This window comes from Sphaerisporangium melleum, from assembly GCF_014646695.1.
GTDB lineage: Bacteria > Actinomycetota > Actinomycetes > Streptosporangiales > Streptosporangiaceae > Sphaerisporangium > Sphaerisporangium melleum.
On sequence record NZ_BMNT01000034.1, the window covers coordinates 1 to 45,128 of the forward strand.

The 45,128-nt window shown below is 73.1% G+C and carries 43 protein-coding genes; 19 read left to right on the top strand and 24 right to left on the bottom strand.

Annotated elements, in window-relative coordinates:
• A partial coding sequence (locus IEY93_RS26875) for an S-adenosylmethionine synthetase N-terminal domain-containing protein (RefSeq protein ID WP_189165915.1) occupies positions 1-98 on the bottom strand: 98 nt, incomplete at its 3' end.
• Positions 99-962: 864 nt separating this feature from the next.
• On the opposite strand from IEY93_RS26875, the gene IEY93_RS26880 reads away from it, so the two are divergent.
• From IEY93_RS26880 to IEY93_RS26890, 3 genes are all read left to right on the top strand, one after another.
• Positions 963-3,968, top strand: coding sequence for an AfsR/SARP family transcriptional regulator (locus tag IEY93_RS26880; RefSeq protein WP_189165916.1), 3,006 nt, complete (start codon positions 963-965; stop codon positions 3,966-3,968).
• Between the two features lie 573 nt (positions 3,969-4,541).
• On the top strand, positions 4,542-5,288 hold the full coding sequence (locus IEY93_RS26885) for a 4'-phosphopantetheinyl transferase family protein (RefSeq protein WP_189165917.1): 747 nt from the start codon (positions 4,542-4,544) through the stop codon (positions 5,286-5,288).
• A 126-nt stretch (positions 5,289-5,414) separates the two neighbouring features.
• Entirely contained in the window at positions 5,415-6,047 is a 633-nt protein-coding gene (locus IEY93_RS26890; protein WP_189165918.1) for an alpha-ketoglutarate-dependent dioxygenase AlkB, read from the top strand.
• A gap of 186 nt (positions 6,048-6,233) precedes the next feature.
• On the opposite strand, the gene IEY93_RS26895 is transcribed toward IEY93_RS26890, so the two are convergent.
• The 3 genes from IEY93_RS26895 to IEY93_RS26905 all read right to left on the bottom strand — a co-directional run bounded on the left by IEY93_RS26895 (position 6,234) and on the right by IEY93_RS26905 (position 8,826).
• Positions 6,234-6,671 (bottom strand): PepSY domain-containing protein, encoded by a 438-nt coding sequence (locus IEY93_RS26895; protein WP_189165919.1) that lies wholly within the window; start codon positions 6,669-6,671, stop codon positions 6,234-6,236.
• A 191-nt stretch (positions 6,672-6,862) separates the two neighbouring features.
• Entirely contained in the window at positions 6,863-8,140 is a 1,278-nt protein-coding gene (locus IEY93_RS26900) for a sensor histidine kinase (RefSeq protein WP_189165920.1), read from the bottom strand.
• Positions 8,137-8,826, bottom strand: a complete 690-nt coding sequence (locus IEY93_RS26905; protein ID WP_189165921.1) for a response regulator transcription factor — start codon at positions 8,824-8,826, stop codon at positions 8,137-8,139. The genes IEY93_RS26900 and IEY93_RS26905 overlap by 4 nt, the downstream gene beginning before the upstream one ends.
• Before the next feature lie 101 nt (positions 8,827-8,927).
• Between IEY93_RS26905 and IEY93_RS26910 the strand changes: the two genes are divergently transcribed.
• Positions 8,928-9,389 (top strand): hypothetical protein, encoded by a 462-nt coding sequence (locus tag IEY93_RS26910; protein ID WP_189165922.1) that lies wholly within the window; start codon positions 8,928-8,930, stop codon positions 9,387-9,389.
• Between the two features lie 80 nt (positions 9,390-9,469).
• Here IEY93_RS26910 and IEY93_RS26915 read toward each other — a convergent pair whose 3' ends face one another.
• The 5 genes from IEY93_RS26915 to IEY93_RS26935 form a co-directional block, all read right to left on the bottom strand.
• Positions 9,470-10,213 carry a LysE family translocator gene (locus IEY93_RS26915; RefSeq protein WP_189165923.1) on the bottom strand — a complete coding sequence of 248 codons (744 nt, stop codon included), beginning with the start codon at positions 10,211-10,213 and terminating at the stop codon, positions 9,470-9,472.
• A 29-nt stretch (positions 10,214-10,242) separates the two neighbouring features.
• Complete coding sequence (locus tag IEY93_RS26920; RefSeq protein WP_229691512.1) at positions 10,243-10,848, bottom strand: helix-turn-helix domain-containing protein; 606 nt, start codon at positions 10,846-10,848, stop codon at positions 10,243-10,245.
• A gap of 58 nt (positions 10,849-10,906) precedes the next feature.
• The gene (locus tag IEY93_RS26925; protein ID WP_189165924.1) at positions 10,907-11,578 is read right to left on the bottom strand and encodes a hypothetical protein; all 672 of its coding nucleotides are present in this window, start codon (positions 11,576-11,578) and stop codon (positions 10,907-10,909) included.
• A gap of 193 nt (positions 11,579-11,771) precedes the next feature.
• A complete protein-coding gene (locus tag IEY93_RS26930) occupies positions 11,772-12,734 on the bottom strand; it encodes a PfkB family carbohydrate kinase (protein WP_189165925.1) in 963 nt (320 codons plus the stop codon).
• A 35-nt stretch (positions 12,735-12,769) separates the two neighbouring features.
• The gene (locus tag IEY93_RS26935) at positions 12,770-13,177 is read right to left on the bottom strand and encodes a winged helix-turn-helix transcriptional regulator (protein WP_189165926.1); all 408 of its coding nucleotides are present in this window, start codon (positions 13,175-13,177) and stop codon (positions 12,770-12,772) included.
• Between the two features lie 113 nt (positions 13,178-13,290).
• Between IEY93_RS26935 and IEY93_RS26940 the strand changes: the two genes are divergently transcribed.
• Both IEY93_RS26940 and IEY93_RS26945 read left to right on the top strand, forming a co-directional pair.
• Positions 13,291-14,148, top strand: coding sequence for an SDR family oxidoreductase (locus IEY93_RS26940; protein ID WP_189165927.1), 858 nt, complete (start codon positions 13,291-13,293; stop codon positions 14,146-14,148).
• 140 nt (positions 14,149-14,288) lie between these two features.
• Positions 14,289-15,047, top strand: coding sequence for a GNAT family N-acetyltransferase (locus IEY93_RS26945; protein WP_189165928.1), 759 nt, complete (start codon positions 14,289-14,291; stop codon positions 15,045-15,047).
• Positions 15,048-15,078: 31 nt separating this feature from the next.
• On the opposite strand, the gene IEY93_RS26950 is transcribed toward IEY93_RS26945, so the two are convergent.
• Genes IEY93_RS26950 through IEY93_RS26960 form a run of 3 tightly spaced genes read right to left on the bottom strand, consistent with a single transcriptional unit; the run spans position 15,079 to position 18,180 of the window.
• Positions 15,079-15,903, bottom strand: a complete 825-nt coding sequence (locus tag IEY93_RS26950; RefSeq protein ID WP_189165929.1) for a carbohydrate ABC transporter permease — start codon at positions 15,901-15,903, stop codon at positions 15,079-15,081.
• Complete coding sequence (locus IEY93_RS26955; protein ID WP_189165930.1) at positions 15,893-16,879, bottom strand: carbohydrate ABC transporter permease; 987 nt, start codon at positions 16,877-16,879, stop codon at positions 15,893-15,895. The genes IEY93_RS26950 and IEY93_RS26955 overlap by 11 nt, the downstream gene beginning before the upstream one ends.
• On the bottom strand, positions 16,879-18,180 hold the full coding sequence (locus IEY93_RS26960) for an extracellular solute-binding protein (RefSeq protein WP_229691521.1): 1,302 nt from the start codon (positions 18,178-18,180) through the stop codon (positions 16,879-16,881). The genes IEY93_RS26955 and IEY93_RS26960 overlap by 1 nt, the downstream gene beginning before the upstream one ends.
• A gap of 220 nt (positions 18,181-18,400) precedes the next feature.
• Here IEY93_RS26960 and IEY93_RS26965 point away from each other — a divergent pair, with 220 nt between their 5' ends.
• The gene (locus IEY93_RS26965) at positions 18,401-19,711 is read left to right on the top strand and encodes an NAD(P)/FAD-dependent oxidoreductase (protein WP_189165932.1); all 1,311 of its coding nucleotides are present in this window, start codon (positions 18,401-18,403) and stop codon (positions 19,709-19,711) included.
• A gap of 58 nt (positions 19,712-19,769) precedes the next feature.
• Entirely contained in the window at positions 19,770-20,678 is a 909-nt protein-coding gene (locus IEY93_RS26970) for a DUF72 domain-containing protein (RefSeq protein WP_189165933.1), read from the top strand.
• A 2-nt stretch (positions 20,679-20,680) separates the two neighbouring features.
• Here IEY93_RS26970 and IEY93_RS26975 read toward each other — a convergent pair whose 3' ends face one another.
• Both IEY93_RS26975 and IEY93_RS26980 read right to left on the bottom strand, forming a co-directional pair.
• A complete protein-coding gene (locus tag IEY93_RS26975) occupies positions 20,681-21,208 on the bottom strand; it encodes a DUF2087 domain-containing protein (protein ID WP_189165934.1) in 528 nt (175 codons plus the stop codon).
• A 94-nt stretch (positions 21,209-21,302) separates the two neighbouring features.
• Complete coding sequence (locus IEY93_RS26980; RefSeq protein ID WP_189165935.1) at positions 21,303-22,400, bottom strand: NADH:flavin oxidoreductase/NADH oxidase; 1,098 nt, start codon at positions 22,398-22,400, stop codon at positions 21,303-21,305.
• 154 nt (positions 22,401-22,554) lie between these two features.
• On the opposite strand from IEY93_RS26980, the gene IEY93_RS38665 reads away from it, so the two are divergent.
• The 5 genes from IEY93_RS38665 (at position 22,555) to IEY93_RS27005 (ending at position 27,506) form a co-directional block, all read left to right on the top strand.
• A complete protein-coding gene (locus IEY93_RS38665; protein WP_229691513.1) occupies positions 22,555-22,911 on the top strand; it encodes an ArsR/SmtB family transcription factor in 357 nt (118 codons plus the stop codon).
• Positions 22,912-23,236: 325 nt separating this feature from the next.
• A complete protein-coding gene (locus IEY93_RS26990; RefSeq protein WP_229691514.1) occupies positions 23,237-23,995 on the top strand; it encodes a sugar isomerase domain-containing protein in 759 nt (252 codons plus the stop codon).
• Positions 23,996-24,116: 121 nt separating this feature from the next.
• Entirely contained in the window at positions 24,117-25,538 is a 1,422-nt protein-coding gene (ngcE, locus tag IEY93_RS26995) for an N-acetylglucosamine/diacetylchitobiose ABC transporter substrate-binding protein (protein ID WP_189165937.1), read from the top strand.
• Between the two features lies 1 nt (position 25,539).
• The gene (locus IEY93_RS27000) at positions 25,540-26,568 is read left to right on the top strand and encodes a carbohydrate ABC transporter permease (protein ID WP_229691515.1); all 1,029 of its coding nucleotides are present in this window, start codon (positions 25,540-25,542) and stop codon (positions 26,566-26,568) included.
• A gap of 17 nt (positions 26,569-26,585) precedes the next feature.
• Positions 26,586-27,506, top strand: a complete 921-nt coding sequence (locus tag IEY93_RS27005) for a carbohydrate ABC transporter permease (RefSeq protein WP_189165938.1) — start codon at positions 26,586-26,588, stop codon at positions 27,504-27,506.
• A gap of 37 nt (positions 27,507-27,543) precedes the next feature.
• On the opposite strand, the gene IEY93_RS27010 is transcribed toward IEY93_RS27005, so the two are convergent.
• The 5 genes from IEY93_RS27010 to IEY93_RS27030 form a co-directional block, all read right to left on the bottom strand.
• Positions 27,544-27,825 (bottom strand): WhiB family transcriptional regulator, encoded by a 282-nt coding sequence (locus IEY93_RS27010; RefSeq protein ID WP_189165939.1) that lies wholly within the window; start codon positions 27,823-27,825, stop codon positions 27,544-27,546.
• A gap of 155 nt (positions 27,826-27,980) precedes the next feature.
• On the bottom strand, positions 27,981-32,321 hold the full coding sequence (locus IEY93_RS27015; protein ID WP_189165940.1) for a TIGR02680 family protein: 4,341 nt from the start codon (positions 32,319-32,321) through the stop codon (positions 27,981-27,983).
• Complete coding sequence (locus IEY93_RS27020; RefSeq protein WP_189165941.1) at positions 32,318-33,733, bottom strand: DUF2398 family protein; 1,416 nt, start codon at positions 33,731-33,733, stop codon at positions 32,318-32,320. The genes IEY93_RS27015 and IEY93_RS27020 overlap by 4 nt, the downstream gene beginning before the upstream one ends.
• The gene (locus IEY93_RS27025; protein ID WP_189165942.1) at positions 33,730-35,289 is read right to left on the bottom strand and encodes a TIGR02677 family protein; all 1,560 of its coding nucleotides are present in this window, start codon (positions 35,287-35,289) and stop codon (positions 33,730-33,732) included. The genes IEY93_RS27020 and IEY93_RS27025 overlap by 4 nt, the downstream gene beginning before the upstream one ends.
• A 231-nt stretch (positions 35,290-35,520) precedes the next feature.
• Positions 35,521-36,399: a glycoside hydrolase family 16 protein gene (locus tag IEY93_RS27030; RefSeq protein ID WP_189165943.1), complete on the bottom strand. Its 879-nt coding sequence runs from the start codon at positions 36,397-36,399 to the stop codon at positions 35,521-35,523.
• A 961-nt stretch (positions 36,400-37,360) separates the two neighbouring features.
• On the opposite strand from IEY93_RS27030, the gene IEY93_RS27035 reads away from it, so the two are divergent.
• The 5 genes from IEY93_RS27035 (at position 37,361) to IEY93_RS27055 (ending at position 40,487) form a co-directional block, all read left to right on the top strand.
• Positions 37,361-37,960: a molybdopterin-dependent oxidoreductase gene (locus tag IEY93_RS27035; RefSeq protein ID WP_189165944.1), complete on the top strand. Its 600-nt coding sequence runs from the start codon at positions 37,361-37,363 to the stop codon at positions 37,958-37,960.
• On the top strand, positions 37,957-38,697 hold the full coding sequence (locus IEY93_RS27040) for a ferredoxin reductase (RefSeq protein ID WP_229691516.1): 741 nt from the start codon (positions 37,957-37,959) through the stop codon (positions 38,695-38,697). The genes IEY93_RS27035 and IEY93_RS27040 overlap by 4 nt, the downstream gene beginning before the upstream one ends.
• A 1-nt stretch (position 38,698) precedes the next feature.
• Positions 38,699-38,998 carry a DUF6510 family protein gene (locus IEY93_RS27045; protein WP_189165946.1) on the top strand — a complete coding sequence of 100 codons (300 nt, stop codon included), beginning with the start codon at positions 38,699-38,701 and terminating at the stop codon, positions 38,996-38,998.
• A 127-nt stretch (positions 38,999-39,125) separates the two neighbouring features.
• A complete protein-coding gene (locus tag IEY93_RS27050) occupies positions 39,126-40,205 on the top strand; it encodes a WD40/YVTN/BNR-like repeat-containing protein (RefSeq protein ID WP_189165947.1) in 1,080 nt (359 codons plus the stop codon).
• 3 nt (positions 40,206-40,208) lie between these two features.
• Positions 40,209-40,487: a MoaD/ThiS family protein gene (locus IEY93_RS27055; protein ID WP_189165948.1), complete on the top strand. Its 279-nt coding sequence runs from the start codon at positions 40,209-40,211 to the stop codon at positions 40,485-40,487.
• Between the two features lie 921 nt (positions 40,488-41,408).
• On the opposite strand, the gene IEY93_RS27060 is transcribed toward IEY93_RS27055, so the two are convergent.
• The 4 genes from IEY93_RS27060 to IEY93_RS27075 form a co-directional block, all read right to left on the bottom strand.
• Positions 41,409-41,837: a hypothetical protein gene (locus tag IEY93_RS27060; protein ID WP_189165949.1), complete on the bottom strand. Its 429-nt coding sequence runs from the start codon at positions 41,835-41,837 to the stop codon at positions 41,409-41,411.
• Between the two features lie 164 nt (positions 41,838-42,001).
• Complete coding sequence (locus tag IEY93_RS27065) at positions 42,002-42,226, bottom strand: hypothetical protein (RefSeq protein ID WP_189165950.1); 225 nt, start codon at positions 42,224-42,226, stop codon at positions 42,002-42,004.
• Positions 42,227-42,358: 132 nt separating this feature from the next.
• Positions 42,359-43,102 (bottom strand): SRPBCC family protein, encoded by a 744-nt coding sequence (locus tag IEY93_RS27070; protein WP_189165951.1) that lies wholly within the window; start codon positions 43,100-43,102, stop codon positions 42,359-42,361.
• Complete coding sequence (locus IEY93_RS27075) at positions 43,099-43,713, bottom strand: winged helix-turn-helix domain-containing protein (protein WP_189165952.1); 615 nt, start codon at positions 43,711-43,713, stop codon at positions 43,099-43,101. Before IEY93_RS27075 ends, IEY93_RS27070 begins: the two co-directional genes overlap by 4 nt.
• 191 nt (positions 43,714-43,904) lie before the next feature.
• Here IEY93_RS27075 and IEY93_RS27080 point away from each other — a divergent pair, with 191 nt between their 5' ends.
• Positions 43,905-44,366: a nucleoside deaminase gene (locus tag IEY93_RS27080; RefSeq protein WP_443728975.1), complete on the top strand. Its 462-nt coding sequence runs from the start codon at positions 43,905-43,907 to the stop codon at positions 44,364-44,366.
• A gap of 18 nt (positions 44,367-44,384) precedes the next feature.
• Here the strand turns inward: IEY93_RS27080 and IEY93_RS38670 are convergent.
• A partial coding sequence (locus IEY93_RS38670; protein WP_268241585.1) for a sensor histidine kinase occupies positions 44,385-45,128 on the bottom strand: 744 nt, incomplete at its 5' end.

Here is a 45,128-nt window from a genome sequence, read left to right on the forward strand (position 1 = left end):
TTGAGCATGGCGTCGAGGACGGCGTCGCTGATCTGGTCGGCGATCTTGTCCGGGTGACCCTCGGTGACCGACTCGGAGGTGAACAGGCGGCGGGACATCTTCACTCCTCGGGAATCTTGGCGCGAGAGGGATCTCGCGCCGCGGGCTCGAACTCGGCTCGAACCGGGGCGCGGACATTGGACGCCGGCGGGCATCGCGTGCCCGGCCGATGCCGGGAGAAAATGCCGCCGCGCGGCGGCGCCGAGCCTGATCATGGATATTCGATTACCAAAAGCAAGGGCCACCGTGCGAATGGCGCTCGCGCGATGGCCCTTGCCCGCGTGGGGACTTACCGCGAAGGAAACCAGCGACCAGAGACATCACCTCTTCATGCGGCTCAAATTCCTTGCCAAGCTCGATTGATTCGATGCTAGACCGGCGCCGAACCCCGGTGAAACCCCAGGGTGACCCCTACCACCCGATCCGCGGAATAGCGGCGTTATCCGGCCTACCCCGAAGACCCCTGAAAGGCGCGGGCGGCAGGGCGGGCCATCTTGGGCGTATGCCATTCAGCGCCCTTGATCGCGCTATTACCACCCCGCCGCCACGGGCGGACGCGCCCTTGGCACGCCGCATGCGGCACGCCGCCGTCACCCGGCGGCCGCGAGCCGGTGATCGGCCGGCGCGCGGCGGCACCGACGCGCAGACCCCCTGAACAAAATATTGTCCGGTTGATATGCGTGTTCACCGATGCCTTTTCCATCAGGAATTCGCCCTAGTTGTCCCGGCCGTCGAGTTGTACCATGCGAGACAAGTGGTGTGGGCCGAGGGGAGGGGCGACCGCCACCGTATGCCGCGCACGCGGTCCTGTTGAGGCCGAGTGACCTTCTCGCCCCACCGGCGGGCCGATAATGGTCACGGCGAGGACGCAGTAGCACGAAGACTTACGGGGGTCCCGCGGGTCTTCCGGCAAGGAGTCACTGGTGGAGTTCCGCATCCTGGGGCCGCTCGAGGTGGTCGCGGGCACCGCACGGGTGGACATCGGAGGGACGCGACAGCGCATCACCCTGGCCAACCTCCTGCTCGACGCCAACCGCGTGGTGACCGTCGACCGCCTCGCCGAGGCGATCTACGGCATCGACCTGCCGCCCACCGCGCGGGCACAGGTGCAGATCTGCATCTCGTCCCTGCGGCGCACGTTCGCCGCGCACGGACAAGGCGACATCATCTCGACCCAGTCGCGCGGCTACATGATCCGGGTCGAGGAGGGCCGGCTCGACGCCCAGCGGTTCGAGGCGCTGACCCTGAAGGCCCGCCGGGTCCGCGACGCCGGCGATCTCGACCAGGCCGTCCAGGCGTACCGCGAGGCGCTGGCACTGTGGCGCGGCGCGGAGGCATTGGAGTGCATCGACAGCAGACCGGTGCAGTCGGCGGCGAGCCGGCTCACCGAAGAGCGGATGACCACCAATGAGGACTGCGTCCAGCTGGAGCTCGACCTCGGCCGCCATCAGGAGCTGATCGGCGAGCTGACCCGGCTGGTCGAGCACTACCCGCTGCGCGAGCGGCTGCGCGGCCAGCTCATGCTGGCGCTGTACCGCTGCGACCGCAGGGCCGAGGCGCTCCAGGTGTACCGCCTGGCCCGCGAGACGATGATCGAGGAGCTGGGCATCGAGCCCAACGAGCAGCTCCAGCGCCTCGAACACGCCATCCTCACCGCGGACGCGAGCCTCGACCCGCCCGGCAGGACGCCGAAGACCACCGTCGACGCGCCCGCCGCGCCGGCCCCGTCCGTGGTCCCCGTGCCGTTCCTGCTGCCCCGGGCGATCGCCGACTTCACCGGCCGCACCAAGCAGATCGACGCGATCGAGCGCGAGCTCGCGCTGGCCGACGAGGACCCGGGCCGGTTCGCCGTACCGGTCGTCATCGTGGCGGGCAAGGGCGGCATCGGCAAGACCACCGTCGCGGTGCACGCCGCGCACACCGTCGCCGAGCGCTATCCGGACGGCCGGCTGTTCGCCGACCTGCACGGTGGGGCGGCCCGGCAGGTCAGCGCGATGCACGTGCTGGAGCGCTTCCTGCGCGCGCTCGGCGTCCCCGGCGGCGACATGCCCGAGGGCCTGGAGGAGCGCGCCGAGATGTACCGCGCGCTGCTCGCCGACCGCAAAGCGCTGATCGTCCTGGACGACGCGGCCAGCGAGAGCCAGGTCCAGCCGCTCCTGCCCGGCACCAAGACCTCCGCGGTGATCATCACCAGCCGCAGCCGGCTGGCCGGGCTGCCCGGCGCGATCCACATCGACGTCGGCGTCTTCGACACCGACCAGTCGATCGAGCTGCTGGAGCGCATCGCCGGCACCGAGCGGGTGCAGGCCGAGATCGAGGCCGCCAAGGCACTGGCCGAGCTGTGCGGGCACCTGCCGCTGGCGCTGCGCATCGCCGGGGCGCGATTAGCGGCCCGCCCGCACTGGAGCATCGATCAGCTCGTGAACCGCCTGACGGACGAGACACGGCGGCTGGACGAGCTCAACCACGGCGACATGGGCATCCGGGCCAGCCTCTCGCTGACCTACGAGAGCGTCGGCGAGGACGCCAGAAGGCTGTTCCGGCGCCTCGCCATCCTCGACGGCGGGATCTTCGCGGCCTGGGCGGGCGCCGCGCTCATGGACGTGTCGTTCTACGACGCCGAGGACCTCTTGGACGAACTCGCCGACGCCCACCTGATCGAGGCCGCCGGCGGCCACGGCGTGCACAGCGCCTACCGTCTGCACGACCTGGTGCGCATGTTCGCCCGCGAGCGGCTGGTGGCCGAGGAGTCCCCCGTCCAGCGCAAGGCCGGCCTCGAACGGGTGCTCGGCGCCCTGCTGTTCCTGGCCGAGTCCGCCCACCGCAGCGCCTACGGCGCCGACTATGCCCGCATCCGCAGCGACGCCCCTCGCTGGCCGCTGCCCGAACGGCTGACCGGCGAACTGGTCGCCGACCCCTTCGCGTGGCTGGAACGCGAGCGCCCGTTGCTGGTGTCCGGCATCCGCCAGGCGGCGCACGCGGGATTCGCGGCGATGTCGTGGGACCTGGCGTTCGCCGCGGTGACCCTGTTCGAGTCGCGGGTCTACCTGGACGACTGGCGCGAGACGCACGAGGTCGCGCTGGCGGCCACCCGGCAGGCGTCCGACGTGCGCGGCCAGGCCGCGATGCTGTACTCGCGAGGCTCGCTGCGCATCGCCGAGAACCGCTATCCGCAGGCCCGGGGCGACTTCGACGAGGCGTTCCGCCTGTTCACCGAGATCGGCGACGACCGCGGCGCCGCCCTGGTAATGGGCAACCTCGCCTTCCTGGCGCGCATGAGCGGCCATGTGGAGGACGCGGCGGAGCAGTACCGCCGGGCGCTCGAGATCTTCACCAGCACCGGCGACCACGTGTCGTGCGCGTACATGCTGCACAACATGGCGCAGCTGCGGCTGGACGCCTCCGACCCTGAGGGGGCGAGCAACCTGCTGGCGGAGGCCCTGGAGCTCAGCCGCAAGGGCGGCAGCAGACGGGTCGAGGCCCAGGTGCTGTACCGGATGGGCCACACCTACCTGGCGTGGAACGAGCTCGTCCTGGCCACCCAGGTGTTCCAGACGGCGCTGGAGATGGTCCGCGGCATCAGCGACGAGGCCGGTGAGGCGCACATCCTCAGCGGGCTCGGCGTCGCCCGGCTGCGCCAGGGCGAGACCGCGCTGGCGGAGGAGGCGCTCACCGAGTCGGCGCGGCTGTCCGGCCTGGGCGGCGACCACTTCGCCGAGGGCCGGGCGCTGCTCGGGCTCGGCGAGCTCGCCGTCACCCGTGGGGACGCCCGCCACGCCGTGTCGTGCTTCGAGCAGGCGCTGAGGATCTTCCAGGCGATCGACACCCCGACCCTCGAGGCACGTGCGCTCGCCCTGCTGACCGAGGCACGCGGCATGCTCGCGGGCGACGCGGGACGCATGGGCGAGACCGGCGAACTGGTAGGCTGACCCGCCGGGGAAGGGTGACGCGACGGCGCGCCGATAGGGCTCGCCCGGGTCATTCCTTTCCAACTTTCGCCGCCCCGGCACGCATGAATGCGGCGCGCATCTCGCAAAGAGCCGTTCTCCTCGCCGGAAGACCGAATTAGCGGCTCGGGCGCGCCTGCCCGCCGCGATTACTCCGGAAATGCGCGGGGGAAGGTCATGGCCGGGCCGCTGACCACGGCGGGAGCCCGGCACGCCATTTATCGCGGCCCGCCCCTGCGCTCACCCTTACCCTTCCCGCTGCTGCCCTAGCCCGGTGCCGCGCGGTCCCGAGAAAGATTTCGGTTGACGCCTCGTCGAACGGTGGCGTCGATACGCTTGGCGTGTGATCGCCATGCGAGTGAGGTACGAAAGGTCCCCGGGGGGCGGCGTTTCCGATATCGCCGTTTCCACCAGGGAGCGAACCGCCGCATGCCCGTCTTCCCGGGTGTCCGGCGGCGGACCCGCGCGCATCGGCACCCCGTCCAGACCCGTCCATCCTCTGCCGGCCGGTGCGACCCCGCTCGCCCGAAGCCCCCTGCCGCCTCGCGAGGGATCATGATCAAGTCCATCCTGCCCGACTTCGTCGTGGCCGTCGACATGTTCACCGATCCGCCGGACCCGATGCTCTTCCCGGAGGAAGAGCAGGTCATCGCTCATGCCGACGAGCGGCGGCGGCAGGAGTTCGGCACGGCCCGGGTGTGCGCCCACGACGCGTTGCGCAAGCTCGGCGTGCGCCCCGGCCCGGTGCTGCCAGGACTGCGCGGCGAGCCGCAGTGGCCCACCGGCGTGGTCGGCAGCATCACCCACTGCGCCGGCTACCGGGGCGCCGTGGTCGCCACCGCCTCCAAGGTCACGGCGATCGGCATCGACGCCGAGCCGAACGAGCCGCTGGTGCCCGGTGTCCTGGACGCCGTCTCGCTGCCGGAGGAGCGCGAGAGCCTGGCCAAGCTCGCCGCCCGGCACCCGCGTGTGCAGTGGGACCGCATGCTCTTCAGCGCCAAGGAGTCGGTGTTCAAGGCATGGTTCCCGCTGGCCAAGCGCTGGCTGGACTTCCAGGACATCCTGGTCAACGTCGATCCGGCGGGCGGCGAGTTCACCGCGTGGCTGCGGGTCGGCGGCCCCCGGGTGCGCGGCCAGCGGATCACCGCCTTCTCCGGCCGGTGGGTCTCGGACGCCGGGCTGGTGCTGACCGCCGTCGTCCTGCCCGCCCCTGGACGCGCCGCCACGTCCACCGGTGCGGGCGTGCGCCGCTCCCCCGTCTACGGCCGCGTCCAGCACCCCACCTACAGCCGCTCCTCATGACCGCCCCACGCCGTCCGGCGGGTTTCTCCCGCCGCCGGCGGCGGGATGGTGTGCGGCGAACCTGGTCGCCACTCCAGGAAGCGACCGCTCGAATGTACGTTTGAAAACGTGGCATACACTGCGAGTATGGACACAGCGTTCCAGGCTTCGCTGCTCGACATGGGCGAGGAGACCGGCCCCGGCCCGCTGGGTGCGACGGTGCGGCGCACGCCTCTCGCGCACGGCGCGTGGCTCGATCTGCGGCCGGGCTGGCTCACCGGTGCGGACGCGCTCTTCGAGCGGCTGGCGAGGACGGTGCCGTGGCGGGCCGAGCGGCGGCACATGTACGACCGGGTGGTCGACGTCCCGCGGTTGCTCAAGTTCTACGACGAGGACGAGCCGCTGCCCGATCCGCTGCTGGAGGAGGCCAGGCGCATCCTGAACCGCCACTACGCGGGCGAGCTCGGCGAGCCGTTCCGGACGGCCGGCCTGTGCTTCTACCGCGACGGCCGCGACAGCGTGGCCTGGCACGGCGACCGCACCGGCCGGGGGAACAGCGAGGACACCATGGTGGCGATCGTCTCGGTCGGCACGCCGCGCAGCCTGCTGCTGCGGCCGAACGGCGGCGGAGGGCCGACGTTGCGCCACGATCTCGGCCACGGCGACCTCATCGTGATGGGCGGCAGTTGCCAGCGCACCTGGGAGCACGCCATCCCCAAGACCAGCCGCCCCACCGGCCCGCGCATCAGCATCCAGTTCCGCCCCCGCGGCGTCCGCTGACCCTGCCCACGGCCCCCGCGCGGGTTCTGCGCCTCGCCCGTGGACGTACTGCCGCTCACCTCGCGGAGGCGTGCCCTACGCACGGCCTGGGGTGTGCGCGCCGGCCCGCCGCGAGACGTCCGGAGCGCTTCCCCTGCCTCAACGCGGGCGGCTCCCCAGATGGGGAGCCGCCGGTGCCGCGAGGTGTCAGTCGTCGGACTCGCCGTCGTCGTCACGGTCGGCGCCGCCCGTCCCGCTGTGGTCGTCGTCGTCCACCTCGTGGGAGGCCACCGCGCCGGTCGTGGCGTCGATGTCGAATTCGTGCTCGGTGCCGTCGGAGGCGTCCACCTCGACGTCCCAGACCTGCCGCCCGTGCTCGGTCTCCAGCTCGGTGGAGGTCACCCGGCCCCCGGACACCTTGCCGAGCGCCGTACGCTCCGCCTCCTCCCGGGCGATCTTGGGAGCGGCGGCGGGGCCGTCCTGCGGCGAGGCCGAGGCGGTCGGGGTGACCTGCGCGGCCGGCCGGTCCTCGGTGGGCGAGGCCGCGGGGGACGGGCTGAGGTCGGCCGCCGCGAGTGCGGTTCCGCCGCCCACCACGAGCAGGGTCGCGGTGGCGAGACCGGCAATGATCTTGGACCTGTTCATCGGAGACTCCGTCCGAACGATGTGCTCTGCTTGACGGGTCCAAGCCTGCGCCGATCATCGATAGCGGGAGGCTGCAGTGTTCCTAACGCGGGGTTAACGCGGCTCCGGGGACGCCGGTCCACTGACGGAGGCCGGCCGGCACGCCTCGGCTTCCGGCGACCGCGGGGAGGAACGACGGCCCGGACGGGTGGTCAGGCCGGGCGCGGCCCGAACTCCACCACGACGCGGGTGCCACCGTCCGGGCCGGCGCCGAAGGACGCCGAGCCGCCGGAGCGTTCGGCGGTGCGGCGCACGATGTCGAGGCCGAGTCCGGTGGAGGAACCGCCGCTCACTCCGCGCTCCACCGCGGCGGCGTGTGCGAAGCCCGGCCCACCGTCGGTGACCGTGAGCACCGCGCCGCCTCCGTGCCGGGGTGACAGGCTCACGGTGAATCCGGTCGCCTCGGGGGTGTGCGCGAAGACGTTCTCCAGCAGCGCGTCCACGCAGGCCGTGAGCGGCTCCTCGCCGACACCGACGGCCAGGGGAGGATCGGCCAGATCGCGGGTGACCGGGCGGTCCTGGTCGCGCGCGAGCATCGACCAGTGGTGGACGCGGGCCGCGACGACCTGCGCGGCGTCACATTCGCCGGGCTCGTCCTGCCGGGATCGCCGGGCATCCCGGATCACCTGGGTGACCATGCGTTCCATCGCGTCCACGGCCGCGCCCACCCGGGCGGCCTGCTCGCTCTGCGGCAGTGCCTCGGCCTCCAGCCGCAGCACGGTGAGCGGGGTGCGCAACTGGTGCGACAGGTCGGCCACCGCCTCCCGTTCCTGAGCCAGCAGGACCGTGATGCGGCGGGCGAGATGGTTGAGCGCGCCCGCCACCTGGCGTAGCTCTTTCGGCCCCTCGGCGGGGGCGCGCGCGGTGAGGTCACCGGCGGCCAGGCGGTGGGAGACACCGGCCACGCCGGTGATGAGGCGGATCTGCGACCGGGCGAGCCGGTCGGCGACCATCAGGCTGACGACCAGCACCCCGACGCCGACGAGCGCGAGGATCAGCCACGCCCGCCGTACTCCCCGGGTGAGCTCGGCGTCGGAGACGAACGTGCGGATGACGGCCGCTCCCGAGGAACGACCGGTGACGGCGACGACGATCTCACGGCCGCCGTCCGCCCGCGCGGTGAGGCTGCGCCCGGTGAAGGCCAGCCGTACCGCGTCCGACCGTTCGGCCGGCGCCCCGAGGGCCGCCCCGCCGGAGAGGAACACCGTGAGGGGGTGGCCGCCGGCGCTGTTGGCCTGCTGCACGGCCAGCCCCAGCGCCTCCGGCGTGCCGACCGACGCCACGGGGACCAGTGACTGGGCACGCACCAGAGCGTCCGCGGTGGCACGGTCGGCGGCCAGCATCTGCGCGAGCACCGCGAGCGGCACCACGAAGGCCACCAGCGCGAGCGACACCATGGAGCCGACCAGCACCAGCAGACGCCGTCTCATGCTCCCGGGTCCACCAGCTTGACACCGACCCCGCGCACGGCGCGGATGTACCGGGGCTCCTGCGCCGACTCGCCGAGCTTGTTGCGCAGCCAGGACAGGTGGACGTCCACGGTCTTGTCCGCGCCGCCGTACGGCATCCGCCACACCTCGGTCATCAGTTCGCGCTTGCCGACCACCTGGTCGGGCCGCGCCGCGAGGTAGTGCAGCAGGTCGAACTCCTTGGGCCGCAGGTCCAGCACCCGTCCCGCCAGCGTCACCTCACGGGAGCGCGGGTCGATGCGCAGCTCCCCCACGGTGAACGATCGCGCCCCGTCGGCGTCTTCGCTCTGGAGCCGCCGCAGCACCGCACGGATCCTCGCGTCCAGTTGGACGGCCCCGAACGGCTTGACGACGTAGTCGTCCGCTCCGGCGTCCAGCACTCGTGCGATCTCCCGCTCGTCGTCCCGCGCCGTCGCCACGATCAGCGGCACGGCACTGACCGCGCGCAACATGCGGATGACCTCGTACCCGTCGACGTCCGGCAGCCCGAGGTCCAGGATCACCAGATCAGGCCGCTCGTCCACGGCCATCCGCAGGCCCGCCATGCCGGTGACGGCCGACGTCACCCCGTGCCCGCGCTCGCCCAGGGCCCGCATGAGCGCGGACCGCACCGCGGCGTCGTCCTCGACCAGCAGTAGTTGTGCCATCGCCTCAACAGTAAGGGGGTTCCGGGCGCCCGATGCCGGGCCGTATCTCCGTTGAGGTGGCGTTAGGCCAGATTTAGGACTGTCCATGGCACTCTGACAGAGTGAAACGAGGTCCACTGCTGGCGACCCTCGGCTGGCTCGCCGCCGCCACCTTCACCACCGGCACCACCACCTGGGCCATCGCGCTCCTCGGCCAGGGCCTCAGCGAACCGGTCGTCTCCCCCATGTCCGCCGCCCAGCTCACCCAGGCCCTCGCCACGGCGACGGCAGCCCCCGTGCCCCCGGCGACCACGTCCCCGGAAGGCTCCGCCTCGCCCTCGGCGACCGCACGGTCCGGCCGCGTCTTCACCACCCAGGGCGGCACCGTCGTCGCGGCGTGCGTCGCCGGCCGCCCCACCCTCCAGGCCTGGAGCCCCGCCCAGGGATACCAGGTCGACGATGTCGAGGACCGGTCCGGCCACCTCGTCTCCGTGGAGTTCGAGTCGGAGAACACCAAGATCGAAGTGCGGATCACCTGCGCGGCGGACCTCCCGTCGGTCACCACCAGAGTCGAACGGGACTAGAGCGGCACCGCGCGAGCCGTGCCCCCGGCCGCCGGAGTTCCGGCGTCCCGCCCGCCACGAAGCGTGAGACGGCGGGCCGGTCACCGTGGGATGAGCAGGCCGCCCATGCCGATGAAGATCGCTCCGGTGATGATGTCGAGCCTCCTGCGGGCCCGCCGGTAGAGGCGGGTGATGACCGGGGTCGCGGCCAGCACCGACACGATGCCGAACCAGGCGAAGGCGATGGCGACCATGGTCGCCAGCGTCGCGGCCCGCGCGGCGAGGCCGGCCCCGTGCGGCAGCAGGCTCGCGAACAGCGCGCCGAAGAACGCCAGTGCCTTGGGGTTGGCCAGGTTGGTGAACAACCCGACCCGCCATTCCCTGAATCCGCTCCCGGGCCCCGTGCCGCCGGCGCGGCCGAAGCCCTCCCCCGCTGCGGCGCCCTCGTCCGGCAGCGCATCGGGTCCGGCGGAGCCCCTCGGGGACTCCGCCACGGCGGCAGCGTCCGCTCCGGCGCCGGCCCGTGTAGCGGGCCCATGGGTGTCGGCGGGAGCAGCCCGGCGGGCGGCGCGGATGGTCGCCACGCCCAGCGCGACGAGGAACAGCGCTCCCGCGACCCGGCCGGCCGTGTACAGCCACTCGTAGCGTTCGATCACGACGGTCAGCCCGAACAGCGCGGCGAGCGCCCACACGGCGATGCCGGTGGTGACGCCGGCGGCCACCCGCAGGCCGCTGCGCCACGACCGGCCGGCCGCGTACCTCAGAGTGATCACGAAGTCCGGCCCCGGGCTGATCACCGCGAGGGTCCAGATCCCGAGCAGGGGAAGCAGTGCGAACCATGACATGGCCAGGCGGTCCTTTCGTCGCAGGGAGTTCAGCCGACCACCGGCGAGGCGATGACGACGGTGATGTCGGCCGCCTCCTCGCCGGTGCGGTACAGGTGCGGGCGATCGCCGGCGAAGGCGAGCAGGTCGCCGTGGCGCAGTTCCCGCAGGTCGTCGCCCGGCCCGGCGGTGAGCGCGCCGGAGCCGACGACAAGGTGCTCGACGGTGCCGGGTGCGTGCGGCAGGCCGTCCAGGCTGGTATGCGGCGGCACGCGCAGCCGCCACAGCTCCAGGGTGTGCCCACCGCCCACCCGGCGCAGCAGCTCGCGCGTCGGCCCGTCCCGCTCGGGCTCGGTGGCCAGGACGTGGACGGGACCGGCGTCGGTGTCCCGGGCGAGCAGGTCGGTCAGCGGGATGTGCAGCGCGAGGGCGATCGCGTCCAGCGTCTCGATCGTCGGGTTGCCGGTGCCGGCCTCCAGCCCCGACAGCGTCGCCTTGCTCAGCCCCGCCCGGCGGGCCAGCTCGGCCGCCGACATGCCGCGTTGCAGCCGCCGCTGCCGCACCTGCGCACCCACCGCCGCCGCAGTCGCGCCCCCCGCCCCCCGCCGCTCCCCGCTCACCCGCACCAACCCCGCCCAGCCATCGTCCGAGTGCACCCGTTTCGTTGAACCATACGTTCAATATACCGAACGCGCAAGGCGGGCGGTGGCCGGGTCAGGGTGGGGTGGGGGCGGTGGACCAGCCGGCGTGGCGGGCGGTGGCTATGGCGTCGCGCAGGGTCCTGCGGGTCACCTCGCCCCGCCGGCCGCCGAGCCGGAGCAGATGGTCGTCCTCCAGCAGGGCGTACTCGTGCCGGTCACCGTTGACGCGGTACCAGCCGACCTCGTCGTGTTCGCACGCCACCTGCGCCCCGGGTGGCTCGGCGTCCGGCGAACCGGGCGACATTCCCTCGGCCGCCATGCCGGGTTCCCCGTCCTCCGGGACGCCGCCGGCGAGGGTGCCGGCCGTACCGGGCCGGGCCGGGCCCGGTACGGCCGCGGGCCGGGCCTCGGGCGGGTGGAGGCCGGGCCGGCGGGAGGCGGGCGGGGCGGTGTCGTGGACCGGCCAGTGGCGGCACAGTTCGTCGCTGAACGAGCTCCGGTCCACGCCGAACCACACCCGCTCGCCCTCCGGGGAGATGTAGTACGCCTGGAAACCCTCGTCGTTGTACACGCTGACGGTCTCCTGGGCGGGCTCGTACCCCGGGAGGTCGACCACGTAGACCAGCTCGGGGGACACCCCCTGCGCCCTGAGATCGTCGAAGTGGACCCCGGCGAGTGTCACCCCGGTGCCGCAGCCCGCCACCAGCGCGAGCCCGGGCATCATCAGCAGACCGGCGCGTCGCATCACGCCGCCACCTTCTCGCACCCGGCCCGCCCGACGCCCGCATTAGGCGCCCGGTTGCCGCAGCCTTTACCTTCGGCCGTGCCGGGCGCCGTTCTCCCTGTCCTCCGTCGCGGGGAGGTGACCGTTCCGCGTCTCTCGGACGGGAGTGGCCGTCGGCACCCTGGCGGCGCGGCGCCGCGTGGAGCGGCGGCCGTCAGGAGGGGGCGACGGCCGCGGGGCCCGCCTGCGTCCAGGCGCGGGTGCCGAACGAAGCGCAGGACGCCGAGGCGACCGCGACGGCGAAGGCCAGCGCGGCGGCGAAGCCGTCCGGGGTGAGCCGGTCCGCCTGCCCTGCCACGGTGCCCCGCTCGAAGGACCGCCCCGGGGCGGCCAGGGCGCGGCACAGGGCGAAGGCCAGCGCCCCGTGCAGGATGTCCCCGGCGCCGAGGGTGTCCACGACCTCGACCGGCGGGACGGGGCAGGATCGCACCCGGTCGCCTTCCCCCGGCGCGCGCCACAGCACCGGCTCGGGGCCGCGGCTGACCGCCGCCCACGGCACGCCCGCCGCCCGCAGGTCGGCGAGGACCTCCTCTGGCGTGCGGGTGCCGGGCGGGCGGAAGTCGGCCGAGGCCACGGCGACGTCGATGTACGGAAGCAGTTCGGCGGTGCCGGGTTTCCAGCTCCCGCCGTCCAGCAGGGTCAGGCGGCCCCGCTCGCGTGCGAGCCGGGCCGCCGCGAGGGCGAGGGCGGGATGGTGCCCGTCCAGGTGGACCGCCTGGCTCGCCTCCACCAGTGCGGCGAGCCCGGCCGGGGGTGACAGGCTCCGTCCGGCGGCGTTGACCGAGACCACGGCGCGGTCGCCGCTCCCCCGGGTGACCATGATCGTGGACATGGCGGGCGGCACGGGGGCGCCGGCGGCGAGGTCCACCAGCCGTACGCCGTGGCCGGCCAGGTCGGCGCGGACGCCGGCCGCGAGCGAGTGGGCGCCCACCGCGCTGACCAGCGTGGCGTCCCCGCCCAGGAAGGAGAACGCGACGGCCGCGTTGGTGGCGGGTCCACCGGCGGCCACCGTCTGCCCCAGCGCGGTGATCTTCTCGTTGGCGGAGGGCATCCGCTCCACCGACTGCACCAGGTCCAGCGTGCACAGCCCGGCGAACAACGCGACCGGCTTGGTCATCGGCAACCTCCGTGCAGCCCCGCCTCGTGGAGCGGTCAGGCGAGGGACCTGCGCCGGTCGTAGTGCTCGCGGGCGGCCAGGACCTGCGGCATCTCACCTTCGAGCCATTCGATCAGGCCGAGCAGGCGGCGGGCGGCCTCGCGGCCGAGCGGGGTGAGGCTGTATTCGACCCGGGGCGGGATGGTGTGCTGGGCCTCGCGGTGCACCAGGCCGTCCCGTTCGAGTGCCTGCAGGGTCTGGGCGAGCATCTTCTCGCTCACTCCGTCGACCCTGCGGCGCAGCGCGTTGAAACGGTAGGCCTCCTCTCCGAGCGCGAGCAGGGCGAGGATGCCCCAGCGGCCGGTGATGTGCTCCATGGCCTCCCGGGACGGGCAGCCGCGCGCGAAGACATCGAAGACGATCTGCTCGTGCTCGTCACGCTCGGCGATAGCCTGCTCTTCCATGGCGCAAGAATACGCCTCCTTCATACCACCATCTGGACTGTACTCATCGAAAAGATGGTACTTTCTCTGAGTTAGTGCTACTGAATACACAATGCGCGGGCAGAGGAGTGGGCATGATCGTGGTGACCGGTGCGACCGGGCAACTCGGCCGTCTCGTCGTGCAGGGCCTGCTGGAACGGCTGCCCGCGGGCGAGATCGTGGCGGCGGTCCGCAACCCCGGGAAGGCGGCCGACCTCGCCGGGCGCGGCGTGCGGGTCCGCGAGGTGGACTACGACCGGCCCGAGACGCTGAAGGACGCCTTCGGCGCCGGGGACGTGGTGCTGCTGATCTCGGCGGACGAGGTCGGCTCCCGCGTGCCCCAGCACACCGCCGTCGTGGACGCGGCAGCGGCGGCGGGGGTGGCGCGCATCTCGTACACGAGCGTGCTGCACGCCGACGTCTCCACCACCCCGGTCGCACCCGACCACAGGGCCACCGAGAAGCACATCGCCGCCTCGGGCCTGCCGTACACGTTCCTGCGCAACGGGTGGTACACCGAGAACTACGAGGCGGCGATCACCCAGGGCGCCGCGCAGGGCACGATCTACGGCAGTGCCGGCGAGGGCCGCGTCGCGAGCGCCACGCGGGCCGACTACGCCGCCGCCGCGGTGGCCGTCCTGACCGGCGAGGGCCACGAGAACAAGGTCTACGAGCTGTCCGGCGACGCCGCCTGGACCATGGCCGATCTCGCGGCCGAGGTCGCCGCGGCCGCCGGACGGCAGGTCGCCTACCAGGACCTGCCGCTGGAAGCCTACGAGCAGGCCCTGGTGAACGCCGGGCTGCCGGCCGGGGCGGCCGCCGTGATCGCCGGCTGCGACGCCGCGGTCGCCGGCGGCGAGCTCGCCGACACCCCGGGCGACCTGCGTGCGCTCATCGGCCGTCCGGCCACTCCCCTGCGCGACACCGTGGCCGCCGTCCTGGGCAAGTCCTGACCCATCCCGGAGCGAGAGGCGAGCCGGCGCCGGGTACGTCCCGGCGCGTGAGCGCACCTCGTAGCGCGCCCTGGGTGGTCCGCGCTCCCCTGACCGACAATTGCCATATATCGGACATAAGCCCCAATTAGGCTGCACTGGTGGATTCGACGACCGACCTGCGGCCGCAGTTCGACAACGCCCGCGACTACTACCTGAGTCTCGGGCATGCGGACCGCTCCGACGGCGACCCCGCCCTCTACCGCAGCGGCGTGCCGCACAGCCTGCTCAACGGAGTGCTGCGCCTCGGCGACAAGGACGTGGACGAGGCGCTGGCCGAAGCCCGCGGCAGGCTGGACGGCGTGCCCTGGTGGTGGTGGATCGGCGCGGACAGCCGCTCCGGCGTGGAGGAGGCGCTGCTCACGCGGGGAGGGGCGTTCGTCCAGCCCATGCCGGTGATGGCCGTCTCGCTCGACCGGGTGGCCGACGTGCCCGCGCCGGCCGGGCTGACGGTCGAGCAGGTCACCGCGTCCGGCATCCGGGAGTGGGTCCAGACGTTCGCCCCGGCGTTCAGCATGAGCCCGGCCCTGCACGAGGACATCAGCCGGATCGAGGCCGCGCGCGCCGGTCACCCGGGCACCCTGATCCGGTTCGCGGCGCGCATCGACGGGCAGATGGTCGGCACCGCGGCGCTGTTCGACGCGCACGGCGTGGCCGGGATCTACGCCGTCTCCACGGTCGAGACCCACCGGCGCCGCGGCATCGGCGCCCATCTCACCACCGTGGCGCTGCACACGGGACGGGAACGCGGGCTGCGGGTCGGCACTCTGCAGGCGAGCAGCGCCGGCGCGCACGTCTACCGCGGCATGGGCTTCGAGACCGTCGCGGAGTACCACATCTTCCAGCTCCCTCCGGCCTGAGCGGGGCGCACGACCACGGGCACCGGGCCTTTCAGTCGAGGGCGCCGAACGTGATGCCCTCGATGATGTGGCGCTGGGCGGCGACGGCGACCAGCAGGACTGGGACGATGGTGATCAGCGAGGCCGCCATGATCAGGTTGTACTGCGTGGTGAACTGGCTCTGGAACACCGACAGGCCCTGCGACAGGACCGACATCTCAGTGGTGTTCACCACGATCAGCGGGAACAGGAAGTTGTTCCAGTTCTGCAGGAACAGGATGATGGCCAGCGCGGCGACGACCGGCCGGGCCAGCGGGGCGTACACGCTGAGGAAGACCCGCAGCTCCGAGGCGCCGTCGAGCCGGGCCGCCTCTCCGAGCTCCCGCGGTGTGCCGAGGAAGAACTGGCGGAACAGGAACGCGCCGAGCGCCGAGGCGATGTTCGGCACGATGAGGCCCTGGTAGGTGTTCAGCCAGCCGAGGTCGCCGAGCAGCTGCGCCATCGGGACGATGATCGCGCTGAACGGCACCATCAGCCCGCTCAGCGCGACCAGGAAGAGCACCCGCCGGCCCGGGAAGTCGAGCACGGCGAAGGCGTACCCGGCCAGCAGCCCGCTGGTGAGCTGCCCGGCGGTCGCCGCCACTCCGAAGACCGCGGTGTTGAGGTACCACCGGCCGAACGGGGCCTGGCCGAGGGCGCGGCCGATGTTGCCCCACTGCGGATGAGCCGGCCACAGCGGCGCGGCCGGGTTGATGATCTCGGCGTCGGTCTTCAGCGCGCTCACCGCCATCCACAGCAGCGGGAACGCCACGACGAGCACGGCCACGCCGAGCAGCAGGTAGACCACGGCGCGGCGGGCGATCAGGCTAGCGGGCACGGTCCACCCGCCCGAGCAGCCAGATCTGCGCGACCGTGACCAGCAGGGAGATCAGGAACAGCAGGACGCCCATGGCGTTGGCGCGGCCGGTGTCGAACTGCACGAACCCCTCGTTGTAGACGTAGTAGAGGGCGGTCTGGGTGGCTCCGTCCGGCCCGCCCTGGGTGAGCACGTAGATCTGGGTGAAGGTCTGCAGGCCGGTGAGCGTGGTCACCACCCAGATCAGCAGGGTCTGCCGGCGCATCATCGGCCACTGGACATGCGCGAACCGGCGCCAGGCGCCGGCGCCGTCCACGCTCGCGGCGTCCAGGACGTCCCGGGGCACCGATTTCAGGGCCGCCACGTAGAGGATGACGTTCTGCCCGAAGAACTGCCACGCGCCGAAGGTCAGCACGGCGAGCAGCGCGGTCCCCGGGGAGGCCGGCAGGTCGGCCGGGGGCAGGCCGAGGGCGGCCAGCAGCCGGTCGATCGGGCCGAAGCGCGGAGCGAACATGTTCGCCCAGATCAGCGCGGTGGCCACCACCGGGACGACGAGCGGGATGATGAACGGGGCGCGCAGCCGGGCCACTCCGGGCGCCCGGGAGTTCAGCAGCAGCGCCAGCGCCAGCCCGGCGCCCATGGTGAGCACGACGAAGCCGGCGGTGTACACACCCGTGACGCCCAGGGCCCGCGCGCCGCCCTCGGCGAGCATGCCGGTGTAGTTGTCCAGGCCGACGAAGCGGGGAGCGAGGTCGAAGACGCCGCCGCCGTACAGGCTGCGCCACAGCAGCATGGCCAGCGGGACGAGGGAGAACAGCACGGTCAGCAGCACGGTGGGCGCGACGAACGCGTACCCGAGCGCCCAGGTGCGGCGGCGGTCGCGCGGCCCCGCCACCAAGCCCGCGCGGCCGGCGCGCGGGCCAGGGGCGGCCGGATCGGCGGCGCGCCGGGACGCCGCCCGTGTTCCGGCCCGCCCCGCGCGGGCGGCCTGCCGCATCAGCCGAGCTTCTTCAGCGCGGCGTCGCCCTCCCGCGCCGCCGCGGCCAGGGCCTCGGCCGGGGTCTTGCGGCCCTTGAGCGCCGCGTTGATCTCGGTCCACAGGCTCTGCGAGATGGCGTTGTAGGCGGGGGTGATCGGGCGTACCTTTCCGGTCTTCTCCGCCTCGGCGAACACCGCGTAGGCGGGGTTCTTCGCGATGTGGTCCTTCAGCGCCGGCTGCCGGAGCTGGGCCGGGTCCGACGGCAGGCCGCCGCTCTTGACCGCCAGGTAGGCGCCCTGCTCGGGGGTGGCGAGGAACCTCAGGAACGCAAGGCCGGCCTTCTCGGCGGCCGGGTCGGTCTTCAGCAGCGCGGCCACGCCGATGCCGAGGCTGGTGGCGGTGCCGGCGGTGCCGGCGGGCATCGGGGCGACGCCGAAGTCGATCCCGGCCTTCTCGAACGTCGGCACCGCCCACTGTCCGTTGACGATCATCGCGACCGCACCGCTGGCGAAGGCGGGAGCGCCGTCGAAGCTGCCCGCCTGCGCGTAGCCGGTGCTCGGCGCGGCTCCGCTCTTGATCAGGTCCACCCAGGTGGTGAGGGCCCGTACCCCGGCGGGGCCGTTGAAGGCGGTCGCGGTGCCGTCGGGGGTGAGGAAGGCCCCGCCCTCGGCGTACAGCATGGGCGCCCAGGCGAAGGAGATCCACTCGGCCTCGCCGAGCGGCACGTAGAAGCCGTACCTGCCCTTGGCGGGGTCGGAGAGCTTCTTGGCGTCGGCGGCCAGCTCGGCCCAGGTGGCGGGAGGCCGTGCGATGCCGGCCGCGGCGAAGGCCTTCTTGTTGTAGAACAGCACGATGTCGCCGACCCCGGCGAGGGCCATGCCGAGCTGGTGGCCCTTGTGGAACAGCGACTCCCTGATGCCGGGGTACAGCGCGCCGGTCTCGGCGTCGAGCTTGCCGTCCAGCGGGATCAGCTTGCCGCTCTGCGCGATGACCGGCAGGTCGGAGGGGTTCTGGGTGAGCAGGACGGTGGGGTGGGTGCCGTTCTTCAGCGCCGAGATGACCTTGGGCAGGTACTGGTCGGATGCGGCGATGTACTGCCCCTTGGCGTGCATGCCGGGGTTGGCTCGGGCGAAGGCGGCGTCGACCTCGGCGATCTGGTCGGGTTGCCAGCCGCTGGTCCAGTAGGTGAACGTGCCGCCTTGGGCGGCCGTCCCGCCGGAGCCGCCGGCGGTATCGCTCGTGCCGCCGCACGCCGCGGCGGCGAGGAGGAGAAGCGACGCGACGGCGCCGGCGGCGACCCTGCTCCTGATCATCGTCATCCGTCCCAAGCCGGGAATCATGGCCACCCACTTTAAATGTAGGTAAAAGGGGTTTGTGAAGAGGTGATGCTCCTACCGTGTACCCCAAGATCGCCCGGCCGTCACTCCCGGCGCCTCGACGGCCACCGCCTCGCCCCGATCCACGCCGGACGCGTGCCCGGCGAAGGGAGGGGTACCTCAAAGCGGAACATTCTTGTCCGTCACGCCGAAAGGACCGTCCATGGCCGACCGGCAACGCGTCGTCATCGCGGGCGCGGGGTTCGCGGGCTTCACCGCGGCACGCCACCTCGCCCGCCTCTCCCGAGGCGCGATCGAGATCGTCCTGATCAACCCCACCGACTACTTCCTCTATCTCCCCCTGCTCCCCGAGGTGGCCGCGGGCATCCTCGACCCGCGCAAGGTGGCCGTCCCGCTGACCGGCAACTGCCCGGGCGTACGCCACCTGCTGGCCGCCGTGGACGGGGTCGACCTCGACGCGCGCCGGGTGGTGTGCACCGACGCCGAGGGAAAGCGCCGGGACCTGCGCTACGACCGGCTGCTGCTGACGGTCGGCAGCGTCAGCAAGCTGCTGCCGATCCCCGGGGTGGCCGAGCACGCCCACGGGTTCCGCAGCATCGCCGAGGCGCTCTACCTGCGTGACCACCTGATCCGGCAGATCGAACTGGCCGACGCGGCCGACGACCCCAAGGACCGGGACGCGCGCTGCACGTTCGTCGTGGTGGGCGCCGGCTACACCGGCACCGAGGTGGCGGCGCAGGGACAGCTTCTCACCCTGGACACCAAGGCGCGCCGCCCGCGGCTGCGCGACCAGCAGGTCCGCTGGCTGCTGGTGGACAAGGCCCCCCGCATCCTGCCCGAGCTGGACGAGCGCCTGTCGCAAACGGCGCACCGCACGCTCGGCTCGCGGGGCGTGGAGATCCGGCCCGGGGTCACCGTGGAGGAGGCGACCTCCGAGGGCGTCAAGCTGTCGGACGGGGAGTTCGTGGCCACCCGGTCGCTGATCTGGTGCGTCGGGGTGCGTCCCGACCCGCTGATCGAATCGCTCGGCCTGCCCGCCGAGCGGGGCCGGCTGCTGGTGGACGAGTACCTTCGGGTGCCGGGACGCCCGGAGGTCTTCGCCTGCGGCGACGCGGCGGCGGTACCCGACCTGACCCGCCCCGGCGAGTACACCGCCATGACCGCCCAGCACGCCACCCGGCAGGGCAGGCAGGCGGCCGGCAACATCGCCGCCTCCTACGGCCGGGGCGAGCGCCGCGCGTACCGGCACGGCGACCTGGGGTTCGTGGTCGACCTCGGCGGGGCGAAGGCCGCCGCCAACCCGCTCGGCGTGCCGCTGTCGGGCGTGGTGGCCAAGGCGGTCACCCGGGGGTACCACCTGCTGTCGGTCCCGAACGGGCGCACCCGCATCGCGGGCAACTGGCTGCTGGACGCCGTGCTGCCCCGGCAGACCGTCCAACTCGATCTCGTGCGCGGCCCGGCCGTCCCGCTGGAGTCCGCCGTCCCCGAACACCCCCGAGGCACCGGGGCCTGACCGCCGCGGCTCCGGCCTGGGCGATGTTTGCGGGACGCGGCGGTGGTAGAGGGGCGGGATGCCCGACGATCTCCCCCGCTCCCGCGTCCTGGTCGGCACGGCGTCCTGGACCGACCGGAGCCTGCTCACCTCCGGGTGGTACCCGCCGGACGCTGCGACCCCCGCGGCCCGGCTGGCCTACTACGCCTCGCGCTTCCCCTTGGTGGAGGTGGACGCCACCTACTACAACCCGCCGTCCCTGCGCACCGCCGAGGCGTGGCGCGACCGCACCCCGGACGGCTTCACCTTCGACGTCAAGGCGTTCTCCCTGCTGACCGGGCACCCGACGCGGCGGGCGTCACTGTACAAGGACCTGCGTGAGCGGCTCGGCACGGCCAAGGAGACGCTCTACCTGCGCGACGTCGGCCCCGCGATCGCCGAGGAGGTGTGGGACCGCTTCCTCGGCGCGCTGGCGCCGCTGCACGAGGCCGGCAAGCTCGGCATCGTGCTGCTGCAGTTCCCGCCCTGGTTCGGCCCGGGCGAGCGCAACCGCGAGTACCTGCTGCGCTGCGTGGAACGCTGCCGGCCGATGCGCGCGGGTGTGGAGTTCCGCAACGCCGGCTGGATGACCGCCGAACACCGCGACCACACCCTCGGCCTCCTGGCCGCGCACGACATCCCGTACGTGGCGGTGGACATGCCGCAGGGGTACCCGTCATCGGTGCCGCCGGTGCTGGCGGCCACCGCCGACCTGGCCGTGGTCCGCTTCCACGGCCACTCCGGCAAGTGGGACAGCAAGCGCATCGAGGAGCGGTTCGGCTACCTGTACTCCGAGGAGGAGCTGCGCGGGTGGGCCGCCGACCTGGCCGGGCTGGCGGCCCGCGCCCGCACCGTCCACGTGCTGATGAACAACTGCTGCGCCGACAACGCCCAGCGCAACGCCGCCTTCCTGGCATCGCTCCTCGAAAGCGCCCCCGTGGGCGGGTGATCTCAGAGCTCGACGAAGCCGCCGCTGCGCCAGTAGACGTTGTTCTCCCTGCTCATCAGGCCCTCGACCACCAGGTGACGCCGCAGGGCGGGGTAGTCGTCGTGGAAGGCGCGCAGCACCACGTCCACCTCCCGCTCGGGATAGCGGACCCCCGGCTCGAAGGCCCGGGCGATGTAGTGCAGCACGGCCAGGCGTTTCTCGCGCCGCGACGGGATCGCCCGCAGCCGCCCGTCGACCAGGAAGGCGCGCACCACGCGCTCCTCCTCCGAGACCGGAGCGGCGGGCGGCCGGGCCGTGGCGTGCAGCAGCTCACGGAACCGCTCGCGCCGCACCCGCCAGCCGCCGTCCTCGCGGGACACCAGCCCGCCGCGTTCCAGCCGTTCGAGTGCCCTGCGCGCGACGTCCCGGGCGAGCCCGCTGCCGTCCGCGCTGCCGGTCAGCACCAGCGCGGACAGCACGCGCAGGGTGTCGTCCTGGTAGAGGAGGCCGAGGACGCGCCTGACCTCCTCGTCGATGTCTTCCTCGCTCATGGTCTCCAGCCGATCGACCCGGCGGCCTTCCGGGACCGCAAGGCCCGGGCTCGTCCGCAGGGTCGATCCTCCCACCGGACGAGGAGTGGTGCGCTCAGACGGCCCGGTGGTACTGGTGCGGCCAGCGCGGCTGCGCGCCGAGCTCACGGGCGGCCCGGTTCGGCCAGTACGGGTCGCGCAGCAGTTCGCGGCCGAGCATGACGGCGTCCGCCTGCCCGGAGGCGATGATCTCCTCGGCCTGCGCGGGCTCGGTGATCAGGCCGACGGCGGAGACGGGCAGGTCGGTCTCGGCCTTGACCCGCGCCGCGAACGGAACCTGGTAGCCGGGGCGGAGAGGAATGCGCGCGTGGGAGACGTTGCCGCCGGTCGAGACGTCCAGCAGGTCGACGCCGTGCGCGAGCAGTTCCTTGGCCAGGAGCACGGTGTCGTCTGCGGTCCAGCCCGTACGCGGGTCTTCGGCGTCCTCGGCCAGCCAGTCGGTCGCCGAGACGCGGAACAGCACGGGCAGCTCGTCGGGCCAGACCTCGCGGACGGCGTCCACGACCTCCAGGGCCAGGCGCATCCGGTTGGCTGCGGAGCCGCCGTAGGCGTCGGTGCGGTGGTTGCTGTGCGGGGACAGGAACTGGTGGATCAGATAGCCGTGCGCGCCGTGCACCTCGGCGACCTGGAAGCCGGCGGCCAGGGCCCGGCGGGCGGAGGCGGCGAAGGCGGCGACGATCTCGGCGATCTGGCCGGTGCTGAGCTCGGTGGGCGTGGGGTGGCCGTCGGCGAACGGGACGGCGCTGGGCGCCACCGTCTGCCAGCCGCCGTCCTGCGGGGCGACCGGCTTGCCGCCGGTCCAGGGCCGGTCGGTGGACGCCTTGCGGCCGGCGTGCGCGAGCTGGACGCCGGGGACGGCGCCGTGCTCGCGCAGGAAGGAGGTGATCCGGGTGAACGCCTGCTGCTGGCGGTCGTTCCACAGGCCGAGGTCGTAGGGGCTGATGCGGCCCTCGGGGGTGACGGCGGTCGCCTCGGTGATGATGAGGCCGGTGCCGCCGACCGCGCGGGCGCCCTGGTGGACCACGTGCCAGTCGTGCGGCACTCCCTGCTCGGGGCCGTCGGCGGCCGCGCTGTACTGGCACATCGGGGTCATCCAGACCCGGTTGGGAATGGTGAGGTTCCGCAGCGTCAGCGGTTCGAACAGTGCGCTCACGACAGGCTCCTTGGTGTGGGTGTGGGATGCCGGGCGGGGACGCCTGGCGCCCGGTCCCGCGGCAATTGGTACGATACATGGCGTACTACGGCAGGTGTCAAACTACGACGTTCGTCGTACGATTAGGGCCCTGCACCCGAGGAAGGGACGAACGGTGACCACCACGTCGGCCAGACTCCTGGAGCACCCCCCGCGCGAGGAGATCAGGCTGGAACAGGTGCTGCACGCCCTGGCCGACCCCATGCGCCTGCACGTCGTACGCCATCTCGCCGCACTGGCCTCCGGCGAGGAGGCCACCTGCTCCGAGATCGACCTGGCGGTCACCAAGTCGACGTCCACCCACCACTTCCGGGTGCTGCGCGAGGCGGGGGTGATCTGGCAGATCTACCGGGGCACGGCCAAGATGAACCGGCTCCGGCGCGAGGATCTGGACGAGTTGTTCCCGTCGCTGCTCGCCACGGTACTCGACGCCGACGCCGCCCAGCGGTGCCGCCTCTCCGACGGCCCCTGACGCTGCCGGTCCGCCCCAAGGCCGACCGCTCCCCTGCCGTCCCTTTGCCGGCGGCGATCCGGCTCGTCCGGACCCATCCCGGCGGGCGGCCTCCGGCGTGCGCCCCACGCGGCCGCGTTCGTTCCTCCACAAGAGGGAGAACGCCCGTCGTGCACCCCCGGCACGGGAAGTGTGCTGAAAGTGTTCTTGCTAATCATGGGCTCGCTGGGCAATTATTTTCATCCGAACGCCTGCCCCGCCCGCCCGGCGTGCCCGAGCGCACCGGCCACGCGCACGAGCCGGCGATCAGGGCCTGCCGGGTGGACCGCCGCGGGGAAGGAGCTCGATGCCGATGGAGATCGGAGCCATGGCCTACGCCGACCAGGCGGGCAGGCTGCTGAGTGAGGTCGCCGCGGGCCAGGAGCCCGCCGTGCGCGAGGCCGCCGCGCTGCTGTGCGACTGCCTGCGGGCCGGCGGGGTGATCCAGGCGTTCGGCTCAGGGCACTCCGAGGCGATCGCGATGGAGATCGCCGGGCGGGCCGGCGGCCTGGTGCCCACCAACCGGCTCTCCCTGCGCGACCTGGTGCTGTACGGCGGGGAGCCGCCTGAGACGCTGCGCCCGGCGGAACTGGAACGCGACCCGTCCATCGCCCGGCGCGTCTACGACCTGGCACCGGTGCGACCGCAGGACGCCTTCGTCATCGCCTCCAGCTCGGGAGTGAACGGCTCGGTGGTGGAGCTGGCCTCGATCGTCAAGGAGCGCGGGCACCGGCTGGTCGCGCTGACCTCGGTGCGGCACAGCACGGCGATGACCTCCCGCCACCCGTCCGGGCGCAAGCTCCTCGACCTCGCCGACGTGGTGCTCGACAACGGCGCGCCCTACGGCGACGCCGTCCTCCCGCTGCCCGGCGGCGGGACCTACGGCGCGGTGTCCACGATCACCTCGGCGCTGCTGGCGCAGATGGTCGTCGCCGAGGTGGTGCGGCTGCTGCTGGAGGCGGGCGAGGAGCCGCCCATCTACCGGTCGGCGAACGTCACCGGCGGCGACGAGCACAACAAGGCGCTGGAGGCCCGCTACACCGGGCGCATCCGCCGCGGCGGGTGAGCGTGCCAGGTGCCGGCCCCGCCGCCGCCAACGGCCTGAGCAGGTTCGACCGAAGGACGCTCCGCCGCACCGGGCCCGGCGCGGCGGGGCGGGGCGGGACTCCAGCCCCCCAGGAGGACTGATGGCGCGAAACCCTGTCACCCGGCGCGAACTGCTGCGCAGCGCGGCCCTCGCCGGACTGCTGCTCCCGGCGGCCGGCGCGCTGTCGGCGTGCGCGACCCCGGCGGGCGGCGGCCCGTCGAGCGCACCCATGGCCACCGGGCCGACGAGCGCGGCCAACCCGCTCGGCATCCCCGCGGACAAGCCCTTCGAGGTGGTGATCTTCGACGGCGGGTACGGCGACGCGTACGCCAGGCAGATCCACGAGCCGCTGTTCACCGGCAGGCATCCGGGCGTCCAGATCAAGCACACGGCCACCAAGGAGATCGCCAAGACGCTGCAGCCGAGGTTCGCCGGGGGCGACCCGCCGGAGTTCGTCAACAACTCCGGCGACAACTCGATGGACTTCGGCGCGCTGGCGCAGGACGGCCAGCTCCAGGACCTCGGCGAGCTGCTCGACGCGCCGAGCTGGGACGACCCCGCCGTCAAGGTGCGCGACACCATCCTGCCGGCGGCGATCGAGCTCGGCACCTACGACGGCACGTACTGCGTGCTGGAGTACGCCAGCACGGTCTGGGGCATCTGGTACTCCCAGAAGCTGTTCGACGACAACGGCTGGCAGGTGCCGAAGACCTGGGACGAGTTCACCGCGCTGTGCGAGACGATCAAGAAGTCCGGCAGGTGCGCGCCGTTCACCTACGCGGGCAAGCACCCGTTCTACATCTACGAGACGATCCTCACCCTGGCCGCCAAGATCGGGGGCGTCGATGTGCTGAAGAACATCGACAACCTGGCCGAAGGCGCCTGGAAGGCCGGGCCGCTCACCCAGGCCGCGGAGGCGTTCGCCGAGATCGGCGCGAAGTACCTGCTGCAGGGCACCCAGGGCCTGGACCACATCCAGACCCAGACGGTGCACAACAAGTACCAGGTGGCCATGCTGCCCTGCGGGTCGTGGCTGGAGAACGAGCAGAAGGACTCCACCCCCGACGGCTTCGGCTACGCCATGTTCCCGCTGCCGTCCTTCTCCGGCTCCGACGCGCTGCCCTACGGCACCGTGCACTCCCGCCCCGGCGAGGAGTACTTCGTCGCCGCCCGCTCGGCCAACCCGCGCGCCGCGATGGAGTACATGCGCGCCATGCTGTCCAAGGAGGGCGCCGGCCGGTTCAGCGAGACGCTGAGCACGCTCACCGTGGTGAAGGGCGCCGCCGAGGGCCGTACGCTCACCCCGGGGCTGCGGGCCGCGGCGACCGCGCTGAAGAACGCCGGCACCAACACCACCTACTTCCGCTTCCGGCAGTGGTACCAGCCGCTGCACGACGAGGTGGCCGCCGCCACCGGCCAGCTCATGGCGGGCCGGCTGAAGCCCGGCGAGTGGGCCGACCGCTGCCAGAAGAAGGCCGACGAGATCAGAAACGACTCCTCGGTCAAGAAGTTCACCCGCTGACGTGCCGGAGCGGGACGCCCGCGAGCCCGTGACCGGTCGCACGCCCGTCCTCGCGGGCGCCGGGGAGAAAGGCAGGAACGCGATGGCCCGTCCGGCCGCCGGTGGACGCCGGTCCGCCGCGCCGCGCAGGATCGACGCCGCCAGGGCCCGGTTCATCGCGGGCTTCCTGGCGGCCCCGGTGCTGCTCTACGCCGTCTACGTGATCGCGCCGTACGCGCAGGCGTTCTCCATCGCGCTGACCGACTGGCGCGGGGTGAGCGCCTCCCCGCGGTTCGTCGGGCTGGAGAACTTCCGGCGGCTGGCCGGCGACTCGGTGTTCTGGACGGCCGTCGGGCACAACGCCCTGCTGCTGGTGCTGCTGCCGCTGCTCACCATCGCGATCGCCCTGTCGTTCGCCTTCCTGCTCAACGCGGGCGGCGCGAACGGCGGCGGCGTGGCCGGCTCGCGGTTCTACCGGGTGGTGTTCTTCTTCCCCCAGGTGCTGGCCGTCGCGATCGTCGCCGTGCTGTTCCAGCAGGTGTTCCGGCCGGACGGCAGCGGCATGCTCAACGCACCGCTGATCGCGCTTGGGCTGGAGCCGGTCGGCTTCCTGTCCGACCCGGGCGTGGCGTTCTGGTCGATCCTCGGCGTCCTGGTCTGGCAGGCCGTCGGCTTCTACGTGGTGCTGTTCTCCGCCGGCATGGCCTCCATCCCGCGCGAGATGTACGAGGCCGCGCGCATCGACGGGGCCGGTCCCGGCCGGTTGTTCTTCCGGATCACCCTGCCGCTGCTGTGGGACACCGTGCAGGTGGGGTGGATCTATCTCGGCATCGCGGCGCTGGACGTGTTCGCCGTCGTGTGGGTGATGACCCCCGAGCGCGGCGGGCCCGACCACTCCACGACGGTGATGGCCGCCGAGATCTACCGCAACGCCTTCCAGTACTTCCGGTTCGGCTACGCCTCGGCCATGGGCGTGGTGCTGTTCTTCTTCACGGTCGCCTTCGCGGCGGCGGCCCTGCGGCTGTCGCGGCGCGAGCGAGTCGAGTACTGACGAGGGGGTCCGGCGAGGTGGTTTCACAGGCGGGCAAGGTGACGCTCGGCCGCAGCGCGTCCCGCGAGCGGCGGCGGGCACGGCTCGGCCCGCTGTCGGGGCTGTCCCACGCGGCGCTGGTGGTCTGGACGGCGCTGGTCACGGTGCCGATCGCCTGGACGTTCCTCGCCTCGGTCAAGAGCGAGGACGAGATCTTCGGCAGCGCGTGGTCGCTGCCGGCCTCCCTCCGCTGGGACAACTGGGCCCGCGCCTTCGAGAACGCGCACGTGGGCCGGTACATGCTCAACAGCCTGGTCGTCGTCGCGCTGAGCACGACCGGCACCATGCTGCTGGGCTCCATGGCGGCGTACGTGCTGGCCCGCTACCGGTTCCGCGGCAACCGCGCGATCTACCTGCTGTTCGTGTCGGGGCTGGCCTTCCCGGTCTACCTGGCGCTCACGCCGCTGTTCTTCGTCGTGCAGAACATGGGCCGGCTGCCGCTGGTGGGCCCGCTCATCGGGCTGGACACCTACGGCGGGCTGGTGCTGGTGTACATCGCCTACTCGCTGCCGTTCACGATCTTCTTCCTGTCGGCGTTCTTCCGCACGCTGCCCGAGGCGGTCGCCGAGGCCGCGTTCGTGGACGGCGCCTCGCACGCGCGGGTGTTCTTCCAGATCATGCTGCCGATGGCGCGGCCGGGCATCGTGAGCATCACGATCTTCAACGTGCTCGGCCAGTGGAACCAGTACCAGATCCCCCTGGTGCTGCTCAGCGGGCAGGCGCAGGACAAGTGGGTGCTGACCCAGGGCATCGCGGCGATCTCCACGGCGGCGGGCTACGACGCCGACTGGTCGGCGCTGTTCGCCGCGCTCAGCATGGCGATCCTGCCCATGCTGGTGGTGTACACGGTCTTCCAGCGGCAGATCCAGGCCGGGCTGACCGCGGGCGCGCTCAAGTGACCGCGCGCCACGGCGCGCGGCCGATCAGGAAGGGACGCTAGCCGGTGCGCACGAACCGGTCCCGGCTCCTCGCCGCGCCGGCCCGGCGCTCGTCGGGGTCGGTCCCGCCCCAGATGCCGTGCTCCTGGCCGGTCCGCAGGGCGTAGTCCAGGCACGGGTTCTGCACCGGGCACCGCCGGCACACGGCCTTGGCCCGTTCGTGCTGGACGTGCCCCGGGCCCTTCGCCGAGATCGGGAAGAACAACTCGGGGTCCTCGCCGCGGCAGGCGGCGCGGCGCAGCCACGAGACGGCCGGTATGAGCGTGTCCTGGATGACCATAGTGATCCCATGAGAGTGAGTGGCGTGATGCGGTCTGCCGAGGATTCGCCTGCCCGCTCTGACGGAGTTGACACTAGTTTGTGGAATTAATTTAAGGAGTCCGTTTTGGCGGTTTCGGTCGGCTGACCTCGGTCGGCCGCGGCCGGACGCCCGGCTCACTCCTCCTCGTCATCGTCGGCTTCGGCGTACAGAGTGGCCTGCTCAGAGCCCGGCGGCACGTGACGGCGCGGGGTGAAGCCGAGCAGCTCCCCGACCAGCTCGTCGTTGCCCGCGTACCCCGCGTCGGCGTCGAAGACCTGGGCGCCGTCCCAGAGCGCGAGGATCGTCGACACCGTCCGCAGCTCGCTGTCGTGCATCAGGTCGTAGTGCGCGATCATCGGCACCGTCGGATAGGTGCACCACAGGTCATGGCCGGTCATGAACAGGTCCAGGTCGAACTGCACGGTCAGCCCGAGCAGCTCGGGCTTGTAGTTGTCGTCGATGCCGGCGAACGCCTCGTCCAGCGCGATCATCCGCGGGCAGGAGGCCCGGCCCGAGGAGTACAGGGCGTTGGCCGCGGCGAACAGCGGCAGGTGGATGGACGCCGACTTCTCCCCGCCGGACAGCTGGGAGTGCCTGGCCCGGGTCAGCCGGGCCTCCGGCTCGCCGCGCCGGGCCATCAGCAGCTCGAAGGTGTACCAGGAGCGGTAGTCCAGCGCGGCCGCCAGGGCCTCTTTGTAGGTCGCCCGGGAGTTGCGGGCCCGGTGATCCCTGATCATCTGCCGCAGATGGCCGCGCAGCGCCGCCAGGCCCTGCGGGCCGAGCGCCCCGGCGTCCCGCGCGAGCAGCCCCGCCACCGCGCGCCGGGCGTCGTCGATGCGGTCGGACTGCACCCAGCGGATGCCGATCGTGGTGCCCGACGACATGGGCTTGGCGCGGGTCTCGGCGTTCATGCCGCGCACCAGCTCGCGGGCCGCGGTCACCCGGGCGTGGATCTGCCGGGCCAGCCCGGCGAGCAGCTCGTCCTCCAGGACGGTGCGCTCGCGGTCCTCCAGCAGCACCCCCTGCGCGGCGGCGCGCTCGGCGACGGCCCGTGCGAACGCCGACACCGGCATCCGCCCTTCGGCGTCGATGACGTGGACGGTGAGCACCGCGCCCGGCTCCCAGTCGAGCCGGTAGTCCTCCTGGCAGCGCTCCAGCGCCGCCTGGAAGTCGCGCAGCCCGCCGCCGACCCGGTCCAGGGTGCTCTTCAGGGTGGCCTCGGTGACCGCGCGCCCACTCCGGGTGGCGGCGTCGAAGGCGTCGAGCAGCGTGAGCGCGCCTGGGGGCAGGGTCGCCCGGACGCTCGCCACCGGGTCGGGGGCGGGGTGCTCCAGCATCAGGTCGGCGACGGACTTGGCCGCCTGCTCCGGCCCGCCGGGGTCGCTCTCGAGCGGCCAGGGCGTGGCGTCCCGGACGCCGAGCAGCGGGCGAAGGTCGGCCTCGGTGTGCGGGACGAACTCCGCGACCGCGCCGGACAGGGACGCGAAGGCGGCGGTGAGCGACTCGCGGGCGTGGTCCAGCTCGGCGCCGGACAGCACCTCGGCCTCCCGTTCGCGGGTGGCCGCCCGGTCGCGCTCGTCGCGGGCGGCGCGCGCCTCGGAGATCAGCCGCTCGGTCTCGGCGATCTGGGCGAGCACCTCGCGCAGACCGGCGTCGAAGGTGCTCTCCAGCGTCGCCAGCCGCTCGGTGAGCGCCAGGTGCGCCTCCTCCCGCTCGGCCAGCGCGGCGGCGGCCTCGTCCCGCTCGGCGGCCAGCCGCCCGGCGGTCTCCTCACGCGCGGCCAGATCGCCCTCGGCGGTGGCGGCCTTCTCCCGCTCGGCCCGCAGGCCCTCGGCGGCGCGGGTGAGGTCGTCCAGCGCCTGGGCGACGGCGTCCACCTCACGCGGGTCGCGCGGCATCGCCAGCTCGGCCGCGGCCTGGCCCAGCCTGCGGCCGGCCGCTCCGGCCTCGGCCACCCTGCCGTCGAGCTCGCGGCCGGCCTCCTCCAGCCGGGCGCGGGCCACGGCGAGCCGGGTGGCCCGGTCGGCGACCTCGCGCGCCGCCGCCACGATCGGGGAGGTCTCGGGCAGTTCCCCGCGGGCCGTGGCGAAGCCGGCCGCGAGCGCGCCGACGCGCTCGGACTCCCCGGCCAGGCCGGCCAGGGCCGCCTCGTGCCCGGCGATCAGCTCGTCGTACTCGGCGAGGCGGACACGGCGGCGCGCGGCCCGGGCGGTCGCGCCGATGTACTCGGCCGCCGCCTTGGGCCGGCCGCCGAGCCGCGGGCCGAGCCCGTACCGCGCGTCGGCGCCGGCCACCGGGTGCGGCCCGGCGAGGTCGCCGCCCAGGGCGATCGAGCCGAGCACGGCCTCGACCACGGCGGGCGGGACCATGTCCTGCTCTTCGGGGACCAGGACGCCGGCCAGGGTGGGCCCCGCCGGGCGGCGGTCCTCAGGGAGGGCGACCAGGTAGCGGCCGGCCGTCCCGGCGGCCAGCTCGGCCATGGTCAGCGCGGGATCGGGGTGGATCCAGGCGGTGAGCAGGCCGGCCCCCTCCAGCGCACCCTCGATGCCGGCCGCGGAGCGCTCGTCCACCCCTTCGGCGAACCGCACGAGCCGCCACAACGGCGCGCCGGCCCGCGCCGCGGGCGCGGCGCCTTCCGTGGCCGTCCCGTCCGTCCCGGAGTTCTCCGGCCGCGTGACCGGAGCGGCGGCGGGGGCGTCGCCGTCGGAGGGGTCGCCGGGCGGGGCGTCGTCGCGCTCGGCGGCGACCGCGTCCCGCTCGGCGCGCAGGCCGCGCAGCAGGTCCGACAGGCGGGCCCGCTCGGCCGCGACACCGGCCCTGGTCTCGATCACTCCGGCCCGGCGCTCGTCGGTCAGCTCGCCGTAGACCTCGGGCAGGCGCCGCGCGCCGGGCTCGCCGATCGCCTCCAGCGTCCGCGCCAGTGCGGCGACGTCGGCGGCGGTCACCACGCCCGGGAAGGGCGCATGTCCCTGCTTTTCGGGGCAGGGGTCACCGGTCCAGCGCTCCGCCCACCGGGTCAGGGCTCCGGCCGCCTCGCCGCGGGCACGGTCGAGCGCTTCCTGGGCGTCGCCGAGCCGTGCCTCGATCTCGGCGACCGCCCGGCCGGCGTCCTGCCCGGCCCGCTCGGCGCGTCCCCGGCGGGCCTCGGCGGCCTCGACCGCGGCCAGGTGGCCGCGCACCGTCGCCACGTCTTCGCGCCGGGCGGCGGCGCGGGCCCTGGCCATGGCCGGGACGTCCTCCGGTGCGGCCTCGGCGATCTCGGCCCCGCCGGCCACTCCCGCCCGTCCCGCCGCCTCCAACAGCTCGTTCAGGTGCAGGCCGGCTTGCCCGCGGGCGGCGGCGAGCCGCTCGGCGACCTTGGCCGCCTCGGCGCCGAGCCGCGTGAGGTGGTCGCCGGCCTGCGCCAGGCGACGGCCTTCCGCCTCGATGGCCGCGCCGTCCTGCGCGACGCGGCGGCGCAACCCGTCCAGCTCCCCGCGCGCCTGGTAGGCCTCGTGCTGCTTGAGCGCGTCCAGCCGCGCCTCGTAGCGGGCCAGCCCGGCCTCGGCGGTCTCCCGCCCCTGGACGGCCTCGGCGCGGGCGGCGCGGGCGCGGCGCAGCTCGCCCGCGGCCCTGGCGACCCGGGCGGCGGCCGCCGCCGCGCCCTCGGTGCGCTCGCCCACCCGGTCGAGCCGGTGCCGGACGTGGGCGCGCAGGTAGGCGGTGTAGTGGCCGAGGAATTCCTTGACCGCCTGGTCGGCGAGGCTGAGGTCGTCGAAGAGCCGCTGCACGGCCGCGAGGTTCTCGAAGTCGCGTGCCGCCTGCTCCACCAGCACCGGATCGACCGGGCTGAGGCCGGCGCTGAGGGTGTCGGAGACCTTCACCGGGTCGAGGTCCTTGGCCAGCAGCGGGCGGCGCAGCGCCAGCAGCAGGTCCAGCAGCTGGGCGTAGCGCTCCTTGCCCAGCCCGAACAGGCGGGCGTCCACGGCCGCGCGGTAGTCGGTGGCGGTGCGGTAGCGTGCCCCCGGCTCCAGGACGGCCTTGAGCTGCTTCTCGGTCAGCGGACGCGAGTCGGCCGACAGCAGGCCGAAGTCGACGCCGACCCGCCGCCCGGTCACGAAGAACGACGCGGCGACGCCGTCGCGGTGCCGGTGCGCGCGGAGCCCGATGATGAGGGTGACCGCCTCGGCCTCATCTCCGTCGCCGTCGCGGGCGAACTCCGTCCACACGTATCCGTACTCGGCCTCCTGCCCGCGGTAGAGCAGGTTGGACTTCATGGTGCGGTTCTCGCCGCTGAACGGGTCCAGGCGGCGGGCGTCGCTCACCCCGTCCAGGATGAACGGGAACAGCACCTCCAGGGCCTTGGTCTTGCCCGACCCGTTGTGCCCGCGCAGCACCAGGCGCCCGTCGGCGAAGACGAACTCCTCGTCGACGTAGTCCCAGATGTTGATCAGGCCGGCGCGGGACGGCTTGAACCGGCCGAGTGCGGGTGTCATGAAGCGGGCTCCTCCGGCGCGCAGGTCGTGTCCAGGGCGAGACGGCCCTGCTCGGCGCGGCGGTCGGGCAGCGCCAGGGTGATGTTGCGGTAGCGGGCGAACGCGGGCAGCAGCAGCACGCCGCCGGGGTGGCGACGCACCAGCCTCAGCTCGGCCAGCAGGGTCAGCGCGGCCTCCAGCAGCCCCTCGGGGTCGTGCTGCCAGACGGCCGAGAACGAGGCGGCGCCCAGCTCGGCGTACAGCTCGTGGATCATGCCGGCCAGCCTGGCCCGTTCGACCAGCACGAGCTCGCCCGTCGTCCCGCCCTCGCCGGAGGCGGCTCCGGCACCGCCGCCCACCGCTGTGCCGGAGGGCGTCCAGGCGAGCGCCTCGGCCACCCCGGCGCGCGGCAGCGCGGAGTCGACGCGGGCGAGCAGCTCGCGCTGGTCGTGCCCGCCCGCGGGCGGCTCGACGCGGCGCAGCGCGTCGCGTTCGCCGGGTTCCTCCAGCAGGTCGGCCATCTTGGCCAGCAGCAGCCCGGCCGCGCGGTTGACCGCGCCACCGCGTCCCGGGAACGGCTTGTCGGTGAAGCGGCCGCCGGGGTCGGCGAGCATGACGCCCTCGGCCCGGCGTTCGACGACCAGCCCGGTGAGCCGCGCGAGGTCGGCGGCGAGGGCGGGCCGGCGCAACTCCTCGGCCACCTCGGGCTCGACCTCCGCGAAATAGACCACGGGATGCTCCACCAGCAGGCGGCGGGCGCGGCGGGCCGCCTCGCCGGCGCGCGAGCCTCCGGCGGCACCCGACCCCTCCAGCAGGCCGGCGGCGCTGGTGAGGTGCTGCACCGGGCGGGCGGGCCTGAACAGGATCGCGCAGATGTCGTGGTCGATGTCGAACAGGGCGTCGCCCCGCTCGGTGTCGTGCGCCCAGGAGTCCAGCGAACCGTCCGAGACGCGCAGCGCGCCGCGTTCGACCAGCCAGTCGAGGCAGTCGACGACGGCGGCCTTGTGCGCCCCGACGGTCGGGTCGAAGCCTAGCCCGCCGATCGCGCCCGCGGCCGGGGCGAACGCGCGCACCAGGTCGGCCAGGCTGACCTCGACGCGCGAGCGCTGGAACAGCGACAGCACCAGGCACAGGTAGGCCAGGCGCCGGCGGTCGAAGGGCTTGCCGTTCTTGGCGAACAGGTGCCGCTGGGTGTCGTCCAGCGCGTCCAGCCGGCGCACGACGCGCACGTGCCGGGTGGTGGCGACGACGGTGTAGCCGAGCAGCTCGCGCAGGTCGCCGGTGAGCCGGTCGGCCCACCGCAGGACGTGCTCCAGCACGCCGGGGCGCGGGCGCGCCGAGGTGATCAGGTCATTGGTGAGGACCAGGCGCACGGCCTCCTGGTAGGAGCCGAGGTCGGCCGGCGGCACTCCGGCCGCGGCCCGCGGGCTCATCGCCGCGCTCCCCGCGCGTGCACGGCGGGGGCGAGCTCCAGCCGCAGGCCGGGCAGGTGCAGGACGCCGTGCGCGGTGCGCACCGCGCTGCCCTCGGGCGCGGGCACCAGGCGGACGGTCAGCACCTCGTTGCCGCCGGAGGCGTCGCGCAGGCGGCCGGCGACGACGGTGCGGGACTCCATCGCGCGGGTCAGCAGCCGCAGCACGACGCGCGTCTCGGCCTCGTCCAGCACCCGCCCGTGCACCCCCGCCTCGGCCAGCCCGCTCGCCGCCTCCCGCTCGGCGGCACGGTGGGACGCCTGACGGCGGCGCAGCTCACCACGGATGCCCGCCCTGCCCCGCGCCGGCTGCGGAAGGCCGGGCGAGGGCGCCTTGCCCCTGCGGAACAGCGGGACCGAGATCTCCACGCCGGGCGCGTCCCACCAGGTGGAGCGCACCGAGACCACCTCGACGTCCTCGTGCGCGCCGCCCAGGTGACGGGCGGTGCGCACGTTGAACGCCGCGGCCATCAGGGCGTGCGCGGCCCCCTCGTCGGGCGCGTCGAACACCCACTCGGCCAGGTGGCGAAGCTGCGTCGAGCGGTTGACCCCGCCGCGCCGCGCCTCGGCGATCTGGCGCAGCAGTGCGATGACGCCCGACACGCCGGTGCGGGTGGCGGCGCGCAGCTCGGCGGCCCTGGACGGCTCGGCGCCGTCGGCGGCGAACCACGCGCGCAGCACCGCCCACCGGCGCCGCCAGTCCTCAAGCCGCTCGTCGTGGCCGAGGAAGGGCCGCTCGTCGGCGGCGGCGGCGCGGCGCAGCAGCCCTTCGGCGCCGGTGCGCTCCACGTCGCGCACGGCCTGGTCCAGCCGGGGCAGGTAGCGGTCGAGCTCGGCCATGAAGTCGGTCATGTGCGTGAGCAGGGTGTTCTTGTGGCGCAGGAACGTCTCGGGCGAGGCGTCGGTGGAGCGGGTGATCTCGGCGAGGGTGAGATGGAAGCGCGCCGAGCGGCGGGCCATGTCCTCCATGACGGCGTCCAGCCGGGAGAGCCTGCGCCAGACCTGCTCGCCGTTCCCTGCGCGGTTGGCGGCGGCCAGCGCGCGCAGGTCGTCCAGGATGTCGGAGAACACCAGCCGGGACAGGTTGGCGTCCTGCGGGCGCGCCGCCAGGACCTCCTCCACGGCCGTGAAGGCCTGGTAGCCCAGCTCGCTGAACTGGTACACCGACTGGCGGTTGCGGTAGCGGACCAGGCTGCCCGCCCGGGAGGCGTCCTCGAGCCGGTGGACGACGCCGTCCTCGGCGAGGGCGTCCAGGCGGCCCCGGAGGTTCTCCTCGGCCGAGGGCACCTGGTCGTGGGACCGGCCCAGCTCGGCCAGCACGCGGGCGACGTCGTCGGGGTGGGCCTGCATCTGGTGGACGGCGCGCAGGCGGTCCATCGCGCGCAGCACCCACAGGTAGACCAGATGGTCGTCGCGGCGGGTGAAGTTGAACAACCGGAAACGGTCGCTCACCGCGGTCGTGCCCAGCTCGAAGGCGCGTGACCCGCCCGTGCCGCCGGTGACGGCTCTGTCCCTCATCCCACTCCCCCGGCCGGCGCGGGCCCGCCGGGCGGGCGGCCCGCGGCGGCGATCAGCACCACGGAGCACGCGTCTCCCCCGGCGACCTCACCACCCGCGTCACGACCTCATGGCCGCATGCGGTGCGCTCCGCGTACGAACAAAGGATCGATCACCTATGGATACACGAAGATCGGTCCTCGCGTGACCTCCATGCGCCGTCCCGCCGTCGCCGTCCGCACGAAGATCACGTCAGGACCTCGGCGTGCCGGCCGGTCGCGTGGCGGAGGCGCGCGCCTTGCGACCGGCCACGTCGCCGCTCGGGCGGTAGCCCCTGACGTGGTCGATGGTGAAGCGCTTCGGGTAGGAATGCTCGGTCGGCGCGGCCGGGCCGGGGAACTCGTAGACACCCAGCATGAGCTGCATCGGATAGCTCGGTGACTGCCGGACCGTGCGGATGTGCCGGCCGTCGACGAAGAAGGCGACGTGCTCGGGCGTCCACTCGGCGGCGTACACGTGGAAGTCGCGTACATCGATGGGCAGGGACTCGACGGTGAAGTCGTCCTTGATGGCAGGGTCGCCGAACGGGTGCAGGCCCATGCCGATCTTCGCGCCGCCGGGACGGACGTCCCGCCCGAAGATCTCGCAGATGCAGATCTCGGCCGACCGCTCGGGGGCGTCCTCGTAGCCGATCATCCAGAACGCGACCATGCACCGCGGGTCGGCGATCGCCTTGGCCCGCAGCTCGAACAGGCCGTACCGCGGCGTGTAGAGGGCGACGGCGGGCGTGGGCTCGCGCACCACCGCCCGGGAGTCGCGCCCGTGCTGCCCGACACGGCCGCCCACCGGCCCGGCGTACACGCCGGTCTGCAGGGACGAGACCCGAAGGCCCCCTTCGAGCTCCGGACACCAGGGCGGCTGGTCGTGCTCGATCAGCAGGTTCAGGCGCCCGTCACCGACCTCGTACCGCGCCGCCGCGGCCTCCCGGGTGGTCCACTGCGGGAGGTACGCGGGCACCCAGCGCGTCTCGTCGAGCCTGTCGCCCGCGAACACGTCCTGAAACTCCAGCTCGTAGCCTTCCTTGGTGACCGGATCGGGCACGCGCGGCCCGCGCAGGCTGCCCCGCGCCATGGATTCCCCCTTCGCTCGGCCGTGCGGACGGGCGGGCCGCCCGTCCGCACGCGACCCGCCCACCGTATCGGCCTGTACCGACAGTTCCCGGCGCTCTAGTCGCTGCTCGAACTGCTGGAGCTGCTGCTCGAACTCGAACTGCTGGAGCCGCCCGAACCGCTGCTCGAGCTACTCGAGCTACTGGAGCTACTGGAACTGCTCGAGCCGCCGGAACCGTCGTCCCAGTCCGAGCCTCTGCTGGAACTCGAGCTGGAACTGGAACTGGAGCTCGAACTGGAGCCGCTGGAGCCGCCGTCGTGCGGCCGGCGCTCGTGCGGGCGGCAGTACCTGTGCCCGCAGTCGTCGTCCAGCGGGACCGAAAGGCGCGGCGCGGCGGGAGTGTGGTTCGTCACCACGGCACTCGCGCCCGCCGGCTGCACCGGGGCGGCCGCGGGGCCGATCAGCGCGGATGCCACCATCGCACCGGCGGCGAGGACCTGCTTGAGCATGGCACATCACTCCGTGTCGGAAGTCGAGCCCGGCGTGCTGCTCGGGCTGCTACGGAGCGCCGTATCGGTTCCCGGGAAGATGTCGAGACGACGTCTTGCCTTGCGTCCACGCTAGATGAGGTGAATCCGGGCGGTCATCCCGGATAGCGCCAAACCTCGGTCCGCGCTCAGCAAGCCGCGCGCGGCCACACCGTGGGCGGTCCCACCCGATGCGCCCCCGTTCGCGCCCTCGGTCCGCTCGTCACGGCCTTCGATCTGGCAGTGCGCCACCGGGAGCGCGCCCGGGGCCGAAATCCGACCTCGGCCAGGGAAGCCGCCGTGGCCTCGGGAGACCTGACCGCTATTGTGAGAGTTGATAGGACTTGAGGGGTTCCAACCGGTTCACGGATCCTGAACGCTCCCGTAACCGGCGCGGCCGTCTTCCCTGCGAAGATCCACCCCGACGACCGCCCGCGGTGGAAGAAAGAGGATCGATGGGCATCATCTCGCGCGGCTTCCGCGGCCGGCCGAGGGACGAGGGCGTCAAGCTCCCGCCCGGCCAGTACCTCACCCACGACTTTCCCGTGCTCTCGGCCGGGCCGACCCCGCGCGTCCGGCTGGACACCTGGGAGTTCACCATCGACACCGAGACCGGGCAGACCCACCGCTGGACCTGGCGGCAACTGCTCGACCTGCCGAGCGAGACGCCCACGGTCGACCTGCACTGCGTGACCAAGTGGTCCAAGCTCGGCACCTCCTGGAAGGGCGTCTCGCTCGACGTGCTGATGGAGGACGTCGAGACCACCGCGGAGTACGCGCTGGTCTACTCCTACGGCGGCTACACCACCAACCTGCCGCTGCAGGACCTGCTCGACGGCCAGGCGTGGATCACCTACGAGTACGACGGTGAGGAGCTCGCCCCCGCGCACGGCGGGCCGGCCCGGCTGCTCGTGCCGCACCTGTATTTGTGGAAGTCGGCCAAGTGGGTGCGCGGCATCCGGCTGCTCAACGAGGACTGGCCCGGCTTCTGGGAGACGGCGGGCTACCACAACTACGGCGACCCGTGGCGCGAGCAGCGCTACCAGGGCGATTGAGCGCCCAAAGGACGGCCTGGCGAGACGCGCGCCTGGTCGCGGCGCGCGCCGAGACCGGCGCCGCGCGCACGCTGGTCTTCAAGATTCCCGGCTGGCCCGGTCACCTGGCCGGCCAGCACGTGGACGTCCGCCTGACCGCCGAGGACGGCTACAGCACCCAGCGCAGCTACTCGATCGCCTCGGCCACCGACGGCGACCTGGTGGAGCTGACGGTGCAGAACGTCCCGGACGGGGAGGTCTCGCCGTATCTGGTGGAGGTCCTCGAAGTCGGCGACGAGGTGGAGATCCGCGGCCCCGTGGGCGGCTGGTTCGTGTGGCGGCCCAGCAGCGAACGCCCGGTGCTGCTGGTCGGCGGCGGGTCGGGCATCGTGCCGCTGATGGCCATGATCCGCGCGCGCAGGCAGGCGGCCGGCCGCACGCCGTTCCGCCTGGTCTACTCGGTGCGCGAGCCCGGCCAGCGGTTCTATGCCGGCGAGCTGCGCCGGCACGACCCCGCCGACGCCGGGCTCGACGTCGCCTACCTGTACACGCGCGCCGTCCCCGACGGCTGGCCCCGCCCGGCGGGACGCCTGACGGTGGCCGACCTGAACACCCATGGCTGGCCGGCCGACTTCGAGCCCGACTGCTACGTCTGCGGGCCCACCGGGTTCGTCGAGACCGCCGCCGACATCCTGATCGCCCTCGGTCACGATCCGCGCCGGATCAGAACCGAACGTTTCGGCCCCACCGGAGGCTGACATGACCGCATCCATCGAAGACGCCTACCAGGACGGCAACGCCCTGGCCGGTCCGCTGCGCGAGATCTTCGCGGTGGACATGACCGCCGCCGAGGGGCGGTGCGCGAGCTGCGGGCTCACCGGCCCGCTCGCCTCGCTGCGGGTGTACGGGCCCGAGCCGGGCTGGGTGGCCCGCTGCCCCGGCTGCGAGGAGGTGCTGCTGCGCCTGGTGCGCGGACCGCAGGCCGCCTGGCTCGACCTGCGCGGCATCGTCAACCTGCGGATCTCCCTTCCCGCCGAGGCGGAGGCGGCCGGGGCCTGAACGACGCCGCACGAGGGCGGCACTGAACACTCGTTCGAGAAACCTGGGCTCCAGGTCTTCCGGAACGACGCCGGCGAGGTGGATACTGACGCACTGTGACCATGCCGCCGCACGGAAGGGTGCGCTGATGACCGTCCTCCTGGCCCTCGGAACCGCGAAGGGGCTGTTCCTGGCCCGCAGTGACGACCGCTCGTCCTGGGAGGTCAGCGGCCCGCACTTCCCGATGACGGGCGTCTACGGGGTGTGCTTCGACAAGCGGCGGGCGACGCCCCGGCTGCTGGCCGGGGTCACCAGTTCGCACTACGGGCCGAGCCTGGCCTACAGCGATGATCTCGGCGTCTCCTGGCACGAGCCCGAGCATCCGCCGGTTGCCTTCCCGCAGGACACCGGCAGGGCCCTCGAGCGGGTGTGGCAGATCGTCCCCGACCCGTTCGTCCCCGATCGCGTGTGGGCCGGCACCGAGCCGTCCGCGCTGTTCGTCTCCGACGACGGCGGCGTGACGTTCGAGATGGTGCGCTCCCTGTGGGACCACCCGCACCGGCCCGAGTGGCAGGCCGGCTTCGGCGGGCAGGCCGTCCACACGATCCTCCCCCACCCCGACGAGCCGTCGTCGCTGCTCGTGGCCATGTCCACCGGGGGCGTCTACCGCAGCACCGACTCCGGTGCGTCCTGGGCTCCGGCCAACTCCGGCATCCAGGCCACCTTCATGCCCGACCGCTTCCCCGAGTTCGGCCAGTGCGTGCACAAGGTCACCCGGGACGCCGCCGACCCCGAGCGGCTCTACGCGCAGAACCACCACGGGGTCTACCGCTCCGACGACGGCGGCACGCTGTGGGAGTCGATCGCCGAGGGCCTGCCCAGCGACTTCGGCTTCGCCATCGTCGCCCACCCCACCCGGCCGGACGTCGTGTACAACTTCCCGCTGGCCGCCGACGCGATGCGCTTCCCGCCCGACGCGCGCTGCCGCGTCTACCGCTCGCAGGACGCCGGCAAGAGCTGGGAGGCGCTGTCCGACGGCCTGCCGTCCGAGCCGTTCTATCCGAGCGTGCTGCGTGACGCGATGTGCGCCGATGACGCCGACCCGGCCGGGGTCTACTTCGGCACCCGGTCCGGCGAGGTCTACGCCAGCCGCGACGAGGGCGACTCCTGGACGCTGGTCGCCTCGCATCTGCCCGACGTGCTGTGCGTCCGCGCGGCGGTGGTGTGAGCGATGCCGGTGACCGTGCTGGTGCCCTCCACGCTGCGCGGCGACGCCGGGGACGCCAAGGCTCTCAGCGTCGACGCCTCAGGGACACTGCGCGCCGTGCTGGACGAGATGGGCCGCCGGTGGCCGCGTCTTGAGCGGCGGGTGCGCGACGAGCAGGGGGCCCTGCGGCGCTACATGAACGTCTACATCGACGGGGTCGACTGCCGGGTTCTCGGCGGCGCGGACGCGCCGGTCACGGCGGACGCCGAGGTCCATCTGCTGCCGAGCGTCGCGGGCGGCTGAGCAACGGCGGACGCGCAACGCCGCGGTGCGCGGCTCGGGCGGCCATCGGCAGGGAAGACCCCGGACAACGACGATGCGGCCGGAGCCGTGGGCTCCGGCCGCATCGAAACAGGCGGTCAGCGCAGGGGTCAGCCCCAGGGCGTGTTGCTCGTCTTCGCGGGGGTCAGAGGCTCAACGATCACCGAGGAGAATGTGTCGAGCGGGATGTCACGGTGGGCGGTGGTGCTGACGTGAACACTCATTGCAACTGACCCCTCGTCCGTGGCGGTGCCGGCGTTGTGCCGTCCTGCCGTCGCATGAGCAAACGTATTCGAGGCCGCTATTCAGTCCCTATCCGTCCACTTCCCGGATGCGAGATGCCACTCTGAGCAGGGGTTTCGCGAATGCCGGCGATGGTCGGCCATCGGGTGCCCGGCATCGGCCCCCCGGACAACGGTCGTCGATTCCCGGCTTTTCGGTCCCACCGTTAATCGGACGGCAACCGAGCTGTCGATAAGCGGTAACCTTCCGGGTAAATCCGCGTTGAGGGCATCACCGTCGCCGGCGGCTTGACGTCTCCTGTCAACTCCGGCCACTTCGCATCACCCTCCGCGACGCCGCCCCCGGCGAACACCCGGCGGGTCGAGCGCACCGGACGACGTCCGCCCGCCACCTGCCGAACCCGGCGAAGACCCGGCAGACCGGGTGCGCCGGACGACCCGGGGCGGCCACCTGCGGGCCCGCCTGGCCGCGGCGCCCGATCCCCGCTTCGCCGCTCGTCCGCTGAGCCGACGAGCCGGCACCCACCGACCGCACCTGCGGCGGGTGCCGGCTCGCCGGGCCGTACGCCGGCCCGGGTGGCACCGCCGGGCCCCTTGCTCAGGGCCCGCGCGCCGTCTCCCTGACCGGCAGCTTCCTGGTCGCGCCGTGCCCGGCCGGTTCCTAGTGCTCCGAGCGGCGCCGGGCGCACCAGCAGCCGCCCGAGCCGTGGGGGCCGAAGGACATGGCTCCGGGACACCCGGCGCACTTCATGGCCGGATCGCACGCGTCCGCTCCGGCCGAGGCCCGGTAGGCGCCCCAGCGCTCCTGCGCGTCGCGCACGGCGGCCTGCCGCTGCGCCTCGGCGAACTCGGCCTCCCAGAGTGCGGCGTGCTCCTCCCACGCGGCGAGATGGGCGTCGAGGCCGGCGTCCCGCCCGGCTGGACGGTCGTCGTGCTCGCTCGGCGGCACGGCGTCCCATCGCCAGGCGGTCTGCGATGCCGGTGCGGGCCGCTCGCCGCGTGATGCGGCGCGGCGCTGCCGCCGGGTGGCGCGCTGGGCCCTGATGGCGGCCTGCTCGGGGGGTGTGACGTGCTCATCGGGTGCGGACATCGGCATTCCTCATCGTCGTCGTCGGGTGGAGGGCCCGCAGGCCCTCCCTTGCTATCGGTCCCTCGCGGGGACGTCGGGTGTGGCGTCCCGGAAGGGGCGCGTGCGCGTCGGCCTGGGGAGAGGCGGGCCGGGGCGCCGAGCCCGCGGACCTCACCGTCCCGGGATCAGGGCCACCACGCGAGGCCGAGGAGGAAGGACCGCCCGGAACCGGGCGCGTTCCCGTCGTGCTCGTCCTCCGGCGACCGCTCGTCCCGCTCGTCGCCGCTCTCTGCCTCTTCCGCCCCGCCCCGGTCCTCACGGTGCCCGTTGGGGTGGTCGCCCAGGCGGCCGCGCGGCTCGGCCGCCTGGGAGTCTTCGTCGCCGTTCCGGGAATTCTCGCTGTCTACCATTCAGTGCTGACCTTCGATATCGGCGTCATCTCGTCGTCTGGCCCGCTGATGCCATGGCGCACGGCCGCCTGGCCGTACGGTGCCTCGCCCCGGCGACGGTCCCGGCCGGACGCCGCGGGAGAAGGAAAAGGGTCAGTTGAAGATCTTGGTGAGCCAGTCCTGCCAGGCCTGCTCGACCTTCCTCGGGTCGATCTTGTCGGCGAAGATGTGGTGCCCCACCACCACCGTGTCGCCCTGACCCAGGATGAACCGGTACAACCCCTCACCGGTACGCACCCCGAGGAAGCCGGGCGCCACATAGTCGACCACGCCCTCGATCGGCGCGAACCCCGCCGGGGTCAACCGCACCCGATCACCCTGCACCACCTTGCGTCCCGAAAGCCCGAGCCCGCGCTCCAGCACCTCCCACACCGGCTCCACCCCATCGGCCGCCCGCGCCGCGAACACCACCAGCGCGAACTGACCCGGGAAATGGGTCAGATACTGGTCCAGCGTGTGCAGATACATGTCCCAGCCACGCTCCAACGCCTCAACCTCCGCCTGCCATTCATCACCCAGAACCCCGCTGTGCACCAGACGCAGCACCGTGCCACCCTGCGCACGCCCCTCCACCTGGAACTCGATCGCCATGAACGTCCCGTCCGGCCCCTCCGGCGACACGAAGGCGAATCGCCGCCCCGGCTCCCACACCGACACCCGCGCCTCCTCGGCGACCTCACCGAAGAACTGCGCCACCCGGCCGCCCACCCACGGCTCCACCTCACTGCGGCCCAGGAACCACGAATCCAGCCCCGGCCCGCCCGACACCGCCTCCCACACCTGCTCGGCCGAAGCCGAAAGCTCGATCTGCTTGCGCAATTCGAACCGATGCGTCATCGCACGCCTCCCTCAACGTCGCCGTCCTGGCCGTTCGCTACATAGGGGTGCATCGCGACGATGAGGCGGTGCACCCGGCCGCCCTCGGCCTTCTCGTCGTGGTACTCGCCGGCCAGCGCGGTGACGGCCTCGGCGAGGCGCTGCGCGAAGGCCGCGCGGTCCGCCGCCGAGGCGAAACGCACCTCACCGTCGATGGTGAAGGTCGCCACCCGTCTGCGGGCCCGGGCCGCGGCGGCCACGAGATGGCCGACGTCGCGCACCAGCCGGGCCGCCACCGCCAGCAGCCATCGCGCCGACAGCTGGTCGGGAGCACGCGCCGGGTCGGGCGCGACCGCGGCCAGCGCCACCGGCGAGATCACAGAGGAGGCCGCCGTGCCCCGCATCACCCGCTCGATCACGTTGCCCTCTCGTCGTTCCTCCGCCGGCTCGATCGGTCCAGGACGTTCCCGCGCCCTGAGGTGGTGGTGCACCTCCTGGCGCGGCGACCCGAGCCGCCCGGCCGGTGTCGCGGCCGAAGCCGGCTCGGCCGGCTCGCCCAGGAGCCGGGCCCGTGCCGGGTCCAGTGCGGCCTGGGCCGCCACCGGATCTTCGATCACCGCAACTTCGAACATGCTCTAACGGTCTCACCGAAAAATGAAGTTGTCAAGACTGCGGAAGTTGTCGGGTGGGACGACGCGATCGTTCCAGGTCCGGGTGCCGGGCCGCGTCCACCGGCCCGCGGCGCGAGCGCTCCACCGGTCCGGCATACCGCAGGCCACGGCCTCCGGTTTGCGCGCGGCGTGGCCGCGGGCATAGCCCTTTCGTGATCGATGACTCCGCCGACCCGGCGGCCATGCTGTCGGTGGCGCTGGAAGAGGCCAGGAAGGGGTACGCCGAGGGCGGCGTCCCGGTCGGTGCGGCGCTGTTCGGCCCGGACGGCACGCTGCTCGGCCGCGGGCGCAACCGCCGCGTGCAGGACGGAGATCCGTCGGTGCACGGAGAGACCGCCGCCTTCCGCGCCGCCGGCCGGCAGCGCACCTATCGCGGGACCACGATGGTGACGACGCTGTCACCGTGCTGGTACTGCGGCGGCCTGATCCGTCAGTTCGGCATCACCGGACTGGTGGTCGGCGAGAGCCGTACGTTCACCGGGCAGCACGAATGGCTGGCCCGCCACGGGGTGCACGTGGTCGTGCTCGACGATCCGGAGTGCGTCGCGCTGATGCGCGCGTTCATCGCCGAGCGTCCCGGCTTGTGGTACGAGGACATCGGCCAGGACTCCTGACCGGCGGCCGGCCCCGGCTCACGCCTCCCGGACGGCGGGAGCGGCGGCCTCGGCGGGCGCCGCCTCGGTCTCGGTCTCGGTCTCGGCGCCGGCGGAGACGGGAGCGGGCTCGGTGACCGGGCCGGGGTCCGCACCGGCCGGCAGGTGGATGACGAAACGGCTGCCGTCGCTGTAGCCGGTGTCCAGCTCGATGCGCCCGCCGTGGTAGGCGACGATCTTGCGGCACAGCGCGAGGCCGATGCCGGTGCCCTCGTAGGCGTCGCGGTTGTGCAGCCGCTGGAAGATCAGGAAGATCTTCTCGGCGAACCGCGGCTCGATGCCGATGCCGTTGTCGCTCACCGTGAGCCGCCACTCTGCGTCCACACGCTCGGCCTCCACCCGCACGACGGGCTCGCGGTCGGGCCGGCGGAACTTCAGCGCGTTGCCGATCAGGTTCTGCCACAGCATCACCAGCTGCGTGCGGTCCCCGGTGACCTCGGGCAGCTCGTCCACCTCGACCCTGCCGCCGGTGTCCTCGATGCGGGCCGAGAGGTTGCGCACCGCGGCCTCCACCGTCTCACCGAGCCGCACCGGGCTCTCCTCGGCGTTCACCCGGCCGATGCGGGAGAAGGTCAGCAGCTCGTTGATGAGCTTCTGCATGCGCTTGGCGCCGTCCACGGCGAACCCGATGTACTGCTTGGCCCGGTCGTCGAGCTGGTCACCGTAGCGCTGCTCCAGCATCTGGGTGAAGCTCGCCACCTTGCGCAGCGGCTCCTGCAGGTC

Bases quoted from the DNA above. Each gene is read 5' to 3' on its own strand.
- ngcE (WP_189165937.1), top strand. From the start codon at position 24,117: ATGGCGCGAAACCCTGTCACCCGGCGCGAACTGCTGCGCAGCGCGGCC.
- IEY93_RS26900 (WP_189165920.1), bottom strand. From the start codon at position 8,140: ATGAGACGGCGTCTGCTGGTGCTGGTCGGCTCCATGGTGTCGCTCGCG.
- IEY93_RS27010 (WP_189165939.1), bottom strand. From the start codon at position 27,825: ATGGTCATCCAGGACACGCTCATACCGGCCGTCTCGTGGCTGCGCCGC.
- IEY93_RS26940 (WP_189165927.1), top strand. From the start codon at position 13,291: ATGATCGTGGTGACCGGTGCGACCGGGCAACTCGGCCGTCTCGTCGTG.
- IEY93_RS27075 (WP_189165952.1), bottom strand. From the start codon at position 43,713: ATGTTCGAAGTTGCGGTGATCGAAGATCCGGTGGCGGCCCAGGCCGCA.
- IEY93_RS26960 (WP_229691521.1), bottom strand. From the start codon at position 18,180: ATGACGATGATCAGGAGCAGGGTCGCCGCCGGCGCCGTCGCGTCGCTT.
- IEY93_RS27025 (WP_189165942.1), bottom strand. From the start codon at position 35,289: ATGAGGGACAGAGCCGTCACCGGCGGCACGGGCGGGTCACGCGCCTTC.
- IEY93_RS27045 (WP_189165946.1), top strand. From the start codon at position 38,699: ATGACCGCATCCATCGAAGACGCCTACCAGGACGGCAACGCCCTGGCC.
- IEY93_RS27020 (WP_189165941.1), bottom strand. From the start codon at position 33,733: ATGAGCCCGCGGGCCGCGGCCGGAGTGCCGCCGGCCGACCTCGGCTCC.
- IEY93_RS26970 (WP_189165933.1), top strand. From the start codon at position 19,770: ATGCCCGACGATCTCCCCCGCTCCCGCGTCCTGGTCGGCACGGCGTCC.
- IEY93_RS27055 (WP_189165948.1), top strand. From the start codon at position 40,209: ATGCCGGTGACCGTGCTGGTGCCCTCCACGCTGCGCGGCGACGCCGGG.
- IEY93_RS26885 (WP_189165917.1), top strand. From the start codon at position 4,542: ATGATCAAGTCCATCCTGCCCGACTTCGTCGTGGCCGTCGACATGTTC.
- IEY93_RS27050 (WP_189165947.1), top strand. From the start codon at position 39,126: ATGACCGTCCTCCTGGCCCTCGGAACCGCGAAGGGGCTGTTCCTGGCC.
- IEY93_RS26965 (WP_189165932.1), top strand. From the start codon at position 18,401: ATGGCCGACCGGCAACGCGTCGTCATCGCGGGCGCGGGGTTCGCGGGC.
- IEY93_RS26975 (WP_189165934.1), bottom strand. From the start codon at position 21,208: ATGAGCGAGGAAGACATCGACGAGGAGGTCAGGCGCGTCCTCGGCCTC.
- IEY93_RS27035 (WP_189165944.1), top strand. From the start codon at position 37,361: ATGGGCATCATCTCGCGCGGCTTCCGCGGCCGGCCGAGGGACGAGGGC.
- IEY93_RS27015 (WP_189165940.1), bottom strand. From the start codon at position 32,321: ATGACACCCGCACTCGGCCGGTTCAAGCCGTCCCGCGCCGGCCTGATC.
- IEY93_RS26990 (WP_229691514.1), top strand. From the start codon at position 23,237: ATGCCGATGGAGATCGGAGCCATGGCCTACGCCGACCAGGCGGGCAGG.
- IEY93_RS26955 (WP_189165930.1), bottom strand. From the start codon at position 16,879: ATGCGGCAGGCCGCCCGCGCGGGGCGGGCCGGAACACGGGCGGCGTCC.
- IEY93_RS27030 (WP_189165943.1), bottom strand. From the start codon at position 36,399: ATGGCGCGGGGCAGCCTGCGCGGGCCGCGCGTGCCCGATCCGGTCACC.
- IEY93_RS26935 (WP_189165926.1), bottom strand. From the start codon at position 13,177: ATGGAAGAGCAGGCTATCGCCGAGCGTGACGAGCACGAGCAGATCGTC.
- IEY93_RS26905 (WP_189165921.1), bottom strand. From the start codon at position 8,826: ATGGCACAACTACTGCTGGTCGAGGACGACGCCGCGGTGCGGTCCGCG.
- IEY93_RS26890 (WP_189165918.1), top strand. From the start codon at position 5,415: ATGGACACAGCGTTCCAGGCTTCGCTGCTCGACATGGGCGAGGAGACC.
- IEY93_RS27065 (WP_189165950.1), bottom strand. From the start codon at position 42,226: ATGGTAGACAGCGAGAATTCCCGGAACGGCGACGAAGACTCCCAGGCG.
- IEY93_RS26915 (WP_189165923.1), bottom strand. From the start codon at position 10,213: ATGTCATGGTTCGCACTGCTTCCCCTGCTCGGGATCTGGACCCTCGCG.
- IEY93_RS26895 (WP_189165919.1), bottom strand. From the start codon at position 6,671: ATGAACAGGTCCAAGATCATTGCCGGTCTCGCCACCGCGACCCTGCTC.
- IEY93_RS27060 (WP_189165949.1), bottom strand. From the start codon at position 41,837: ATGTCCGCACCCGATGAGCACGTCACACCCCCCGAGCAGGCCGCCATC.
- IEY93_RS27070 (WP_189165951.1), bottom strand. From the start codon at position 43,102: ATGACGCATCGGTTCGAATTGCGCAAGCAGATCGAGCTTTCGGCTTCG.
- IEY93_RS26925 (WP_189165924.1), bottom strand. From the start codon at position 11,578: ATGCGACGCGCCGGTCTGCTGATGATGCCCGGGCTCGCGCTGGTGGCG.
- IEY93_RS26930 (WP_189165925.1), bottom strand. From the start codon at position 12,734: ATGACCAAGCCGGTCGCGTTGTTCGCCGGGCTGTGCACGCTGGACCTG.